Here is a 57,671-nt window from a genome sequence, read left to right on the forward strand (position 1 = left end):
CGCCGTCGATGGCTTCAGCGCCTCGCTGGCGCCGGAGCTGGCCGGCTTCAACATCCGGGTGACGGTGGTCGAGCCCGGCTTCTTCCGGACCGACTTCCTGGACGCCAGCTCGGTGCGCTACGGCACCCGGACGATCGCGGACTACGCCGCGCTGCCGCGGCCGCCGCTGTCCACCTACGAGGCCTACAACCACCGGCAGCCGGGAGATCCGGCCAAGCTGGGCCGGGCCTTCGTCGAGCTTGCCGCGATGCCGACGCCGCCGCTGCATTTCGTGGCGGGCTCCGATGCGCTGGGCATGGCGCGCGAGACCTTCAGCCAGCGTCTGGCGGAGGTCGAGGCGCATGCCGCGCTGTCGGCTTCGCTGGATCGCGACGACGCCTGATCGACGGCCGCCGCCGGGCGCTCAGGCCAGCGCCCGCGCGGGCGGCGTGTCCCGGCGCTTGGCGGCGTCGCGCGAGGGCGGGCTGCCGTAGAGCCGGCTGTACTCGCGGCTGAACTGGGACGGGCTTTCGTAGCCGACGGCATGACCGGCCCGCGCCACCTCCAGTCCCTCCGCGATCAGCAGCCGGCGCGCTTCCTGCAGCCGCAACTGCTTCTGGTATTGCAGCGGGCTCATCGAGGTCAGCGCGCGGAAGTGGTGGTGCAGCGAGGACGCGCTCATGTGCGCCTCTCTGGCGAGCGCCTCGATGCGCAGCGGCTGGGCGTAATTCGCCTTCAGCCAGCGGATGGCGCGGTGCACGCGCTGCGTCTGGCTGTCGGCGCGCGCGACCTGTGCCAGCCGCTCGCCCTGCTCGCTGCGCAGCACGCGGTAGACGAGCTCGCGCATCGCCATCGGCGCCAGCGCGGCATGGTCCTCGGGATGGTCCAGCAGCCGTACCAGCCGCCCGGCCGCGTCGAGCATGTCGGGGGTCACCGCGCTGACGAAGAGGCCGCGGCCCGTGTCCTCGGCGCCGCGGGCGGTCGCCGCTGCCGGCGCCGGGGACGGACGGGAGAGCGCCCCTGGCGGTGGCGACGCCGGGCCGCGCGGCGGGCCGCTGCGCGCGACCAGCTCGGCGACCTCCTCCGGATCGAAGTCCAGGCGCAGGCAGAGGTAGGGCCGCTCCGGCGTGGCATCGATGACGCGGCCGCTGACCGGCAGGTCGGTGGTGAAGACCATGAAGCGCGCCGCGTCGTAGACGTAGCGCTCGTCGCCCAGGTGGACTTCCTTGGCGCCCTGTGCGATCACGCACAGCGAGGCCGGCTGCACCGCATGCGCCATTTCGCCGCCCGGCGCGTCCAGCCGGATCGCCCAGACCCGCGGCAGCACCGTCGGCCACAGGCCCTCGCGCGGCGCATGGCGGCGCAGCATCGCGCCGAGCTCGGCGATCGCATCGGTCGCGGCCATCGCCGCGTCGGTGTCGGTGTGGGTCAAGGTCGTGTCCATGGCGCCGCTCATCCCGCGCGCAGCAGTTGCTCGATGTCGGTCCGCGGCGGCGTGCCGAAGAGGCGCCGATATTCGCGGCTGAACTGCGAGGCGCTCTCGTAGCCGACCTGGTGCGCCGCGGCCGCCGCATCCAGCCCGCTGCCCAGCATCAGCCGGCGCGCGTGCTGCAGCCGCAGCTGCTTCTGGTACTGCATCGGCGACATGCTGGTCAGCTGCTTGAAGCGCTGGTGCAGCGTCGAGGCGCTCATGTGCGCCACGGCGGCCAGCTCGTCGATGCTGATCGCCTCGCTGAAGCGGCGGTTCAGTTCGTCGAGCGCGCGGGACAGGCGGCGCGTGGCGCTGTCCTGCTGCGCCAGCGCGCGCAGGCGCGGTCCGAGCGGGCCGGTCAGCACCCGGTAGAAGATCTCCCGCTGCAACAGCGGGCCCAGCACGCGCTGGTCCTGTGGCGAGTCCAGCAGCTGCATCAGCCGCAGCGCCGCGCCCAGCAGCGACTCGGACACCGGCGCGACGTTCAGTCCCGACTGCGCCCCCGGCGGCGCATCGGTGCCGGCCGGGCCGACCTCCAGCATCAGCTCCGCCAGCGTCGCGGTGTCGCAGCCGATGCGCACGCACAGGTAGGGCTTGTCCGGCGTCGCCTCGATCACGCCGCCCTTGGGCAGCATCGGCATCGAGACCAGCAGGAAATGCAGCGGGTCGTAATACAGCGTCTCGGTGCCGAGCTCCACCTTCTTGCGGCCCTGCAGCACGATCGCCAGGCCCGGCTCGTAGAGCGCCGGCGCGGTCTTGGGGGTGCTGCAGCTGGCCTTGATCAGTTGCAGGCAGGGGATCGCCGTGGCGGACGTGCCGTCGCCATCGACATGCCGGAGCGTCAGATCCACCATCTGCGCGCGCAGTGCCTGCAGCGCGTCGGGGAAGCCGTCGGCGAGAGGAATCGGAGTGGGTGCGACCATGCGGCGGATTGTGCAAGGCCGTCGCGCGCGCCGCCAGCGCCCGCGCGCGTGGGGAAGCGGGTTCCGGAGGATTGGGCAAGGACGGGCGAGCTTTGCGCTGGTCCCGGGTGGGGGCGGATTCCTAAGCTGACAGGCATCGCGGCGGTCATGCCGGCCGCCGCGCAGACCTTGTCTTCGAAGGAGCCGCACCATGACCATCATGTCCAGGGAACCGATCAACAACCTGCCGCAGTTGCCGCGCCGCCGGCTCGGCGCCCACGGGCCGGAGGTCTCCGCGCTCGGACTCGGCTGCATGGGGATGTCCGATTTCTACGGCCCCACCGACGAGGCCACCTCGATGGCCGTCCTGCACCGGGCGCTGGACCTCGGGATGAATTTCCTCGACACCTCCGACATCTACGGCAACGGCGCCAACGAGCGCCTGCTGTCGGGCCTGCTGGCCAACCGCCGGCGCGAGGTCGTGCTGGCGACCAAGTTCGGCATCGTCCGCAATGCCGACGGGCTGTCGGCCGGCGTCAACGGCAAGCCCTCGCATGTCCACGCGTCCTGCGACGCCAGCCTGCGCCGACTGGGCGTCAACCACATCGACCTGTACTACCTGCACCGCGTCGACCGGTCGGTGCCGATCGAGGAGACCGTCGGCGCGATGGCCGAGCTGGTGCGCGCCGGCAAGGTGCGCCATCTCGGGCTGTCGGAGGCCTCGGCCGAGACCATCCGCCGCGCCCATCGCGTGCATCCGATCGCGGCGGTGCAGTCGGAGTACTCGCTGTGGACGCGCGACGTCGAGGCCGAGGTGCTGCCCACCTGCCGCGAGCTCGGCATCGCGCTGGTGCCGTACAGCCCGCTGGGGCGCGGCTTCCTGACCGGCGCGATCCGCAGCGCCGATCAACTGGCCGCGAATGACTGGCGCCGCGTCAATCCGCGTTTCCAGGGCGACTCGATGGCGCAGAACCTGGCGCTGGCCGATGCGATCGTCGCGCTGGCCCGCGACCACGGCCTGACGCCGGCGCAGCTGGCGCTGGCCTGGCTGCTGGACCGCGGTCCGGACATCATGCCGATCCCGGGCACGCGCTCGATCGCGCGGCTGGAGGAGAACGCGATGGCCGCGCGCATCCGCCTCAACGATGTGCTGCGCGAGGAGCTGCGCGACCTGATCGACGCGCATCCGGTCGCCGGCGCGCGTTATCCGGAGGTGTCGATGACGCTGGTCAATGCCTGAGCAGCGCCTGAGCGACGGCGCCCGCCGGCGGCCCGTCCTTCACTCCGCCAGGCCGAGGAAGACCGACATCTCCTGATAGGCCTCGTCCAGCGCGGCGCGGAAGGCGGCGTCGCGCGGACGCTTGCCGATGAAGCCGAGGTCCGGGACCAGCGTCCCGCCCTCGACCTTCAGGTTGGCCCAGCCGATCACCTGGTCGCCCCACAGCATCGGCAGCGCGTAATGGCCCATGGTCCGTTTCGCGGCCGGGGTGTAGGCCTCGAAGCGGTAGGCCCAGCCCCACAGCCGCTCGAAGCGGCGGCGGTCCCAGACCAGCGGATCGAAGGGTGCGAGGAAGCGCAGGCGCTCCGGCTCGACCCGGTGCGCGCGCGAGGCAGGGTTCTCGTCCGAGGGCCAGTACCAGACTTCGCCGTCCACCTTCGCATGGGCCCAGCGCGACTTCGCGTGCTTGAGCACCTCGCGGGCCTCGGTCTTGAGGTGCGGCGCGCCGTAGCCCAGCAGCGTCGTCAGGTAGCCCAGGCTCGGCGAGGGCAGCGGCGCGTAGAGCGACACGATCATGTCGAGCAGCGCGCCGGCGCGCTCGCGGCGGGCCGGCGGGCTGTCGTCCTGCGCCGCGTGCTCGATCGCCTCGTAGACCCGCGTGCCGGAGTCGCGCCGCGCCACGCGCAGCAGGCCGCGGTAATGCATGCCGTCCAGCAGATGCGTGCTGGCGTTGAGCTCGCCGCCCCAGTAACCCGCGACGCGGCCGTGGCTGAACGCCTGCTGCACCTGCTGCGGATGCGTGCGGCCGCGCGCACGGATGAACTCGAGCACTTCCGCCGCGCGGGCATTCATGGCCTCGTCCCAGGCGCGCCGGGCCACCCGCGGATGCAGCAGCGCCAGGGTCTCGCGCGCGAGGAAGCCGTAGTTGACGAGGCAGTCTTCCTCGACGGCCAGGCGCGCGTAACGCGCCTCGAGCTGGCCGGCGCGGTAGTCCTTCACCCGGTGCATCAGGATCAAGTCCTGCGCGCGCGCCGGCGCGCGGATCGGGTCGGCCTGCACGAAGCCCAGGCGCTGGATCGCGCGCAGCAGCGTGGTCGGCTTGAAGAAGGTGCGGGCGATGGCATGACGCCGCAACGCGTCGTGGTCGATCACAGGCATTCGGAAGCAGCGGTCATCGAAAGGCGTGACGGTAACCGCGACGGGGCATGGGTTCTGTCAGGAGAGCGGCGCGAAGCCGCTGGGCGCCTGCTCGACGGTGTCCATCTGCATCTCGAAGCTGAAGAAGCGGTTGCGGCCTCGCGACTTGGCCGTGTAGAGCGCGTCGTCGGAGCGGCGCAGCAGTCCTTCGACGCTGGTCTCGGCATCGGGGACGCAGGTGGTGATGCCGCCGGAGAGGGTGACGTAGGACTCGACCGAATCGGGGTGCCGCATGTCGCAGTTGCGGAGCGTGCGCATCACCGCCCGCGCGAAGGTCATCGCGCCGGAGCGCGGCGTGCCGGGCAGGATGAGGGCGAACTCCTCGCCGCCGTAGCGCGCGGCGCAGTCGCGCGGGCGCCGGCAGGTCTGCTGCAGCAACTGCGCGACCCGGCGCAGGCAGGCGTCGCCCTCGAGGTGGCCGTAGCTGTCGTTGTAGCGCTTGAAGTGGTCGATGTCGCACAGCACCAGCGTCAGCGGCTGCTGGTCGCGCCGGGCGCAGGCGATCTCCTGCGCGAGCCGGGCATCGAAGGCGCGCCGGTTCATCAGGCGCGTCAGCGCATCCTCGCCGGAGAGCTTCTCCAGCCGCTCGTTGCTGTTGCGCAGTTCATCGGACACCTCCTGCAGCCGCGCCTGCATCCGCCGCAGCCGCTGCATCGCGCGCAGCTTGGCCTGCAGCACGGTGTTGGACACCGGCTTGACGAGGTAGTCGTCCCCGCCCGATTCGATGCCCTGCCAGAGATCCTGGTCGCGGTCGCGGCTGGACAGGAAGATGATCGGTGTCCAGCCGCCGCGCTCGTGCGCCCGCATCTGGCTGGCGACCCAGTAGCCGTCGTGACCGGGCATCTCGACGTCCAGCAGCACCAGGTCCGGGCGCTCGCCGTCGAAGCGGGCCAGCGCGCTGTCGCCGCCGTCCGCCTCCAGGGTGTGATGGCCGATGGCCTGGAGCTGGCGGCACAGGAAGCCGCGCGTGCTGGCCTGGTCGTCCACGACCAGGATGCGAAGAGGCGGCAGCGAGGCGGAAGCGTCCATGGCCGGGCATCGTCGACAGGCGGCAGCGAAACGTGCCGAGGCCGATTATGCGGGGCCGCTCCGCCGCGAGGCGGTCCGGACATGCCTCAAGTGGGGGTGGCGGGAGGCGGCGAGGCGGGCCCCGCCGACGGGACGACCGCGCGTCGCTGCTCGGCCGTGTCCATCTGCATCTCGTAGCTGAAGAAGCGGTTCCGGCCGGTGGACTTGGCGTTGTAGAGCGCGTCGTCGGCGCGGATGATCAGCCCCTCGGCGCTGGTGCTCTCGTCCGGCAGGCAGGTGGTGATGCCGCCCGAGAGGGTGATGGTGCCGCCGGTGGGGGAATCCGGATGGGGGATGGCCGCCAGCTCCACCGTGCGCATCAGCGCCCGGGCATAGGTCATCGCCCCCGAGCGCGGCGTGTTGGGCAGGACCAGCGCGAATTCCTCCCCGCCGTAGCGCCCGGCGCAGTCGCTCGGGCGGCGGCAGGTTTCCTTGAGCAGCTGGCCGATGCGGCGCAGGCAGGCATCGCCGGCGACGTGGCCGGCCGCGTCGTTGTAGCGCTTGAAGTGGTCGACGTCGCACAGCATCAGCGTCAGCGGCTTGCCTTCGCGCCGGGCCAGGTCCAGCTCCTGCTGCAGGCGGGCGTCCAGGGCGCGGCGGTTCATCAGCCCGGTCAGCGCGTCGACGCTGGAGAGCTCCTCCAGCTGCGCATTGGCCGCGCGCAGGTCCTCGGACATCTGCACCAACCGGGCCCGCATCAGCGCCAGGCGCTGCATCGCGCGCAGCTTGGCGTGCAGGATCATCGCGGACACCGGCTTGACCAGGTAGTCGTCGCCGCCGGCCTCGATGCCCTTCCAGACGTCCTCGTCCTGCTTGAACTGGCTCAGGAAGATGATGGGCGTCCAGCCACCGGGTTCGGCGGCGCGCATCTCGCGGCAGGTCCAGTAGCCGTCGTGACCCGGCATCTCGACGTCCATCAGCACCAGGTCGGGCCGATAGCGACGGAACAGCTCCAGCGCCCAGGCGGCGCTGTCGGCCTCCAGCACGCGGTGGCCGGCGCGGTCGAGCTCGGCGGTCAGCGCGACGCGCGTCGCGCTCTGGTCGTCGACGATCAGGATGGTCAGCGGGGTCGGCGCGGCGGGCAGGGGATGCATCCGGCGATTCTGCCGCGCGAAGCGGCTGCCGGAAACGCTCAGGGCCGCGCGAGGCGGCCCTGACTTCGGGGGTCAAGCGCGCATCAATCGATGAATGCGCGGCAAATGACCGGGGAGCGGAGAGGGCTTACAGCCCCGCCGCGGCGCGCAGCGCCTTGGCCTTGTCGGTCCGCTCCCAGCTGAACTCCGGCTCCTCGCGGCCGAAGTGGCCGTAGGCCGCCGTCTTGCCGTAGATCGGGCGCAGCAGATCCAGCATCTGGATGATGCCCTTGGGACGCAGGTCGAAATGCTCGTTGACCAGCGCGGCGATCTTCTCGTCGGAGATCACGCCGGTGCCCTCGGTGTAGACGGTGACGTTCATCGGACGGGCCACGCCGATCGCATACGCGACCTGGATCTGGCACTGCTTGGCCAGGCCCGCGGCCACGATGTTCTTGGCCACGTAGCGGGCCGCGTAGGCGGCCGAGCGGTCCACCTTCGTCGGGTCCTTGCCCGAGAACGCGCCGCCGCCGTGCGGGCAGGCGCCGCCGTAGGTGTCGACGATGATCTTGCGGCCCGTCAGGCCGCAGTCGCCCTGCGGACCGCCGATGACGAAGCGGCCGGTCGGGTTGACCAGGTATTTCGTGTCCTGCAGCCACTCCTTGGGCAGCACCGGCTTGATGATTTCCTCGATGACCGCCTCGTAGAACTCGGGCTTCATCTTGTCGCCCAGCGACATCTCGGGCGCGTGCTGCGTGGACAGCACCACGGTGTCGATGCTGTGCGGCTTGCCGTCGACGTAGCGCATCGTGACCTGGCTCTTGGCGTCCGGACGCAGGAAGGGCAGGCGGCCGTCCTTGCGCAGCTGGGCCTGGCGCTCGACCAGGCGGTGCGCGTAGTAGATCGGCGCGGGCATCAGCTCGGGCGTCTCGTCGCAGGCATAGCCGAACATCAGGCCCTGGTCGCCGGCGCCGGTGTTCAGGTGGTCGTCGGACGCCTGGTCCACGCCCTGGGCGATGTCGTTGCTCTGCTTGTCGTAGGCCACGAGCACGGCGCAGCCCTTGTAGTCGATGCCGTATTCGGTGTTGTCGTAGCCGATGCGCTTGATCGTGTCGCGGGCGACCTGGATGTAGTCGACGTGGGCGTTGGTCGTGATCTCGCCGGCCAGCACCACCAGGCCGGTGTTGCACAGCGTCTCGGCGGCGACGCGCGAGCGCGGGTCCTGGGCGAGGATCGCGTCGAGGATGGCATCGGAGATCTGGTCCGCCACCTTGTCCGGGTGGCCTTCAGATACGGATTCCGAGGTGAAGAGGAAATCGCTCGCCAATTTAAACTCCTGTGATTCAGTCTTCGGGCGTTGCCGAGACCTGGGAGTCAGGCGGCGAACGCTTTAGCGGGATTTATGAGTCGCCCCGCAAGTTGTCCAGATTAACTCGGCGACATGGGCGCGCATTATAGGAAAGGCCCGAAAGGGCCCACGGATGGGTGGATGGGAAAACTGGGTACATATGCGCTGATCGCGCTGCTTTGGCTGCTGCACTGGCTGCCGCTGCGCTGGCTGGCCGCGCTCGGGTGGGGACTGGGCGCGCTGCTGCACCGGGTCGCCGGATCGCGCCGGCGCGTCGCGCTGCGCAACGTGGAACTCTGCTTCCCCGAGAAATCCCTCGCTGAGCGCCAGGCCCTGGTGCGCGAGCACTTCGGCTGGCTGGGCCGCAGCCTGCTGGAGCGCGGCCTGCTCTGGTACGCGTCCGACCGGCGCCTGCTGCGGCTGATGCGCATCGAGGGCAACATCAAGCTCTCCGAGCAGGTCGACCGGCCGGTGATGTGGCTGATGCCGCATTTCGTGGGCCTGGACTGGATCGGCCCGGCGCTGATGCTGAACCAGTCGCGCCCGGGCGCCAGCATCTACCAGCGCCAGAGCAACGCGCTGTTCGACGAGGCGCTGCGCAAGGCGCGCTCGCGCTTCGGGACGACCAAGCTGGTCGATCGCCAGGAGGGCGTGCGCAGCATCCTGCGGGCGATCCGCGACGGCTACTCCTTCCTGAACCTGCCGGACATGGACTTCGGTCCGAAGGACTCGGCCTTCGTGCCCTTCTTCGGCGTGCCGGCCAACACGCTGCTGGCGCCGGCCAAGATCGCCGAGACCATGAAGATGGTGGTGCAACCGGTCATCGTCACGATGCTGCCCAAGGGGGAGGGCATCGTCATCCACGCCCATGAGCCGCTGGTCGGCTACCCCAGCGGCGATGTCGAGGCCGACGCGCTGCGCTTTCACCGCTGGCTCGAGGACCGCATCCGCGAACACCCGGCCCAGTATTTCTGGGTCCACAAGCGATTCAAGACCCGCCCGCCGGGCGAGCCGTCGCTGTATTCCCGATAATCCGCCCCCATGAAACTGCGCTTCACCAAGATGCAGGGCGCCGGCAACGACTTCGTCGTGCTGGACGCCACGCGCCACCCGATGCCGCTGAGCGCCGATCAGCTGCGGCGCGTCGCCGACCGCCGCTTCGGCGTGGGCTGCGACCAGGTGCTGGTGATCGAGGCGCCGAAGACGCCCGACGTGGACTTCGGCTACCGCATCTTCAACTCGGACGGTTCCGAGGTGGAGCAGTGCGGCAATGGCGCGCGCTGCTTCGTGCGCTTCGTCGTCGACAAGGGCCTGACCGACAAGCGCACCATCCGCGTCCAGACGATCAACGCGCTGCTCGAGCTGCGCCTGCGCGACGATGGCCGCGTCACGGTGGACATGGGCGCGCCGGTCTTCGACCTGCCGCGCATCCCCTTCGACCCGCGCGACACGATGCCCAAGACCGAACATGGTTTCCAGCGCTGGCCGCTGGACCTGGGTGACGGCATGACGGCCGAGGTCGCGGTGCTGTCGATGGGCAATCCGCACGCGGTGCAGCGGGTCGAGGACGTCGATCACGCGCCGGTGGGCATCGTGGGGCCGCTGGTCGAGAACCATGAAGCCTTCCCGCGCCGGGTGAATGCCGGCTTCCTGCAGGTGATCAGCCGACGCGAGGTGAAGCTGCGCGTGTACGAGCGCGGCGCTGGCGAGACGCTGGCCTGCGGCACCGGCGCGTGCGCGGCGGTGGTGGCCGGCATCCGGCTGGGCTGGCTGGACGAGGCGGTGGAAGTGCACACCCGCGGCGGCGACCTGCGCATCGAATGGGCCGGCATGACGCCGGGCGGCCCGGGGCTCGACGCCCCGGTCTACATGACAGGGCCGGCACAGACGGTCTTTGAAGGAGAAATCGAACTGTGAGCGGCATCGAAGGCATCACCGAACAAGATATCGCCGACTACCTGGCGAATGACCCGGCGTTCTTCGAACGTCACGCCGAGCTGCTGGCCAACGTCCGGATCTCGCATCCGCACGGGCAGCGCGCGGTCTCGCTGCAGGAGCGCCAGGCGGAGCTGCTGCGCGACAAGATCCGCGGCCTGGAGCACAAGATCATCGAGATGATCCGCAACGGGCAGGAGAACGTCGCGATCGCCGACCGGCTGCACCGCTGGACGCTGGCGCTGATGCTTACCCGCGACGACAGCCAGCTGCCCGAGGTGCTGCTGCGCGAGCTGCGCCACCAGTTCCTGATCCCGCAGGCCGGGCTGCGGCTGTGGAACGTCGGCGCCGGTCATGCGCTCGCGCCCTTCGCGGCCGAGGTCAACCCGGACGTGAAGACCTTCGTCGGCAGCCTGAACCAGCCCTACTGCGGCATCAATTCGGGCTTCGAGGCGGCGCGCTGGCTCGAGGACGACGTCGCGTCGCTGGCGCTGGTGCCGCTGACGGCGGGCGCGCCGGCGCAGCCCTTCGGCCTGCTGGTGCTGGGCTCGCCGGATCCGACGCGCTACACGGCCGAGATGGGCACCGAGTTCCTGTCCCGCGTCGGCGAGATCGCGAGCGCCGCGCTGTCGCGCCTGCTGCACGCCGACCCCCATGCCGCCGGCCATGTCGACCGTCAGCCTGACTGACGAGCAGCGCCGCTACCTGGACCATCTGCGCGTGCAGCGCCGCCTGGCGGAGCGCACGCTGACGCTGTACACGGAAGCGCTGCAGCGGTTGACCGGCTTCGCCTCGGCGCAGGGGCTGGACCTGCTGCGCCTGAGCGCGCACCAGGCGCGGCGAGGCCTGGCCCAGCTGCATGCCGAGAAGCTCAAGCCGCGCACGCTGGCGCTGATCCTGTCCGCCTGGCGCGGCTGGTACCGCTGGCTGGGGCAGCAGGGGCTGGTCGATGCCAACCCGATCGCCGACCTGCACGCGCCCAAGCAGGGCCGGCCCCTGCCCAAGGCGCTGGGCGTGGACGACGCGGTGCGGCTGGCTGAGCACCATCAGGACGTCGCCGATCCCGTGATGGAAGCGCTCGAGCGCTGCCTCGTCGAGCTGCTCTACGGCAGCGGCCTGCGGGTGTCGGAGCTGGTGGGCCTGGACCTGCGGCATCACGCGGGCTCGGCCGGCTGGATCGTGCCCGACGCCGCCGAGGCGCAGGTGCTGGGCAAGGGCGCCAAGCGCCGCGCGGTGCCGCTGGGCGGGCCGTCGCTGGCGGCCCTGCAGCAATGGCTGGCGGTGCGCGGCCAATGGGCCGCGGCCGACGAGCCGGCGCTGCTGGTCGGCCCGCGCGGCCGCCGGCTGAGCGCCGACCAGGTCCGCAAGCGCCTGAAGCAGCGGGCCCTGGCCGCGGGCATGCCGACGCATGTCCATCCGCACATGCTGCGCCACTCGTTCGCGTCGCACCTGCTGCAGAGCAGCGGCGACCTGCGCGCGGTCCAGGAACTGCTGGGCCACGCCAACATCAGCACCACGCAGGTCTACACCCGGCTGGACTTCCAGCACCTGGCCAAGGTCTACGACGCGGCGCACCCGCGTGCCCGCAAGAAATAACCGATTGATCCCGATGCCCCGCACCGCCCTGATCGCCTCGAAGGCCCCGTTCCCGTCCCGTCCGCTGCTGCTGTGCTCGGCGCTGCTCGCGGCCCAAGCGCAGGCGCAGACGCAAGCGCCCGGGGCCGAGCCGCCGGTGGTCTCGGCGCCGTCCGTGACACCGGAGCTGAAGGAGCCGCCGCGGGTCGTGACCGCGACCGACAGCCGGCCCGCCGCGTTCGAGCTGAACTGGTCGCCGATCAAGATGCCCACCGGGCAGAAGACCGCGCTGCTCGGGGCGCACTACATGGTCGCCATCAACGAGGACTGGGGCATCGGCCCGGCCGCCTACGGCGCCGCCAAAGGCGAGTTCGGCGGGCTGTTCACCGTCGGCTTCAACCTGCAGCGGCGCTTTCGCGTCGGCCCCAATCTGCACCTGGCGGCCAGCGTCTATGCCGGCGCGGGCGGCGGCGTGAGCTCCGACAAGGTGCGTCCGGGCGGCGGCCTGATGCTGCGGCCCGAGCTGTCGCTGCGCGGCGAGTTCGGCAACTGGTACGCCGGCGTGGGCGTGTCGCACGTCACCTTCCCGAACGGCAACGGCAACATCAAGGACACCGGCGTCGCGTTCACCATCGGCCGGATGGACCGCTTCCTGAGCTTCAGCCCGAGCGACTCGGGCTCGCCGGGCCGCGCGGGCGACCGCACCGGCATGGGCTTCGACGAAATCGCGCTGAGCGCCGGCGTCGAGAAACCGCGCAGCGGCAGCCGCACGCGCGGCGGCGTGCCGCTCACCGGCCGCAAGGGCAAGGCCGGCGGCGACCTGCGTCAGTACTTCGGCGACGGTTCCTCGTGGTGGGGCCTGGAGGCTTCGGGCGCCGCGTCCGGCGGTCACGACGGCTACATGGAGATCCTCGCCAACGCGGGCCAGGACTGGGGCATCGGCAGCCAGCGCCTGCGGGTGGGCGGGCAGCTGTCCTTCGGGCTGGGCGGCGGCGGCGACATGGACACCGGCAACGGCTGGCTGGTGCGGGTCGGGCCGACGCTGCGCTGGATCACGCCCTGGGGGCCGACGCTGCGGCTGGATGCGGGCTACATGAAGGCGCCGTGGGGCCATTACGACTCCTTCCAGGTGCGCGGGTCGCTGGCGCTGCCGCTGGAGAAGGTCTCGCGCATCCTGAACACGCCGCCGCTGGAGTCGGGCACGGTGCGCGCGCAGACGCTGTACCTGAGCACGCCCTACTTCAAGGACTTCAAGTTCAAGGACGGCTCCCGCGACAACGTGACCGGCCTGGGCATCGGCATGACGCGCGACTTCGGCGGCCCGTGGTACGGCGTGGCACACGCCGGCAGCGCGGCGCTGGGCAAGGCGGGCGCGTTCTCCTACGGCATGTTCGGCCTGGGCGCGCAGTCGCCCAAGTGGAACGGCATGCGTGTCGGCGCGGAAGCGCTGGTCGGCGCGGCGGGCGGGGGCGGCGTGTCGGTCGGCGGTGGCGCGGTGACGCAGGGCGAGGTCTGGACGCAATGGGAAGGCACCGGCCGTGACCGCCTGCGGGTGAAGGTCGGCGTCGGCCAGTGGAAGGCGCTGGGCGGCGAGAAGCACAGCACCCCGATGGTCAGCCTGAACATCGGCTGGGCCTTCGGGACCTTGGGGCCGGCGGCGAAGCGCTGATTGGGGCCGGGGCGCAGCGGATTCCGGCCGCCGCGCCACGCGGTCCGCCAGCGGGCCGCGGCGCCGATTATTGAGTTTTATCGGGCGGACCGATAAATTATCGCCTTCCCGATAATTTGCCGATAAAACGATGATCTCCTTCCCCCGGACCGACTTGGCGCGGCAGATGGTGCCGGCGCTGATGGGCCGGACGCTGTTCGGCGACGCCCACAACGGCCTGTTCCTGTCCGGGCCCCGGCGGACCGGCAAATCCACCTTCCTGCAGGCCGACCTCAAGCCGGCCCTCGAGGCCGAAGGCGTGGTGGTCGTCTACACGGACCTGTGGGAAGACACCGGCCGCGATCCGGCCACCGTCATCGCGGACGCCATCGGCAAGGCGCTGGAGCCTCAACTCGGCCTGGTCGCGCGTGCCGCGAAGAAGGCGGGCCTGGACAAGCTCAGCCTGGCGGGCTGGCTGCAGGTGGACACGAGCCGTATCGGCCGGGTGGACGGACTCACCCTCGTCGACGCGCTGCGGGCGCTCAACGAGACCGCCGGCAAACCGGTGGCGCTGATCATCGACGAGGCGCAGCAGGCGCTGACCAGTGAGCGCGGCGAGGTGGCGATGACCTCGCTGAAGTCGGCGCGCGATCAGCTGAACCGGCGCGACGAGGTCAACTTGATGCTGGTGATGTCCGGCTCCGACCGCGACAAGCTCATGCGGCTGGTCAATTCGAACGCGGCGCCGTTCTTCGGATCGCAGGTGCAACGCATGCCGCCGCTGGGGGCCGATTTCATCGCGCATGTGGCCGGCCTGATCGAAGCGCAACGTCCCTCGCTGGCGCCGGTGGACCAAGCGGCGCTCCAGCAGGCCTTCGAGGCCATCGGCCATCGGCCGCAGCTGTTCATGTCGACGCTGGACGGCGTGCTGAGTCCCTTCTCCGGCATCCGCGGGCGCTTCGAGAAGGCCCTGCTGGAGGCCTCCTCGGAGCATTCGCGCCGGGACGAGGAGGAGATGGAATCCACCTTCCTGGGCCTCAAGCCCATCGAGCAGGTGGTGCTGTGGCGGATGCTGGAGATGGGCGGGCGCTTCCGCGCCTTCGATGCCGAGGCGCTGCGCTTTTATGGCGAACTGCTGGCCCAGCCAGTCAGCGTGGGGATGGCGCAGCGGGCGCTGGAGTCGCTGCGCGAGCGCTCGCCGGTGCTGGTCTGGAAGTCCGCGCGCGGCGAGTACGCGGTGCAGGACGCCGCGATGCATCGCTGGTTCGATGAGCGCCGCAGGAACGGCACCTGGCCGCCGGTGCCGCGGCAGGTGCAGGGGCTGGGAGACGACTAGCGCCGTCGTCAAGGACAATCCGCCCCCATGAAAGCAATTCGTCTGCGCGAGGGCAAGGACCGCTCGCTGCTGCGCCGCCACCCGTGGGTGTTCGAGGGCTCCATCGCCAAGGGCAAGGCCGACGCCGGCGAGACCGTGCGGGTCGAGGCCGCCGATGGCCGCTTCCTGTGCTGGGCGTCGTTCAGTCCGGAATCGCTGATCCGCGTGCGCGCCTGGAGCTTCGATGAGCAGGAGCGCATCGACGCCGCCTTCTTCGAGCGCCGCATCGCCGCCGCGATCGCGCTGCGGGCGCGCATGCCGATCGACTCCGATGCCGTGCGCCTGATCCACGGCGAGGCCGACGGCCTGCCCGGGCTGATCGTCGACCGCTACGGCGACACGCTCAGCGCGCAGTTCCTGTCCGCCGGCACCGAGCGCTGGAAGCAGACCATCGCCGACCAGCTGCTCGCGCAGACCGGACTGACGCGGCTGTACGAGCGCTCCGACGCCAACGTGCGCACGCTCGAGGGCCTGGCGCCGGTCACCGGCTGGCTGCGCGGCGAGGGCCCGACCGAGATCGTCATCTCGGAGAACACCTGGAAGCTCAGCCTGGACGTGGCCGAGGGCCACAAGACCGGCTACTACCTCGACCAACGCGACAACCGCCGCAAGTTCGCCGAGGCGGTGCGGCAGTACGGGTGCCAGTCGGTGCTGAACTGCTTCAGCTACACCGGCGGCTTCTCCGTCGCGGCGCTCGCCGGTGGCGCGAGCGAGGTCATCAGCGTGGACTCGTCCGGGCCCGCGCTCGAGCGCGCCACCGCGCACGTCGCGCTCAACGGCTTCGATCCGGCGCGGCACACGGCGCTGGATGCCGACGTGAACCACACGCTGCGCGACCTGCTCCGTCAGGGGCGGCGCTTCGACGCGATCGTGCTGGACCCGCCCAAGTTCGCGCCGACGGCGGCTCATGCGGAACGCGCTGCGCGCGCCTACAAGGACATCAACCGGCTCGGGCTGATGCTGCTGAATCCGGGCGGACTGCTCTTCACCTTCTCGTGCTCGGGCGGCGTGGGGCCGGAGCTGTTCCACAAGATCGTGGCCGGCGCCGGCATCGACGCGGGCGCGGACGGGCTCATCCTGGACCGCGTCGGCGCGACGCCGGATCATCCGCAGACCATCTACTTCCCGGAGGGCGAGTACCTCAAGGGGTTGCTCATCCTCAAGCGCTGACGGCGCAAGCGCTGGCCTTCTCCCGAGCCTCACCCGCAAGCGGGAGAGTGGGGGGGGGCCTCAAGGGCGCGCCGCCGGGAGGGCCAGGCGCGGCTCGAACTTCGCGCGCTTGACGCTGAAGAAGGCCTTCACGTTGCGGACGTTGGCCTGCTGGGTGAAGAGCCGCTGCACCAGCGCGTGATAGGCCGGCATGTCCGGCACCTGCAGCACCAGCACGAAGTCCGGCCCCGGCGCGACGCGCCAGCACTGCTGGACCTCGGGCGCCGCGACGGCGATGGCCTCGAAGGCGTCCAGGTGCTCGGCGCCCTGGCGGTCGAGCGTGATCTCGACCAGTGCCGACAGGCCCGCGCCCAGCTTGTCCGGCGAGAGGATGGCCACCTGTTTCTCGATCACGCCGGTCTCCACCAGCCGCCGCACGCGGCGCAGGCAGGTGGCGGGCGAGACATGCGCGCGTTCCGCCAAGGCTTGGTTGGAAAGCGACGCATCCTGCTGGAGGAGGTCCAACACCCTCAGATCGATGGTGTCCAGCTCGATGGAAGATTTCATGATTTGTTTTTCAATGAAAGAATATAGCGTGACACGTTGATCACGAGTGATTCTTTCATTGATGGCATCAATTTGAAAGCATCCACCTGATCGGCGTGCCTAGGATGGCGCCCATTCGCAATTCATCCGGGACAACCGGGGAGACACACCATGTGCGGCATCGTCGGCGCGGTCAGCCAGAAAGACATCGTTCCCATCCTGATCGAGGGCCTGAAGCGGCTCGAGTACCGCGGCTATGACTCCTGCGGCGTGGCGGTGCACCAGGACGGCATGCTGCGCCGGGCGCGCAGCACCTCGCGGGTGGCGGAGCTGCAGGCGCTTGCCGCGCAGGACGGCGTGGCGGCCGGCACCGGCATCGCGCACACGCGCTGGGCGACGCACGGTGCGCCGGCGGTGCACAACGCGCATCCCCACTTCTCGCACGGCCCGGGCGCCGAGGCGCATCGCCAGCCTGGCCGCGTGGCGCTGGTCCACAACGGGATCATCGAGAACCACGACGAACTGCGCGCTGAGCTGAAGGGCCGCGGTTATGTCTTCCACAGCCAGACCGACACCGAGGTCATCGCCCATCTGGTGGACTTCCATTACCACGGCGACCTGCTGGAAGCGGTGCAGACCGCGGTGGGGCAACTGCGCGGCGCGTATGCGATCGCGGTGTTCCACAAGGACGAGCCGCATCGGGTGATCGGCGCGCGCGAGGGCTCGCCGATGGTGCTGGGCGTGGGCCGGGACGAATACGCGGGCGCCAATTTCGTCGCTTCGGACGCGATGGCATTGGCCGGCGTGACCGACCAGATCGTCTACCTGGAAGAGGGTGACGTCGTCGACCTGCAATTGGGTCGGTACTGGATCAGCCGCAAGGATGAGGCGACGGGGCGTTTCGTCAATGTCGAGCGCGAGGTGAAGACGGTGCATGCGCACAGCGGCGCCGCGGAGCTCGGGCCGTACCGGCACTACATGCAGAAGGAAATCTTCGAGCAGCCGGTGGCGATCGCCAACACGCTGGACGCGGTGACGGGCATCAGCCCGGAGCTCTTCGGCGACGGCGCGTACCGGGTGTTCAAGGAGGTCGACTCGGTGCTGATCCTGGCGTGCGGGACCAGCTATTACGCGGGTTCGACGGCCAAGTACTGGCTGGAGAGCATCGCGAAGATCCCGACCAGCGTGGAGATCGCCAGCGAGTACCGCTACCGCGAGAGCGTTCCGAATCCGCGCACGCTGGTGGTGACGATCAGCCAGAGCGGCGAGACGGCGGACACGCTGGCGGCGCTCAAGCATGCGCGCTCGCTGGGCATGCTGCACACGCTGACGGTGTGCAACGTGTCGACGAGCGCGATGGTGCGCGAATGCGCGCTGGCCTACATCACGCGCGCCGGCGCCGAGATCGGCGTGGCGTCGACGAAGGCCTTCACGACGCAGCTGGTGGGCCTGTTCCTGCTGACGCTGGCGCTGGCGCAGACGCGGGGTCACCTGACGGACGAGCAGGAGGCGGAGCACCTGAAGGCGCTGCGCCACCTGCCGGTGGCGGTGCAGGCGGTGCTGGCGCTGGAGCCGCAGGTGATCGCGTGGAGCGAGGAATTCGCGCGCAAGGAGAACGCGCTGTTCCTGGGCCGCGGGCTGCATTACCCGATCGCGCTGGAAGGCGCTCTGAAGCTCAAGGAGATCAGCTACATCCACGCCGAGGCCTACCCGGCGGGCGAGTTGAAGCACGGCCCGCTGGCGCTGGTGACGGCGCAGATGCCGGTGGTGACGGTGGCGCCGAACGACACGCTGCTGGAGAAGCTCAAGAGCAACATGCAGGAAGTGCGAGCGCGCGGTGGCGAGCTGTTCGTCTTCGCTGACGGCGACACGCGGATCGAGAGCGAGCCGGGGCTGCATGTGATCCGGCTGCCGGAGCATTACGGCGCGCTGAGTCCGATCCTGCATACGGTGCCGCTGCAGCTGCTGGCGTATCACACGGCGTGCGCGCGCGGCACGGACGTGGATAAGCCGCGGAATTTGGCAAAGAGTGTGACGGTGGAGTGAGGGGGCTAGCGCGGGTCCTCAGCTGTGTTCCTCCCAATTGATGCCGTAAACGGTCTGGGACTCTAAAGTCGTAAACGGCAACGCCTGACCCTCAGCAGGCCCGTCTCTGTACGGGCCGGCCGCACTTTGGGCTTCCCAACGCGGTCATCACCAGGTACGGTGCTGCCACGATGAACGACCGCAGCCTGGCTTTGGAAGTTCGCGTCCCGCTGCTTAAATGGCTACCGGGGGAAGCTTTCAAGAGCTTGTGCAGTCGGCACCACCGGTTCAGCGGGTTTGCCACCGTCAAGCTTGCTGACCGCGATAGGCGTAGTCGTGGTGAGCGTAGGCGTTGTACCTTCGATGCGCGCCCGACGCAGGTCGGTCTAGGCGGTCGTCGTGAAGGCTGGAACTCTATGATCCTCTGCGCTCGACGCTCTACTTGGGCTTCGTGAAGAGCGTTGAAAGGGCTGAGGAGGTCTCGGTCGCCTTTGGCGGCGATGCTGTCGGAGGCTTCCCAGGCTTCCGTCGTCTCGGCAGGTTCGAGCGAGGGCCTGGGGAGAACTCTGAGTTGATGCCATGCCGCACCCCCGCGACGTCGGGGAATTTGAGCACCATGCTGTCGGTGGCGTCCTCCAGCAGGGCGGCGCAGAGCTCCAGCGCTTGAACCATGTAGCTGCGGTCAACAGCGTTCTCCAGGCCAGTGCCGCGGCCATTCGGTTCCATACGGTAGAACGATAGGGGCAGGATGTGCACGTGCTGAGACCAGAGGTCGTAGAGCGCGTCAAACGTTCCTTTTGGAATGCCAATCTTTTGCACGCGTTCGTCGCGTGAGTCCGTCATCAGGTAGTTGCCGGATAAGCAATTCCTCTTGAGCTTGGGGTCGAGCGCGGCAAAGTAACTGTTGGCCGCCAGCTTCTCTCTAAGCTCGGTCCTCTGTTGCTCGAAGCCTTCAATGTCCTCGATGGCGCCAACATCCCTATGCAACTCAATGCGCCTCGTGCAATCGTTTAGGTGCATCACGCAGACCCTCGTCTCCAGCTCGGCTTCGGACTCCGTGGGTTCGATCAGGTAGCTGAAGAGCAGGTAGCCGTCTAGGAGAGCGCGCGCATATCCCGCGATGTTTCCGAACGTCCAGTGCTGGAAGTCGGACTGAACCCATCGTGACATTGGTGCAGCGCGTACTAGAGACACACCTGTTGAGCATAGCTGGGCGTAAACATAGGACGCGTAACCCCAGTGGGTTGCGGTCATCCTGTTTGCCGACGCTTGACTGACTGCTATGGCCTCGCAGATTGCGGCATCGAACTTCTTCAGAGCTGAGACGTAAGCGTCGCGACTCTCATACCTCGGCGCGTTGTCGGTCATGAAATGGCACCAAGTTGGACCCCGGCCAATGTACCCGCTGCGACCCGCGCCGGCCGAGTGGGCCGCACGGGTCTCCGGAGGGAGCCCCTCAGCTCGGCAAAATCTCGGGGAGTACGTCGTGGGCGCCTTCTCGCCCACACGCGCCTACCGGGTGCACTCGGATAAGCGGGGGTGACAAAAACCTGCTGGCCGAGAACCGACGCGACGATCCTCAAAGCCTGGATCAAGTCGCCCGGGAACTGATCCAGGTCTTGAGTACGGCAACGAGCCGCGCCGCACGATTTGCAAGCTGTCAAGCCGAGCAGCCCGGCTTGCTGGTCCATGCGGCTCTTGCTCATCAGAAGGTCAAGATGGCGGACGCTGAACTCAATCGCGCGGCATCCTCCACCGCGTCCGAATACTCGACATTCATGTTCGAACGCAGCGGTCTTTCGGCGAGATTCGCCGAATTGTGCTGAAGGGGTGTGCGGACGTCTTTGTGAAGATCGGCCCGGATGGGGCGTGCACCTAGTGGAAAAGGATCGCGCAGCGCTCGAAGGTCTGCACGTATGGACGAACGGGACTACCCGCACCGTTGATACCGAATCCATCGCGATCAGCATTCCTGGGCCTTGCACTGCGAATGTGAAAGGCGCAGCGATTGTGAACGAACTGCAGGTTGCCGGTGGATGCCGTGGCTATGTTGGGCTCACGCTGCCACACAACTCGATGAACTGGTCATTGAGGGGGGCGGGCAAGGTTCACATTCTGGATGTTGAACAGGAGGAGCCTTGGCTGTCGGATTCGACATCGTCTGACGACGGGTCGCCGGCCAAGGGGATGATGGCTTGGCTTCGTAGGTGGAAATCGACGCCGTAGCATTCTCATTGCAGCCGGCGTCTCTTGTCTTCCTGCAGCGACAGCGCTGATCCAACCTATCAAGCACCCTTCTGACCTTCTCCGGTGAAAGCCCCGACGATGCGTGCATGGGCCTCTCGGCGCGCCTGCTCCATAAGAGCGGGCTGCCTCCAGCGCTTTGTATGCGCCCTGAGGAAATCAGAGAAGAACATGCGGGCCGTGCTTCCATGACCGTTGGCCTTCGCCGCCTCGCGCAGCAGGTCGTTGAGTCGCACGTCGCCTGCTGCAACGCTCCCCATCGTCCGCTCGAACTCCTCGACAGAAAGTATGAACACCTGCGACAGGGGGAGATGTTGCTTGGCCTCCGCGTGCGGGTAATCGAACTCCCCCGGAGGGTACAGACGCTGAAGCGCTTCGCCGCCGCCGATGAGAAGCTCCCTGCTCGTCACGACCAACAAGAAGTCCTCCGCAACACGGTACTTCGGGTCAAGGCCTGACTTGGGGTCACGCAGCACCGCGCCGACCTTCCATCCCTGCTTGATGCCATCCCTGATTCTTTTCGTCTTTTGGAAGATCACAGTCTCGCTGTCCTGAATCAGGACGTCATCAGCAAAGAGACTCATCTTTGCCTCAACCAGAATGTTGCAGTCGCCGCCGTCGATGATGGCCTCCACAGAGGGATAGTGGCTGCCCAGTTGCTTCTTGTAGGCGGCTTCATCGAGAACCGGCAGGTTAGAGCTGGAAGCAAGCTCCGTCACATACTGTTCGAAGACGCGACTGAACTCATCGACATAGTCCTTGCCGAGGGCAGACAGTCTGAGGTGGATCGCATCCTCCATCCCGCGGGCGAAGACCAATGGGTGCCAGCACATGAGCTGACCGTCCCGCTGCCTGAGGAATGGGAAACGGCGCAAGTAGGGAAACTCGAATAGCTCTTGGCGCCCTGCGAGCTTCTGCGCAGCATCCGTCCGCAGCTCCTTCCGCAAACCTGCAAGGTCTCGGACGAACAAGTCATACATCTGTTCCACGTCGGCGCCGTAGTGCGGCCGCAGGCGCTGCAGCCAATCAGGCGGCAGCGCAATTTTCCCGGACAACACCGCTGCATACATCGCATAGGTAAGGTCGATGAAGGACGAGGGCTCCAGCCCCATCACCTCTCGGAACTGCCGCCTGTTGTTGGTCGTTGCTTGCAGCCGGCTGTACAGAGCGGGCCAGCGCAGGAATGACCAGCTTTCAGCTCGCTGGAACTGCAGCTGTGCATTCATGCTCGCTCGGAGCATGAGCCAGATGTTGCCGGGTCTCCTCTCCTCACCAGGATCTTGAAGGTCCCACAACTCTTGTCGTAGGCGGTTGAAATCCTTGGCCGGAATCGGCGGCCCCACGCGCAGATGCACGCCGTTGTCCTGAAGAGCCCATTTGACGAGCAATAGCGTCAACCACGGCATCATTTGCAGCTCGTCCAGCTTCTGCGCCGGTGGGTTGTGCAGGATGGTGAGCGCGTGCTCCACGATTGATGCTGCGCTGTATCGACGCAGCCGATTGACAATCGATCGGTGCGCCTGTTCGACGCCTCGCTTAGGAGAGGGCGAGAGCGCCGAGGCCATGCGATAGATAAGTGGCGGGCTTGTTTTCATAAGTGCTCTCAGCCAGCGTTCCGGGGCACGCGGCGCGGCAATTCCCAAGGGTCTCCAAGGCAGTGTTCTGTTGACCAGGTCAGCGCCGGCTGCTCCTGGCCTTTCCAGCGTTGCACGCAGCGTCTGTCGACCGGATGGGCGCCCGGCCGCGGATGCCACTCATTGTGCGATCTGAGCTCGGTGCGAAAAGACTTGGCTGGAGTGGGCGGGCACGTGGCGCCTGATCGCAGGGTGGTCCTTGGGTCAAAGACCAGCTGACGTAGCCGGCTTCCGCGACTCGCAAGTTGGCTACGATGGAGCTCCTCCTGGCTAAAACTTGCGCGCATGTCAACGCAACCTCCAATCGTCGTTCAACTTCAGGCGCTAGCTATCGACGAGTCCACGGACGTTTCGCAGCTGCTGCGAAAGGCCATGGTGATTGCGACGAAGCTGGGACTGACCGACTTCAATGCATGGGTTCGCAAAGAGCTCCACGGCTATGAGAGCGTCGAGGACCTACCAAGATATGCGCTCTGAAATTTTCAAAGAGAAGGTGACCCGGGCGTTACGCATCCTTGAGCGAACAGGGATGGACAGAGGTACATATCTTCCGCCCATGTATGCCGCGTATTGGAAGTTGGGGATTCGGATTCCTCCGCCGCATTTCATGAGCTTCGGCGGTGTCGCGCTTGTCAATGGACTCCCCCTTGGCCTCTGCGTGCTGGGGCTGTGCATGATGGATCACGAGACATGGACGACGTCGCCGCTTGCCGTGCTTCTTGCAAGTGCGGCCACAACGCTGGGATGGGGAGCGGCGGTCGCCACCTATTACCGAGCGGGAAGGCTGCGTCATCGACTTCCGTCATGGAGCAGCGTCTAGCTACGCAGGTGTTCCACATCTACGTCACGTCCATCGCCAAGGGCGACGGCAGACCACGGGTCTACCTTGTCGAGCCACTCGGCGACTTGGAGAACGATCCGAACGTGACGGACGAGAAGTTTCCCGGCCGTCCGACGCGCTCGTATCGGAGCACGCATGCCCTGAGGGTGGTGGGCGAGCTAGAGGACTGGGAAAGGCACGGCACGGAATTCATCCAAGCCCTTTGTTCTCGCGTTGAAGCTGGCATGGGTGAGATCATCAACTGAGCAGCAGGCAGATTCGGCTCCAAGCTGCCGTCGCGACAACGCCTCCGACTTGCATCCGTCTGCCGAATCTCGCCCTCGGCAGCATCCGCTTAGGTCCGCCGACAAACGCCCTTACTCAAGGTGCCACTCGGCCTCCTCCAGCGACGGGTGTGTCGCTGCAAGTACGCTAACGCAGCTGTTGCCAGTCACGACAAGCCACTCTCGGCGTCGCTGCTCGTAGCCTTGCAGCGCAGCCTCTTCATCGCTCCAGCCGCCTTCCAGAACTTCCAGCACTGGATAGCCGCGGACGAATCCCTCGGACCTCCAGTACCTCGCCAAGTCAACCTCATTCAGGTAGCGGAAGGCCGTTGCGTCATTGAACGACACATCCAAGCCGCGAATCTGCCCTTCCGCGCTGACCTCGCACGCCACGCGTACCACCATCCCCTTCGACGAATAGCTCAAACTCTCAACGTCTGAGGTTGGATGGACTTCCAAAGAAGGGCCAAAGGGGTGAGTCACAAGACGCATGGACAAACATTTGAGCATGCGTTGGACGCCTCGACATCAAGAGGTTGTGCTGGGCGGGGAGGGCGCCAAGCTCCAGCCCGAAGTGATCGAGCGCCATACGGCACGGCAGAGCGGCGATATAGACTCGTCTCCATCCCACTGCGCGAGATCTTCTCCCATGACAGACGTCGCTCGGATCACGCGGCTGTCTGCGGCTCACGCAAGTCTGCTCGCAGCAGCAAGCTACTTGAAACCCCTTTTGAGACCGCCCGAATTGCCGTCGGAAGCCGTGCCACTAGGGAAGGTTCTTGACGTTCTTTCGGAGATCTCTTTACGTGAGTGGATGGTGGAACTCAGCGCGCGTGGTGCCGTTGAGTCACCGAAAGCTGGATTCTGGCGTGACCTCGAACGCGCGGCCGAGTCTTTAGCGCTGCACGAGCAGCAAGCGACGTTTCGTGCGGCCTTCTTGACAGCGGCCCGGCAGAAAATCACCAATGCTGATTCAGCGTCCAGGGCCAAATTCAAGGTGCCGCCTTCACCCTGAATCGGCCGTCCGCAGTGAGCGCGAGCGGACATTGCATCCGCCTCCCCGATCCCCGATCCCGGGTTCCGCGCACGCTTCTGAGCAGCTTGCAAGGGAGCTGATGTAGTTCGAGGACATACGCCGGACAATCTGCGCAAGACCGACGAACGTCGCCGAGAAGATGTCCTTTCGATCTCTGTATCACTCGCTGCTGGAATACGAAGGTCAGGCTGCCTTCGATGACCTCCTGCGCCCTTGGTTGGATAACAACCTCCCGGAAATCGAGCTGCTGCGATCTCTGGGTGCCCGCACCGGCACTCCGATTCCCAAGATGTCCAGCGAAGAACTCTGGCATCTCTATGCGGCCCATCGTGTGCTCGAACTGCTCGCGCTTCGATTCCAGACGGGGTCTGCCGATGGCAGCGAATGGCCGGGGCCAGCGGTCACCGAGGATGAGTTCCGCCGGTTTGCGCAATGCATCGGATTGGACATCGTTCACCCCGAACGATGGTCGCCCTTCCATCACGAGATCGTCGGACTGACGCCCATTGCCGATCCCGCTCGACCGGCTCGAATCCTGAAGTACCACTGGCCCTGCCTGATGCTCGGCCCGATGCTTTTCATGCGTGCCGGGGTTACGGTGTCCGCTGGCTCGGCGCACATGGCCCCGGGGATAGCGGACCAATCAACGCTGTATTGGGCGCACCGCAGAAAGACGCGCGCGCATCAAGACCTCGCCCATGGCTGGGGAAGCAATTCGTCTTGGCGAACGGACTTTCGGCGGGACTATCTCCTGGACGGAATGTTCCATTTCAACGTGGACGGCGACATCGATCTGTCCAAAGTTCCACCGGGTGATGTGGACGACGGGGGACTGAGCGCGCAGGAGCGCCGTGAGTTGGTCGTCAACCGATGTTTCGTGGTCTGCACGAAGGACCACGCCGACCTGTTCCCGTATGACGACCGCTGCTCAGTCAAAACCGACTAGACCTCAAGGCAGCGCCTCCGAAATACGCACCGGCATGTCCCGGCCCGCCAGCGCAAGTCCTGCCCCCCGGGTATCTGACTTGCCAGACCGTTGTCGGTTTCCACTCCGACAAGGTCCCCAGGGCCGCCACCCTGCCGATGCACCGCTTGTTGACCAGACTGGCCGCGATGGCCGTGGGCGCGGCGATCGCCCATTCCGTGGCGGCCGCCACCGCTGCCGGACCGGCCGCCTGTTCCTGGGACAGGCCGGGGCACGACAGCTTCATGGGCGACGTGCCCGCGGCGGTCGATCGCTATACGGACATCGCGCCCGCAGTGCGCGAGCGGCTCAAGGCCCGGATGCGCGCGCACGAGTACGACGACGTGGTCGAGATCTCGCGCGATCGCATCGTGGGCCGCGCCGATTACGAGCCCGACATTCGCGGCATGCATTTCGGCGAGGGCCGCGTGTGCGGCACCGTCAGCCGCGCCGGTTGGAGCGAAGGGCAGCGCGAGCGCGCGCTCGTCTACTGCGAGGGCTCGGCTTGCGTGATGGTTCCGACGGTGTGTCGCAATGTCAGCCGCATCGAGCGCGCGCCGGGCAGCGGTGCCGGTGGCGCCAGGCCGCCGGGTGATGAAGAACTGGTCTTCGATCCACCCGGCGCCGGTGTGCCCGCGCCGGTGCCTGGGGACTCGCCGACGCCGCTGTCGACCTTGCCGCCGTCTCCGCTGACCGGTGTGCCGGCGACGCCGCCGGGCTCGTTCGTGAGCCCGCCGCGGGTATCCATCGGTCCGCCGCCAACGGGCTCACCGCCGACAGCGATTCCCCCGCCGCCGCTCTTCGTGCTGCCGCCGGTCGTGACGGAGCTGCCACCCACCGTCGCGCCGCCGTTGGCGGCCCCGCCCGTGGTGCCGGTGCCGGAGCCATCGACATCGGCCATGGTCATCGCGGGCCTTGGTCTGCTCATCGCATCGCTCAGGCGCTCATGCAGGGCGCGGTCGCGTTGCCGAGTTCGGCGCGGCATCGACGACCGCGTCGGGCTACGTAAGATGCCGACCGCGCACGACGTCCTGTCGCGCCCCATTCGGTGTTGAGCGCTGCGTTCAACGCCGATTCCCCGCACGGAGCACACATGCAGGCACTCGACCAGGGGCCCTTCTTCCATGGCACCAAAGCCGACCTCCGGTCCGGCGATCTGCTCAAGCCAGGCTTCACGTCCAACTACAAGCCGAGCCTGGTGATGAACCACATCTACTTCACGGCGATCGCCAAAGGCGCCGGACTCGCCGCCGAGATCGCCAAGGGGAACGGCCGACCACGGGTCTACCTCGTCGAGCCCCTCGGCGACTTCGAGAACGATCCGAACGTGACGGACAAGAAGTTTCCCGGCAATCCGACGCGCTCGTATCGGAGCACGCACGCCCTGAAGGTCGTGGGCGAGCTGGAGGACTGGGAGAAGTACGACACCGAATTCATCGAGACGCTTCGCGCTCGCGTTGAAGCCGGCATGGGCGAGATCATCAACTGAATGGCCGCGCGCTCGCCGGCGTGGCCGCGAGCGCGATGAGCCCGTGACCGAAGCGCGTCTAGGCGCGAGAGGGCGGACTGGTGGGTTCCGCAGTGTCGGCGGGCAGTCGCGCGAGCTGTGCCTGAGCCAGGCGGTGATAGATCGGCACGCTGATCCAGCGCGACACCAGGCTCGCCAGCAAGGCGGCGGCCATCAGGCTCAGCACCATGGAGTGGCCGTCGACCATCTCCATCACGATGATGAAGGCGGTGACCGGCGCCTGGGTCACGGCGGCGAGAAACGCCGTCATGCCGATGGCGATCAATGCGGCCGCGCCTTCGGTGGTGGCGGTGAGTTGCGCGATGTCGCTGCCTATGCCGGCGCCAATGGCCAGTGACGGCGCGAAGATGCCCCCAGGCACCCCCGACCAGACCGCCAACCAGGTGGCGACGATCCGCAAGGTCACGTAGAGCACCGGCAGGTCGAGATGCCCTTCGACCAGCCCGCGGGTGTACTCATAGCCGCTGCCGTCGGTGGCGCCCTGGCTCACCAGACCCAGCAGCGCGATTGCCAGCCCGCAGGCGAAGGCGAAGCGCACCGGGAACCGGGTGCGCCATCGGCTGAATCGATCGTCGCCGCCAAGCAGGCTGCGCTGCAACAAGCGCGAGAACACGCCACCCGCCAGGCCACAGCCGATCGCGGTCAGCAAGCCTGGAAGCAGATGCGACCAGGTCAGGTGGTCCACACGGAGGCGGCCAAAGTAACTCGCGTTGCCGAAGACCGAGACCGCCATCAGGCCCGACAGCACGATGGCCGCGATGATGAGGCCGCTGCTGCGCTGTTCGAGCTTGCGTGTCAGTTCTTCGATCGCGAACATCACGCCAGCCAGCGGGGCATTGAACGCGGCCGCTATCCCCGCAGCCCCGCCGGCCACCAGAAGGCCGTCATGGTTCAGCGCGGAGCGTCGCGGCAGCCACCGCTGCGCGTGTTGCATCACGCCCGCGGCAATCTGCACCGAAGGGCCTTCCCGGCCAATCGCCAGGCCGCCGAGCAAGCCGCCAGAGACGAGCAGGAGCTTGGCGATGCTCAGGCGCAGCGACACGAAGAGTCCCCGCTGACTCGCCGGCACGCGGGTCGACAGGGCGGCCATCACCTGAGGGATGCCCGAGCCGGCGGCGCCAGGCGCAAAACGGCGGGTCACCCAGACGAGCGCCGCCGTGCAACAAGGCGTCCAGATCAATGGTGCCCAAGGCGACCAGCTGCGCATCGCGGCGAACGCCGAGATGGCCTGGTCGCTGACCCACGTGAACAGCACCACCGCCAGGCCCGCGGCGATGGCGAAGGCGAGCACCACGGCGCGGGACAACCACTGGCGCCAGTCGGAGAGATCCTCCCGTACGGCCGAGATGAAATCCGGCTCGTGATGCTCGTGGGACAGCAGCCGCGCATCATGCTGGCCTTCCAGTGGCTTCGGCTCGGGTCCGGGCGAGGAAGAAGGGCGTGTCGGTTCGTCGGCCATCGGGCGAGTATCTCGCGCGTCCCTCCCGTTGACGCCTGCGATTCGGCTTCGCGGGCGCCACTCCAACGGCGGATCGGGGCGACGCTGCGGTTCAATCGCGCCGCAGTTCCCGCTCCAGCCAGCACGCCGCCCCCAGCACGCCCAGGTCGCCGTGGTCGATCAGGTGGACCGGCACGCGCTCGAGGAACGGCGCCAGCACGCCCTTGTTGAGGAAGCGCTTCTTGAAATCGCTCTGCTGCAGGAAGGGCTCGATCCGCGGAAGGATGCCGCCCGCGAGCAGGATCCCGCCATGCGCGCCATAGAGCGCCGCCAGGTCCGCCGCGAAGCTGCCCAGCAGGGCGCAGAAGGTGCTCAGCGCTTCGATCGCGGCCTCCGAGCGCTGCTCCAGCGCCGCGCCCGTCACCGCGGCCGGCGTGTCCAGCTCGGGTGACTCCCCGCGCAGCGTCGAGATGGCCCGGTACAGCTTGAGCAGCCCCGGCCCGGACAGCGCGTTCTCCACCGGCACGTGGTCGCGGTCGCCCGCGAGCAGGCGCAGGATGTCGATCTCGCGCGCGGTGCCCGGCGCGAGCGACACATGCGCCGCCTCCGTCGGCAGCACCTGCGGCCCGGCGCTGCCCGGCAGCACCGCGGCACAGCCCAGGCCCGTGCCCGGCCCCATGACGACGATCGTGCCGGAGGCCAGCCCCCCCGCGCTGCCGTCGCCCGTCATCAGCGGCCGCATGTCCCACGGCTTGACGTAGGGCACCGCGTGCGCCAGCGCCTCGAAATCGTTGATCACGGTGAGCCGCTCGATGCCCAGCCGCTGCCGCAGCGCGGAGATCGACACCGGCCACGGCAGGTTGCGGTTCACGACCTGGTCCTCCTGCACGTAGCCGGCGCAGGCCAGCACGCAGGCCTGGATCGACACCTCGGCTCCCCAGGGCGTATCGGCCAGCCGGGCGACGAAGTCCGCCAGCAGCTCCCCCAGCCCCGGCCATTGCGCGCAGGCGAAGACCTCGCCGTGCAGCAGTTCCACCGGGCTGTCGCCGGACGCGGCCTGCACGGTGCGGCCCAGCCCGACGCGCGCGTGGGTGCCCCCCACGTCGGCCGCGAGAAAGAAGACGTCAGGGCCGGACGCGCCGGGTTCGAACGAGGGCAGGGAAGAGCGCATTCGAAAGAGTTTCAAGTGCAAATGACACTGTTGTCAATCAATGTCTGCATTGGACAGATTGAGCCGTCCAGGCTCGGTGTTTTCCCTCGTCGATCAACGCTTGAATCTCAGCGGGAATCGACTTTCCCCTGTGTTGGAGGCATGTTTAGCGGAAGTGCGCAACTGAGACAGTGCCGGGACTCGATTGACAACAGTGTCATCAAGAAAGATAAACAAGTCTGCTCACCTCGGAGGCCTGCATGTCCATCGCCGGAACCGTTTCCCCGCCCGCCCATCGAGCGCCGCTCGGTCCGGTGGCGATCATTGGCCTGCTGTTCTTCATCATGGGCTTCTTCACCTGGATCAACGGACCGTTGATCGCCTTCGTGAAGCTGGCCTTCGATCTGGACGACGTGAACGCCTTCCTCGTGCCGATGGCGTTCTACCTGTCCTACTTCTTCCTGGCGCTGCCGTCGGCGGCGGTGTTCAGGCGCACCGGCATGAAGCGCGGCATGGCCATCGGCCTGCTGGTCATCGCCGCGGGCGCGGTGGTCTTCGGCCAGTTCGTGTCGATGCGCCTGTATCCCGGCGCGCTGACCGGGCTGTTCGTGATCGGCGCGGGCCTGTCGCTGCTGCAGACGGCGGCCAATCCCTACATCAGCATCGTCGGCCCGATCGAAAGCGCCGCCCAGCGCATCGCCTGGATGGGGATCTGCAACAAGGTGGCCGGCATCCTCGCGCCCCTGCTGCTGGGCGCGGTGGTGCTGTCCGACGTCGGCGGCCTGGCGGAGAGCCTCAAGACGGCCGACGCCACCACGCGCGACATCCTGCTGAATACCTTCGCGCAGAAGATCCACACGCCCTACATGATCATGGCCGGCGTGCTGGCCGTCCTCGCCGTGGGCATCCTGCGCTCGCCGCTGCCGGACATCCGCGCGGCCGAGGCCAACCGCGGCGAGGCCGCCACCACCGGCGCCAGGCGCGGCGTGCTGGCCTTCCCGCACCTGTGGCTGGGCGTGCTCTGCCTGTTCGTCTACGTCGGCGTGGAAGTAATGGCCGGCGACGCGATCGGCACCTACGGCGCGGGCTTCAACCTGCCGGCCGACCAGACCAAGTTCTTCACCTCGTTCACGCTGGTGGCGATGCTGCTGGGCTACGTGGCCGGCCTGGTGCTGATTCCGAAGTACATCTCGCAGCAGCGCTACCTGGCGGTGTCCGCGTCGCTGGGCGTCGTGCTGTCGCTGTGCGCCTGGACCACGCAGGGCTATGTGTCGGTGGCCTTCGTCGCCGCGCTGGGATTCGCCAACGCCATGATGTGGCCCGCCATCTTCCCGCTCGCGATCCGCGCGCTGGGCGAGGCCACCGAGCGCGGCGCCGCGCTGCTGATCATGGGCATCGCCGGCGGCGCGATCATTCCGCAGGCCTTCGCGGTGCTCAAGCAGCACTACGACTTCCAGTTCGTGTTCCTGGCCCTGATGGCGCCCTGCTATCTGTACATCCTCTACTACGGCCTGGCCGGTTATCGCGTCGGCCTGCGCGAGGGGGAGGCCGAATGAAGCCGTCTCCCAAGACCAAGACCGCCGCGACCCCGCCGGCCAAGGCCGTCAAGGCAACCCGGACCGCCAAGGCTCCCCGGCCCGGCAAGGCCGCCGAGATCACCGAAGCCGCCGATGCCGCGCCCGAGCGCATCGATGCCACCGAGGAGCCGCGGGCCGTCGCGCCCGCGCGCGCCTCGATCCGCGACGTGGCCGAGGCCGCGGGCGTGTCGCTCAAGACCGTGTCCCGCGTGATCAACGAGGATGCGGCCGTGCGTCCCGAGATGCGCGAGCGCGTGCGTCAGGCCATCGCCGCGCTGAACTACCAGTCCGATCCGCTGGCGCGCAGCCTGCGCGGCACGCACTCCTTCGCCCTGGGCCTGGTCTACAGCAACCCGAACGCGCATTACCTGGTCAGCCTGCAGAACGGCGTGCTGTCGGCCTGCCGCGAGCAGGGCTACGGCCTGCAGATCCATCCCTGCAGCACGCCGGCCCACGGCTCCATCGAGGAACTGCTGGCCCTGGTGCGGCGCTCGCGCCTGGCCGGCCTGGTGCTGGCGCCGCCGATGTCGGAGCAGCGCGATCTGGTCCAGGCGCTGGCGGCGCACGGCGTGGCGGTGATCCGCATCGTCTCGGCCGGCGACGACCCGCGCGACATGCAGGACTGCGTGCGCGTGGACGACCGCCGCGCCGCCCATGCCGTCACCGAGCACCTCATCCAGCTGGGCCACAGCCGCATCAGCTTCCTCTGGGGCGAGGGCTACTACGAGTCCAGCGTCCAGCGTTATGCCGGCTACATGGACGCGATGCGCGACTACGGCGTGGAGGTCGATCCGCAACTGGTGCTGGAAGGCGAGTTCAACTTCAACTCCGGCTTCCGTCGCGCGCGCAAGCTGCTGGCGATGAGCGCGCCGCCGACGGCGGTGTTCGGCAGCAACGACGAGATCGCGGCCGGCGTGCTGGCCGCGGCGCGCTCGGTCGGCTTCGACGTGCCGAGCGACCTGGCCATCGCCGGCTTCGAGGACAGCCCCTTCTCGCAGCTCACCTGGCCGCCGCTGACCACCGCGCGGCAGGACACGGTCGAGATCGGCCGCCGCGCCGCGCTGCGCCTGATCGAGCGCGTGCGCCACGCCCAGTCGGGCCGGCCGCTGGACCTGGGCGCCGAGCAGTTCACGCCCGAGCTCGTGGTGCGGGGCTCCGCCGCGCCGCCGCGCCGCCGCTGAGACCGTCATGCGACGCCACCCCCTCCTGCTCACGATGACGAGTTCACTGTCCCGGCTGGCCGTGCTGGCGAGCCTCGTGCTGCCGCTGGCCATGCTGCCGGCGCTGGCCGAAGCCGCCACGCGCATCGACGTCAACGACGGCTGGCAGTTCCGCACCGATCCGAAGGACGAGGGCGTGGCCGCCGGCTGGACCGCTGCCGTTCCGGCGAACACGCGCAGCGTGAGCGTGCCCCACACCTGGAATGCCGACACCGAGCCGGACGTCGACTTCGAGGGTACCGGCTGGTACTTCCGCCGGCTCGACCTGACGCTGCCGCTGGCGGCGGAGGTGCATGTCGAGCTGAACTTCGGCGCCGCGTTCTATCGCAGCCGCGTCTGGCTCAACGGCGTGGAGGTCGGTCAGCACGAAGGCGGCCACACGGCCCATGCCTTCGACATCACCGGTCTGCTGCGGCGCGGCCAGCCGAATCTGCTGGTGGTCGCCGTGGACAACCGGCCGACTGCGAGCAGCATTCCCGGCCACGCGATGCGCCTGGCGGGCAGCGGCAGCGTCTGGTACGACTGGTGGCATTTCGGCGGCCTGGTGCGCGACGTGTGGCTGAGCGTCGGCGATGGCGCGCTCGTGCGCCGCCAGACGCTGCGCGCCACGCTGAGCGGCGCCCTGGCCGGCCGCGGCATCGGCGAGGCGCCCGCCCAGGTCGATGCTCGCGTCGAACTGGAGAACGCGAGCCCGCGCGCGCGCCGCCTGCAGGTGGTCACCACCGCCTTCGCGCCGGACGGCGCGACCGCGGCCTCCGCGCGCCAGCCGCTGCAACTGCCGGCCGGAGGCAAGGGCAGCGCGGACCTGCGCCTGGCCATCGCGCGGCCTCGGCTGTGGAACATCGGCGACGGCCAGCTCTACCGCGTGGTCACCGAGTTGCAGGACGAGCAAGGCCAGGTGCTGGACACGCGTAGCGACACGCTGGGCCTGCGCCGCATCGAGCTGCGCGACCGCAAGCTCTGGGTCAACGATCGTCCGGTGCGGCTGACCGGCCTGACGCGCCACGAGGACACGCCCTGGGAAGGCCTGGCCGAGACCCGCGGCAGCATCCTGCATGACTGGGACGACCTGCGCGCGCTGCACACGACGCTGACGCGGCCGGTCCACTATCCGCAGCCGCCCGCGGTGCTCGACTACGCCGATCGCCACGGCATCCTGCTGGTGCCGGAGATCCCGGTGTGGCAGTTCAGCGAGGCCCAGCTGAAGGACCCGCGCGTGCAGGCCCTGGCCGAGCGCATGCTGGGCGAGATGATCGCCGCGGACGGCAACCACGCCAGCATCTTCGCGTGGAGCGTCTGCAACGAGAGCGACACGCGCCTGCCCGGCGGCCTGGACTACGTGCGGCGCATGAAGGCGGCGGTCCGCCGGCTCGATCCCGCGCGCTTCTTCACCTTCGCGGACTCCGACGTGAGCATCGCGCCCTGGCGCGACAACGCTGCGCTGCACGAGGCCGACTTCCTCATGGCCAACGCCTACTTCGGCAGCTGGAGCGGCGCCGCCGAGCAGGTCGAGCCCTGGCTGGACTTCATCCAGAAGACCTATCCGGAGAAGGCGCTGGTCATCTCCGAGTACGGCTTCGTCGGCCCCTTCGCGCCGAACGCCGCCGAGGCCGACCGCCAGCGCATCGCCAACCTGCGCCAGCAGCTCGACGCCTTCGCCCGGCGCGACTTCGTCGCAGGCGCGATCTTCTGGATCTACCAGGACTACAAGTCGCATCGCAACCTGGCCGTCGGCGAGACCGCCGGCTACGTGGACCACGGCGTGGTCGACGAGCATCGCCAGCGCAAGCCCTCGTATGCCGCCTACCAGGAGCGCAACGCGCCGCTGACGGCGCGCCTGGGCTGGGCCTGGGAAGGCGAGGGGCTGTCGGGCTTCCAGGCCGTGCTGCAGGCCAATGGCGCGGCGCAGCTGCCTTCCTATCCGCTGCTGGGCTACCGCGCCGAGTGGCGCATGACGGACCGCGACGGCCGGCTGATCGGGCAGGGCGCGCAAGGCCTGCCGGACCTCGCCGCCCCGTTCACGCTGCAAGGCCGGTGGCCGGCGGAGAAGGGCCTGCCGGCCGCGACGCTGCGACTGCGCGTGCTCGCGCCCGATGGCGCGCTCGCGCTCGAGAGCCGGCTGGAGCAGGCCGCGCTTCGCCTGGGCGCCGCGCCGTTCCCCGCCGAGGCCAAGCCAGCCCCCGCCAGCCCCGCTCCCATCCCCGATGCCGCCGCACCGGTGGATCGCTGAACTCCCACAGGAAGTCCTCGCCGTATGTCCACCTTCCGCCACCGCTGCCTGAGCGCCATGACCGTCGCGAGCGTCCTGACCACGGTGGCCGCCTTCGGGCCGGCCTGCGTGCATGCGCAGACGGCCACGGTGGCGCCGGCCGCCGACCCGACCGCGCCCACCGCCGCCACGCTGTCGCCAGCTGAGATCGACGCCATCTGGCGCCAGTCGGTCAGCAAGTTCGATGGCGAGCGCGCCCGCGTGCTGCGCCAGGTGCAGGCCGGTGTCGCGGCCGGCCCCTTCCGCGCGGACTGGACCTCGCTGCAGGGCTACAAGACGCCGCAGTGGTACGCGGACGCGAAGTTCGGCATCTTCGTGCACTGGGGCGTGTTCTCGCTGCCGGCCTTCGGCAACGAGTGGTACTCGCGGGAGATGTACCAGGCGGGCAGCAAGCCCCATGAGCATCACCTGGCGACCTACGGCTCGCCGGCCGCCTTCGGCTACAAGGACCTGATCGCCCGCTTCAAGGCCGAGCGCTTCGATCCCAAGGCCTGGGCGCGGCTGTTCGCGCAAGCCGGCGCCCGCTACGTGGTGCCGGTGGCGGAGCACCACGACGGCTTCGCGATGTACCGCTCGCGCCTGAGCGACTGGACGGCCGCCACCATGGGCCCCAAGCGCGACGTGCTGGGCGAGCTGGCCCAGGCCATCCGCGCCGAAGGCATGCGCTTCGGCACCTCCTCGCACCGCGCCGAGCACGACTGGTTCTTCGACGGCGGCCGCCGCATCGCCTCCGACGTCAACGATCCGCGCTATGCCGCGCTCTATGGCCCGGCGCAGCTGCGCGAACTGCACGGCAAGGACGACGGCGACCTGCCGCATGACTGGACCTACGTGTCCCAGGCCTGGCTGGACGACTGGCTCGCCCGTACCGCCGAACTGGTCGACACCTACAAGCCGGACCTGATGTATTTCGACTGGTGGATCGGCCACGCGAGCATGCGGGCGCACACCATGCCCAGCTTCGCCGCGTACTACTACAACCAGGGCGCGCGCCGCGGCGAGGCCACCGTCATCGACTTCAAGCTCGACGCCTTCCCGCAGGGCGCCGGCACCTACGACGTCGAGCGCGGCCAGATGGTCGGCATCCAGCCGCAGACCTGGCAGACCGACACGTCCATCAGCAACGCCTCCTGGGGCTACATCGACGGCGACACCTACAAGCCGGCCGGCCAGCTGCTGCATCAGCTGATCGACGTGGTGTCCAAGAACGGCAACCTGCTGCTCAACATCGGCCCGCGCGGCGACGGCAGCATCCCCGAGCCGGCGCGCGACATCCTGCTGGAGATGGGCGACTGGCTCAAGCTCAATGGCGAGGCCATCTACGGCAGCCGGCCCTGGACCCGCTTCGGCGAAGGCCCCACGGAAGTGGTCGGCGGCACTTTCCAGGACCGCAACGCCAAGCCCTACACGCCCGAGGATTTCCGCTTCACCACGCAAGGCCCGGTGCTCTACGCCATCGGCCTGGGCTGGCCGGCCGCGCGCGACGACGGACGGCAGGAGCTGCTGATCCGCTCGCTGGCGCCCAGCGCGCTGGCGGCGCCGGTCAAGCGCGTCACGCTGCTTGCGGACCGCAGCGACATCCCCTTCACGCAAGACGCCGCGGGCCTGCATCTGCGCGTGCCCAAGGACCCCGTGGGCCGCCATGCCTACGTCTTCAAGATCGAGTCGCGCTGAGCAGCGCCTGCCCGCGACACCTCCAGACACTCAACCACCAATCCCTCCATGTCTGATTCCCCCTTCCTCCGGTGCCTGCGGCTGTGTGCCGCGCCCTTGCTGCTGCTCCTGGCGGGCCTCGCGCAGCAGGCCCTGGCCGCGCCGCGCGCGCTCTTCTACATGATGGAGACGCAGAAGTCGGTCAACGCCTTCGTCGCCCACGCCGACAAGGTCGACCTGCTGGTGCCGACCTGGTACGGCGTCGACGCTGCCGGCCTGGTCAACGGCGCGCCCAATCCCTTCGTGCTGTCGCTCGCGAAGAGCAAGGGCGTGCCGGTGATGCCCATCGTGTCGATGACGACCACCCGCGAGGGCTTCCACAAGCTGCTGCATGACGAGCAGGCGCAGGCGCGCATGAACGCGTCGCTGCTGCGCGCCGCCAAGGAGCACGGCTTCATCGGATTCCAGTACGACTTCGAGAACATCGCCTGGACCGATCGCGACGCCTTCACGCGCATGGCCAAGGGCACGGCCGACGCGCTGCACAAGGCCGGCCTGCAGCTGAGCGTCGCCGTGGTGCCGAACGCACCAGGCGCGTCGGGCCGTGGCCCCTTCTCCAAGTGGATGTGGGAGTTCTGGCGCGGCGCCTACGACCTGGAGGCGCTGGGCAAGGTCACCGACCTGGTGTCGCTGATGACCTATGACCAGCACACCCGCTGGACCGCGCCCGGTCCGGTGGACGGCTATCCCTGGATGAAGGAGCACCTGGACTACGCGCTCAAGGTGGTGCCGCGGCACAAGCTCTCGCTGGGCATCGCGCTGTACGGCTACCGCTGGTCGACCGGCAACCCGGTGCGCGAGGACGGCAAGGAGGCGCCCAACATCGTCGGCGACTACATCGATGCCGACGAGTCCATCCCGCTGGCCGCCACCTACGGCGCCACCATCCGCTGGGACGAGGTCGATCGCACCTCCTACTACTGGTTCGAGCGCGACCAGATGCGCGAATGGGTGTTCATGCCCGACGCGCGCGGCTTCCGCGAGCGCTATGCGCTGGTCAAGGCCGCGGGCATCGACGGCTTCAGCGCCTGGGTGATCGGCGCGGAAGACCCGGCCGTCTGGGACGAACTGCCGCTGTCGCGGCGCTGAGGACCCGGTCGATGCGAACCCGCCGTCCCGCCAACGCGACCGTGCCGCGCACGCCGCCGCTGTCGTCCACGCCGCGCCTGCTGCGTGCGCTGCGGCTGGTGCTCGCGCTGGCCGCCGCCGGTGCCGCGCATGCCGGCACCGACGCGCCCGCCGCGCCCGCGCCACTGCCGGCGCAGGTGCTGCCGCTGGTGCCGATGCCAGCGCAGCTCACGCGCGGCGAGGGCGCGTTGCGCCTGGCACCGGGCGCGGTCATCGCGGTGCCGGCCGGCGACCGCGGGGCGCGCCGCGCGGCGAGCTTCCTCGCGGCCATGGCTTGGCGCGACCACCACCTGCGCCTGCAGGTGCGGGAGGGTTCCAGCGGCGCGATCGTGCTGCGCCGCGATTCCCGCGCCGGCGCCGATCCCAAGGGCGCCTACGAGCTGGCGGTGACGCCCGCCGGCGCCACACTGCAGGCCCGCGACGACGCCGGTCTCCTGTATGCGGGCGTGAGCTTGTGGCAACTGTTCGATGCCAACGCCAACGCCAACGCCAACGGCGATGACGCGCGCGACGGCGTCGACGTGCCGGTGCTGCGCATCGTCGACCAGCCGCGCTTCGGCTGGCGCGGCCTGATGCTGGACGTCGTGCGCCACTTCGCGCCGCTGGACGAGCTCAAGGCGCTGGTCGATCAGATGGCGCTGCACAAGCTCAACGTGCTGCACCTGCACCTGAGCGACGACCAGGGCTGGCGCCTGGAGATCAAGCGCTATCCCGACCTGACCCGCATCGGCGGCTGGCGCACGCCGCCCGGCGGCGAGCCGGCCCGCTACGGCGGCTTCTACACGCAGGCGCAGATGCGCGAGCTGGTGGCCTACGCGGCCGAGCGCCAGATCACCGTCGTGCCGGAGCTGGACATGCCCGGCCACGCGCAGGCCGCTGTCGCCGCGTATCCGCGCCTGGGCGTGGACATCGGCGACGGTCCGGGCCGCAATCCGCGCCCCGCCGTGGCGGTCGACTACGGCGTGAACCCCTATCTCTACAACGCCGATGAATCCACCCTGCGCTTCATCGAACAGGTGATGGACGAGGTGATGGCGGTGTTCCCGTCGCCCTTCATCCACGTGGGCGGCGACGAGGCGATCAAGGACCAGTGGAAGGCCTCGCCGAGCGTGCAGGCCCGCATCCGCGCGCTGGGCCTGGCCAACGAGGAAGCGCTGCAGAGCTGGTTCATCGGCCGCATCGGGCGCTACCTGGAGAGCCGCGGCCGCCGGCTGATCGGCTGGGACGAGATCCTGGAAGGCGGTCTGCCCGCGGGCGCGTCCGTCATGTCCTGGCGCGGCACCGAGGGCGCCGTCGCCGCCGCCAACCTGGGCCACGACGTGGTGCTGGCGCCGGCGGGCTCGCTCTACCTCGACAACCTGCAGAGCGCGCGCGACGACGAGCCGGAAGGGCGCCTGGCCCAGCTGCCCATCGAGAAGGTCCATGCCTTCGAGGCCATGCCCGCCGGCCTGGACGCCGACCGCGCCAAGCACGTGCTGGGCCTGGAGGCCGCGCTGTGGACCGAGTACATGCCGTCGCGCCGGCACCGCGAGCACGCGATCTTCCCCCGTCTGGCCGCCGTGGCGGAGGTGGCCTGGTCGCCGGCCGCGCTGCGCGATTGGCGCGGCTTCGTGCCGCGCCTGGCGCTGCAGCGGGCGCGCTATCTGCGCCAGGGCGTGAACGCCGCCGACAGCGCCTTCGCGGTGCAGTTCGACATCGACGGCGGCGCGGCCGCGATGCTCGCCGCCGGCCAGGCGCCGGTGCGGCTGGGCAATCAACTCGGCTACGGGCAGATCCGCTACACGCTCGACGGCTCCGACCCAGGTCCCGCGTCGCTGACGGTGGAAGCCGACGGAAAGCCGCTGATCGTCACGCTGCCCGCGCGCGTGCGCGCGGTGGCCTTCGATGCCGCGGGCCGGCCGCTGGCCGCCGTGCGCGAGCAGCGCTTCGACACCGCGACGTTGCTGACCCGCTCCAGCAACCAGCTGCAGGCCTGCCCGTCCGGCGAGATGGGCCTGCGCGTGCCGCTGCGGACCGAGGCGGCCGATTGGGCCCCCGTCTTCAACGTCAATCTGCTCGATGCCTGCTGGATCTATCCGCGCGCGCGCCTGGACGGCGTGCAGGGCATCGCGGTCGATGCCGGCCGGCTGGCCCGCAACTACGGCCTGGCGCAGGACGCGGTCAAGGTCGTCCAGCACCCGGCGCGCACGCCGGCGGGCGAGCTCGAGGTGCGGCAGGGCGATTGCACCGGGCCGCTGCTCGCGTCGCTGCCGCTGCCTGCCGGCAGCGCGCCGCAGGCCTTCACGCTGAAGGCGCCGCTGCCACCGCTGACCGGCGTGCAGGACCTGTGCCTGCGCTTCACCGCGCCCATCCACGGCCCGCTGTACGCGATCGACGCGGCGCGCCTGCTGGCCGCCGAGCCCGCCCGGCCCTGATCGAGGACGCCCCAAGATGCCCCCCATCTCCTTCCTGACCGGCTGCCGCCGCGCGCTGCGCGGACTGGGCCTGGCCGCGCTGCTGGGCAGCGCGGCGCCCTGGGCGCTGGCGCAGCTGCACACGCAGCCGCTGAACAGCGGCTGGCAGTTCCGCCTCGCGGATCCCGAGGCCGCCAAGGCGCACCCCGAGGCCGCGGACTGGCGCGGCGCCACCGTGCCCGGCACGGTGCAGACGGACCTGCTGGACGCGCGCCTGATCCCCGAGCCCTTCCACGGCGAGAACGAAGCCCGGCTGCAATGGATCGGCCTGTCGGACTGGGAGTACCGGCTGGCCTTCGACGTCGATGCCGCGACGCTGTCGCGCGAGCAGGTGGAGCTGGTCTTCGACGGCCTGGACACCTTCGCGCAGGTCAGCCTCAACGGGCAGGCTCTGGCCGCCACGGACAACATGTTCCGCCGCTGGCGCCTGCCGGCCAAGGCGCTGCTCAAGCCGGGCCGCAACACGCTGCTGGTGCGGCTGCAATCGCCGATCAGGAAGATGCAGCCCTGGCTGCTGAAGCAGCCCTACGCGCTGCCGGGCGCCTATGACTCGCAGTTCGGCGACGAGCCCAAGGGCGTGGCCACCGCCACCTACGTCCGCAAGGCGCAGTACCAGTACGGCTGGGACTGGGGCCCGCGTTTCGTGACGCTGGGCATCTGGCAGCCGGTGCGCCTGGAGAGCTGGGATCACCTGCGCATCGAGGACTTCCACGTGCGCCAGCCGCGTGTGGATGAAGGCGTGGCGCAGCTCGCGGCCGAGCTGGAGGTGCAGGCCGGCCGCGGCGGGAGCGCCCGGCTGCAGGTCGAGGTGACGCCGCCCGAGGGCGCGCCCTTCACGCTGACCCGCGACGTGGTGCTGGACCCGGGCCGCAATGCGCTGAGCGTGCCGGTGCGCATCGAGCGGCCCCGGCGCTGGTTCCCGGCCGGCTATGGCGAGCAGCCGATGTACCGCTTCCGCGCCAGCCTGACGCAGGATGGCGTCGAGCTGGCCCATGCCGAGCGTCGCACTGGCCTGCGCAGCGTCGAACTGCGGCGCGAGAAGGACGCCTGGGGCCGGAGCTTCGCCTTCGTCATCAACGGCATTCCCGTGTTCGCCAAGGGCGCGAACATGATCCCGCTGGACAGCTTCCCCAATCGCGTCACGCGCGAGCGCCAGCGGGCGCTGCTGCTCAGCGCCAGGCGCTCCAACATGAACATGCTGCGCCTGTGGGGCGGCGGCTATTACGAGAGCGATGCGTTCTACGAAGAGGCCGATGCGCTGGGCCTGCTGATCTGGCAGGACTTCATGTTCGGCGGCGCCATCCTGCCGGCCGACACCGCCTTCCAGGAGAACGTCCGCCAGGAAGCCATCGAGCAGGTGCGCCGGCTGCGCGACCACCCGAGCATCGTGCTCTGGTGCGGCGGCAACGAGGTGCAGGCCGACTGGGAGACCTGGGACGCCACGCTGGCCTTCAAGAACAAGCTGTCCCCCGACGAGCGCGAGCGCCTGTGGAGCGCCAACCTCAAGCTCTTCGGCGAGGTGCTGCGCGGCGTCGTCCAGCGCGAGGCGCCCGACGTGCCCTACTGGGCCACCTCGCCGGGCGTCGACCTGGAGGGGCCGTCCGGCCAGATGGACGATGGCGACATGCATTTCTGGCGCGTGTGGGGCGGCTCCGCGCCGGTCGAGACCTTCCTCGACACCACGCCGCGCTTCATGTCGGAGTACGGCCTGCAGTCCTACCCCGAGATGCGCACCATCGCCCGCTTCGCCGGCCCGCAGGACCTGCGGCTGGACTCGCCGGTGATGCGCGCGCATCAGAAATTCGGCGTGGCCGCGGGACCCGACGTGGGCAACGACCGGCTGCTCTTCTACATCCGCAAGGGCTATGGCGAGCCCAAGGACTTCGCGTCCTTCGTCTACCTCAGCCAGGTCATGCAGGCCGAGGGCATCGAGCTGGCGGCCAGCCATCTGCGCAGCCGGCGCCCGCGGTCCATGGGCTCGCTCTACTGGCAGCTCAACGACGTGTGGCCGGGGGCGTCCTGGTCCAGCGTCGATGTCTCCGGCCGCTGGAAGGCGCTGCAGTTCCACGCGCGCCGCTTCTACGCGGACACGACGGTGACGGCGCTGCGCCGCGCCGACGGCACCGAGATCGCGGTGGTGTCCGACAGGACCCAGCCCCAGGACGCCGAGCTGCGCCTGCGCGTGTCGGACCTGGACGGCCGCGTGCTGCGCTCCGAGCGCGCGACCGTGACCGCGCGGCCGCTGGCCGTGACGCCGGTCTGGCACCGCGCCGATGCCGAGCTGCTGCAAGGCGCGGATCCGGCGCGCACCGTGGCCGAGGTCGAGCTGCTGATGCAGGGCCGGGCGGTGGCCCGCCAGACCGTGTACTTCGTGCCCGCCCGCGAGCTGAAGCTGGCCGATCCGGGCTTCCAGACGCGCCTGGTGCGGGATCCCGCCGGCGGTCCCGACGCGTGGCGGCTCGCGATCAAGACCCAGTCCTTCGCCCGCGCGGTGTGGATCGATTTCGGACCGCTGGAGGTCGAGCTCGCGGACAACGCGCTCGACATCCGCGCCGGCGAGGAAGTGCTGATTCCGTTGCGCGCCACGGCCTCGCCGGGCGACTTGCAGGCCCACCTGAATCTTCGTTCCCTGGCGGATTCGACAGTCCGCTGAATGGACCGCGGCGGCGCACGGCTGTGCCGCCGCGGGACCGACGCCAGGAAACAGATCGTCCGCCCAAAAAGCGGATCGACCTCGATGTGCAGTAGCTAATTTGAAACCCAGGGACAAGAGCAATTCCAAGACGCGGTATCGACCGCCCCTCCATTCACGGCCCTCACCAAGAAGACTGCGACCATGAAACCGAATCGACTCCTCCTGAAATCCACCCTGGTCACCGCCATCGCCGCGATCTACGGACCGGCCGCGTTCGCGCAGGCGGCCCCGCCGCCGAGCCCCGCCGCCTCCGCCCCGGACGCCGCGCCGGACGCCTCGCGCGATGCCAAGGCCAAGGCGCTCGACACGGTCAACGTGACCGGCTACCGCGCCAGCCTGCAGCGCGCGATGAACATCAAGCGCAACGCGGACTCCATCGTCGACGCGATCAGCGCCGAGGACATCGGCAAGTTCCCCGACACCAATGCGGCGGAATCGCTCGCCCACCTGCCCGGCGTGGCGGTGGACCGGCTGTACGGCGAAGGCGAGAAGGTCAGCATCAACGGCACGGATCCGGCGCTCAACCGCGTGCTGGTCAATGGCCAGACCATCGCCTCGGGCGACTGGGGCGGCAACCCCAGCGACACCAGCGGCCGCACCTTCAACTACACGCTGCTGTCGCCCGAGATCATCGGGACGATGGAGGTCTACAAGTCGCCCGAGGCCCGCATCGACGAGGGCAGCATCGGCGGCACCGTGATCATCCACACCCGCAAGCCGCTGGACCTGCCGGCCAACACGCTGCGCGGCTCGCTGGGCTACAGCTACAACGACCGCTCCAAGGACGGCAATCCGCGCGGCTCGGTGCTGTACAGCTGGAAGAACGAGAGCAACGACTTCGGCGCGCTGATCGCCGCCTCGCATGACAAGCAGACGCTGTCGCAGGCCGGCATCGAGTTCTTCGGCTACACCACCGGCAACGGCATCAGCCCGACGGCGCAGATCTCCGGCAGCGGCGATCCGCAGACCGCGCGCATGCCGGTGGCCATCGACAGCGACTTCTTCCAGCAGACCCGCCAGCGCGACAGCCTGCAGGGCGCGCTGCAATGGAAGCCCGATACCCGCAACGAGTTCAACCTGACCGGCATCTATGTCCACGGCCAGTACAACAACTACAGCGAGGCGCGTTATGCCTGCCCCGGCTGCGGCGACGTCGACAAGATCACCAAGGCCACGGTCAACAACGGCCTGATCACCGCGGCGACCGTGACGGCCGGCGCCGGCAACGGCAACCAGCCCTATGCCGAACTGGACGCGAATTACCGCGAGTCCACCGTCGTCACCAAGAGCCTGAACCTGCAGCACGAGTACAAGGCCGACGACTGGAAGCTCTCCAGCCAGGTCGGCTACACCTCGGCCTCCGGCGGCAAGTCGCCGGAATACCTGATGAAGTATTTGCTGAAGTCGGGCGGCTACTCCTTCAACTACGGTCCCAAGCAGGCCGGCATCGTCTATGACGACGGCAGCCGTTCCAACTGGGGCCTGCCGGGCGCGCCGGCGGGGTCCGCGCCGGGCGCGCAGATCGACGGCAAGTACCAGGCCGGCGGCATCTACTACGCCGAAAGCAGCGACCGCGAACGCTATGGCCAGGTCGACCTGTCCCACAAGCTGGACCTGGGGCCCATCAACGAAGTGATGGTCGGCGCCAAGTTCATCAAGCACGACAACGGTGTCAACGCGCGCGGCAATCGCATCAACACCACCAGCGACATCACGCTGGACCAGTTCGGCAACTCGAATGCGCCGTCCGGGCTGTACGACGGGCTGGACGTCAGCGGCGACATCCGCAACTGGCCCACCGCCGATCTGGGGCAGGTCAAGAACTATCTGCTCAATCAGCCGCAAGGGCCGTTCAACATCGATTACGGCTCGACCTTCAGCGTGCGTGAGACCACGTCGAATCTCTACACCCAGTTCAACTACGACGTCGGCGGCCTGCGCGGCAACTTCGGCCTGCGCTACGTGCACACCAAGGACGACTCGAACTACTACCTCTCCAACGACGGCGGCACGACCTACGCGCCGACCACGACGGACACCAGCTACAACAAGCTGCTGCCCAGCTTCAACGCCGCCTACGACCTGGATTCGAGCAAGGTGCTGCGCTTCTCGGTCGCGAAGGTGCTGGCGCGGCCGCGCTACTCGGACCTCGCGGGCGCGACCAACCTGGACCTGGTCAAGGGCACCGGCAGCGGCGGCAATCCCGGCCTGAAGCCCTACGAGTCGACCAACTTCGACCTGGCCGGCGAATGGTATTTCGCGCCGCAGAGCATGGTGGGCGCCGAGTTCTTCTACCGCGACGTCAGCAACTACGTCGTGAACGTGACGAACGACCGCGTCATCAACAACCGGACCTTCTCGATCAGCTCGCCGGTGAACGCCAGCTCGGCCAAGGTCAAGGGCCTGTCGCTGATGTACCAGCAGAACCTGGGCTACGGCTTCGGCCTGCAGGGCAACTACACCTATGCCAAGGCGGACACCGGCGAAGGCCTGAACCTGCCCTACCTGTCGAAGAACACGGTCAACATCATTCCGTACTTCGAATACGCGGGCTTCACCGCGCGCCTGGTCTACAGCTGGCGCTCGCAGTACTTCACGCAGATCGGCCGCCTGAACTCGCAGGACTTCACCGACCAGTACAAGCAGCTGGACCTGTCGGCCTCCTACGAGATCACGAAGAAGATCGGCATCAGCCTGAGCGCGACCAACCTGCTGGACCAGACCTACTACCAGTTCAGCGGCAACAAGGACGCGCCCACCGGCTTCTACAAGAACGGCCGGACCATCATGCTGGGCATGAACTTCAAGCTCTGAGCGTGACGTGACCGGGGCCGACCGGCTCGCGCGAGCCGGACGGCCCCTTCTTGTGACCTGTGATGGATCTCAGATGTACCGATCGTTGATCAAGAGGCTGCCGGCGCTTGGCGTGGCGCTGGGCATGGCCGCGATGGCGGCGCCCTGGACGGCCGCATGCGCCGCGGACTCGTTCTCGGCGACGACCCCGTCGCCGCAGCAGGTGGCCTGGCAGAACCGCGGCTTCGGCGTGCTGGTGCACTTCGGCACCAACACCTTCCTGGACCGCGAATGGGGCGACGGCAAGGCGCCGGCCGCCGTGTTCAATCCCGACCGCGTCGATCCTGGCCAGTGGGCCCGCGCGGCCAAGTCGGCGGGTGCCAATTACCTGGTGCTGGTGGCCAAGCACCATGACGGCTTCGCGCTGTGGCCGACGCAGCAGAGCGATTACTCGGTCAAGTCCAGCCCGTGGCTGAACGGCCAGGGCGACCTGGTCCGCATGACCGCGGAGGCGGTGAAGCGCGAAGGCATGGGCATGGGCGTCTATCTGTCGCCCTGGGACCGGCACGAGCCCCGCTATGCCGATTCCAAGGCCTATGACGTCTTCTACACCGGCCAGCTGGTCGAGCTGGCCTCGGGCTACGGCCCGCTGGTCGAGTGGTGGCTGGACGGCGCGGGCAGCGACGGGCATGTCTACGACTTCGAGCATTACGTGGCGAAGCTGCGCACCTATCAGCCCAATGCCATGGTGTTCGCCGACACCGCGCTGTTCGAGTACGGCGACATCCGCTGGGTCGGCAACGAGGTCGGCGTCATCGAGGGCGAGAACTGGAACGTCATCGACCGCCATGGCCAGCTGCGCTGGCGGCCGGTGGAGGTCGACACGCCGCTGCACAAGGACTTCTGGTTCTGGAACTCGAAGCCTGAATTCGCCGCGTCGCTGAAGACGGTGGACGAGCTGATGCGTAACTACGAGGACAGCGTGGGCCGCGGCGGACAGCTGGTGCTGGGCATCGCGCCCGACCGGCACGGCCTGCTGCCCGACGCGGACGTGACGCGCCTGGCCGAGTTCGGACAGGCCCTGGAGCGGCGCTACGGGAATGCCGCCAATGTGGCGGCGACGCACGTCAAGACCGATGCGCGCGCGCAGGCCGCGCTGGACAACGACGACGACACCTTCTGGACCGTCACCGAGGCCAACCGCGGTGTGCTGGAGGTGGACCTCGGCAAGACCGTGACGATCGACCGCGCGCTGACCATGGAGCGCCTGGAGGATGGCCAGCATGTGCGCGGCTACCGGATCGAGGCCTGGGACGGCGGCCGCTGGATCACGCTGGCGCAGGCGCAGGCGGTCGGCCACATGAAGATCGACCGCTTCGCGCCGGTGAGCGCGCGCCGCGTGCGGCTGCGCATCACCAACAGCGTTGGCGTCGCGGCCATCCGCGAGTTCAAGCTGTTCGCCGCTCCATGACCGGCGCGCCCCTGTTCATCGAGGTCATCGCCTTGACGGCCCGGGACGCCTGCGAGGCCGAGGCCGCCGGCGCGGACCGCATCGAGCTGGTGTCCGACATCGCGCAGGGCGGTCTCACGCCCAGCGCGCAGGTGGCGCGCGAAGTGGTGCGGCAGTGCCGTCTGCCGGTGATGGTCATGGTGCGGCCCCACGCCCGGTCCTTCTGCTACGACGAGGCCGACATGCGTCAGGTGCGCGAGGGCGTGGCGATGGTGCGCGACGCCGGCGCGCATGGCCTCGTCTTCGGCGCGCTGACGGCCGATGGCGACATCGATCGCGCCGCCCTGGACCAGGTGCTGCGATGGGCTGATGGTCTGCCGATGACCTTCCATCGTGCCTTCGACGAGGCGCGCGATCCGGTCCGCGCCTTCAGCGAGCTGAGCGCCTATCGCGGCGCGGTGACGCAATTACTGAGCTCGGGGGCCGCGCCGACCGCGGAGGAGGGCGCCGAGCTGCTCGCCCAACTCGTGACGCGCTGGCGTCTGGGCGAGGGCGTCGAGCCGCTGGTGGGCGCGGGCGTACACGCGGGCAACCTGGCCGCGCTGCATCGCCGCATCGGCGCGCGGCAGTACCACGTGGGCAGCGGCGCGCGCACCGGCGGCAGTTTCGCGTCCGGCATCGACGCCGCGCGCATCGCCGCGCTGCGGCAGGCGCTATGACGCGGCGGGTGCCCGGTCTGTCCCGAAGGCAGCTGCTGGGCGCGGCGCTGGCGGGCGCGGCCGGGCCGCGCGCCTGGAGCGCGGAGCTCGAGCTCCACAAACGCTTCATCGACGACCAACCGGCCACGCCGCAGGTGCATGCGTCCACGCTCGTGGAACTGCCGGACGGCAGCCTGATGGCCGCCTGGTTCGGCGGCACCGCGGAGCGCGCGCCCGATGTGCGCATCTGGTGCTCGCGCCTGCGGGCCGGCGCCTGGAGTCCGCCTCGCGCGGTCGCGGACGGCGTTCAGCCGGACGGTAGCCCGCTGCCCACCTGGAACCCCGTCCTGTTCCAGGCCGATGCCGCCCGCGGCGGCAAGCTGCTGCTCTTCTACAAGGTCGGCCCCGATCCACGGCAGTGGTGGGGCGAGCTGATCACCTCGGACGATGGCGGCGACCACTGGTCGTCGCCGCGCCGGCTGCCTGACGGCGTGCTGGGCCCGATCCGCAGCAAGCCGCTGATGCTCGCGGACGGCACGCTGCTGTGCCCGTCCAGCACCGAGGACGAAACGGGCCGCTGGCGCCTGCACATGGAGCGCAGCCGGGACCTGGGCCGGAGCTGGCTGCCCAACGTGCCGGTGGCCGATCCGAAGGGCTACGGGCTGATCCAGCCCAGCCTGGTCGTTCGGCCCGATGGCAGCGTGCTGGCCTTCGCGCGCACCCGGGCGAACCGCATCGCCGTCACGCGCTCGCGCGATGGCGGGCGCAGCTGGTCGGCCGCTGCGCTGACCTCGTTGCCCAATCCCAATGCCGGCATCGAGGCCCTGGGCCTGGCCGATGGCCGCATCCTGATGGTCTTCAACCCGCGCGAGCAGGGAAACGACTGGTGGGTCGGCCGCGACCGGCTGGACCTGGCGCTGTCCGGCGACGGCGGACACACGTGGCGCACCGTCGCGACGCTGGAGGACGAGCCCGGCCAGGAGTTCTCCTATCCCGCTGCCATCCAGACACGCGATGGCCTCGTGCATCTCACCTACACCTACAAACGGAGCCACATCCGGCATGTGCAACTGGACCCGCGCCGCCTGGGCTGACGCCGTCAGGCGCGCGCTTTCCCTTTCACCGGCGGCGCCGAAGCGCTGCGGGGGGCACGGCATGCACGTGATGCCGTGGCTGTGTTTCGCGGCCTTGCTGCCGGCATCGATGGCAACGGCCGCCGAGCCGGCGCCGTCAGCGCGGACATCGCCGACGGTGCCGCCCTATCTCGACGCCCGCCTGGGCGACGCCGAGCGCGCCGCCGATCTGGTGAGCCGGCTCAGCCTGGCCGAGAAGATCGCCCAGCTGCAGGACGGCGCGCCCGCCATCGAGCGTCTGGGCGTGCCGGCCTATGGCTGGTGGAGCGAAGGCCTGCATGGCCTGGCGCGCAACGGCCGGGCCACCGTCTTCCCGCAGGCCATCGGCCTCGCCGCGAGCTGGGACGCGCCGCTGCTGCACGCGGTGGGCGGCGTGATCGCCGCGCAGGCGCGGGCCAAGACCGCGCCGCCGCCGCCGGGCGTGTCGCGCGACTCCGCCCGCTATGGCGGCCTGACGATCTGGTCGCCCAACATCAACCTGTTCCGCGATCCGCGCTGGGGCCGCGGGCAGGAGACCTATGGCGAGGATCCGGTCCTCACCGCGCGCCTGGGCGTGGCTTTCGTGCAAGGGCTGCAAGGCCCCGACGAGCGCCGCCCGCTGGTGATCGCCACGCCCAAGCATTTCGCCGTGCACAGCGGGCCGGAGAAGGATCGCCACGCCTTCAACGTCAACCCGTCCGCCCACGACCTGGAGGACAGCTATCTGCCGGCCTTCCGGGCCACGGTGACGCAGGCGCACGCCGGCTCGGTCATGTGCGCCTACAACGCGCTGGACGGCACGCCCGCCTGCGCGAACACGGCGCTGCTGCAGGACCGGCTGCGCCGGGACTGGGGCTTCCAGGGCTTCGTCGTGACCGACTGCGACGCGGTCGAGGACATGACGCTCTTCCACAAGACCACGCCCGATGACGCGGAGGCCTCGGCGCGCGCGCTGCAGGCGGGCACCGACCTGAACTGCGGCCGCAGCTTCGCCGCGCTGGGCCGCGCGGTGGCGAGCGGCCGCGTCAGCGAGGCCGACCTGGATCGCGCGCTGCAGCGGCTCTTCGAGGCCCGCCTGCGGCTGGGCCTGTTCTCGCCCGCGAGCGCCGCGCCGTCCATCGACTGGGCCGCGGGTCGCGCGCTGGCGTTGCGCGCCGCGCGCGAGTCGATGGTCCTGTTGAAGAACAACGGCGTGCTGCCGCTGTCGCCGCGCGGCCGCGTGGCCGTCGTTGGTCCGACCGCCGAGCTGCTCGAGGACCTGCACGCCAACTACCACGGCGTGGCGGCCGATCCGGTCACGCCGCTGGCCGGTCTGCGCCAGGCGCTCGGGCCCTCGCGCGTGGTCGCCGCTCAGGGCTCCGCGCTGGCCGAAGGCGTGCCGGTGGCCGTGCCGCAGGCGGCGCTGCGCACGCCGCAGGGCCGGCCCGGCCTGCGCCGCGAGGTCTTCGCCAACGCGACCCTCGCCGGCCTCCCCGTCGCAGCCAGCGACGATGCCACATTGAATCTCGACTTCAACCGGGCGCCGCCCGCGGCGGGCCTGCCGCCGCGCGGGTACTCGGTGCGCTGGTCGGGGCAGTTCCTGCCGCCGGCACCCGGCGAGTACCGGCTGGGCCTGCGCGTGGAGCGCTGCTTCGATTGCGACGGCCATGACCGCGTCCGCCTCTATCTCGACGGCAAGCTGCTGCAGGACGGCGACGGCGACCAGGCCCCCGCCACCATCAAGGTCACGGACCATCGCCCGCGGACCTTGCGCGTGGAATGGCTGCATACAGGCGAGGACCAGGGCCTGTCGCTGCGATGGCAGGCGCCCGCCGATGCGCAACTGGCGCAGGCGGTGGCGGCCGCGCGCCAGGCCGATGCCATCGTGGCCTTCGTCGGCCTGTCGCCCGATCTGGAAGGCGAGCAGCTGCAGCTGGAGGTGCCTGGATTCGATGGCGGGGACCGCAGCTCGCTGGACCTGCCGGCGGCGCAGGAGCGTCTGCTCCAGGCGGTGCAGGCGACCGGCAAGCCGCTGGTGGTGGTGCTGCAGTCGGGCAGCGCGGTGGCGCTGCGCTGGGCCGCCGAGCACGCGGATGCGGTGCTGGTCGCCTGGTATCCGGGCGAGGCCGGCGGGCAGGCGATCGCGGAGACGCTGCTGGGGATCAACAACCCGGCAGGGCGGCTGCCGGTGACCTTCTACCGCTCGGCGCAGGACCTGCCGCCCTTCGCCGACTACGGCATGCAGGGCCGCACCTATCGCTACTTCAAGGGCTCGCCGCTGTGGGCCTTCGGGCATGGGCTGAGTTACACCCGGTTCGCCTACCAGGCGCCGCGCGTGTCGAGCGCGGTGCTGAACGCGGGACAGGCGCTCACGGTCGAGGTCGAGGTGGCCAACGCCGGCGATCGCGATGGCGACGAGGTGACGCAGGTCTACCTCGAGCCCGAGACGCCGCTGGCCGTGGCGCCGGCGCACGCGCTGGTGGCCTTCCAGCGCGTGCCGCTGAAGGCTGGCGAGCGCCGAACGCTGCGATTCGAGCTCGATGCCCGCGCGCTCAGCCAGGTCGACGCGTCGGGCGTGCGCGCGGTGCTGCCGGGCCGCTACCGCCTCGCGGTGGGCGGCGGCCAGCCCGGCCATGCCGAGGTGCTGCGCGCCAGCTTCGAGATCCAGGGCCGCCAGGAGCTGCCGCGATGAAGGGGGGCGGCATGATCGATTCGCCGGCGCGGCGCGCGCTGCTCGGGCTGGGACTGGCGGGTGGACTGAGCGGGCTGGGCATGGCCCGCGCGCTGGCGGCCGATCGTCCTCCTGGTCCGGATGCGCGCTTCGCCAGCTCGCGGCCTCCGCCCGCTCAGCGCCGCTTCATCAGCCCTGCTGTCGACGCCGCCATCGCGGATCTGCAGCGCCGCATCGGCGATCCGGAGCTGGCCTGGATGTTCGGCAACTGCCTGCCCAACACGCTGGACACCACGGTGACCGAGGGCACCGTCGACGGTAAGCCCGACACCTTCGTCATCACTGGCGACATCGATGCGATGTGGCTGCGAGACTCGTCGGCCCAGGTCTGGCCCTACCTGCCCTTCGCGCGTGAGGACGGCGCGCTGCGGCGGCTGATCCGAGGCGTCATCCATCGCCACGCGCGCTGCCTGCTGATCGATCCCTACGCCAATGCCTTCCTCGAGGACCCCCAGGCCCGCACGCAGCTCAAGTGGGCCATCGGCGACCTGACCGAGATGCGGCCCGGCGTGTCCGAGCGCAAGTGGGAGCTGGACTCGCTGTGCTGGCCCATCCGCCTGGCCCATGGCTATTGGCGCGCCACCGGCGACACCGCGCCCTTCGACGTGCAATGGGCCGAGGCGATGCGCGCAGTGCTGCGCACGATGCGCGAGCAGCAGCGCAAGACCGGCCCCGGTCCCTACCGCTTTCAGCGCAAGGCCGAGGCGGCCACCGAGACCCTGGTCCTCGATGGCTATGGCCATCCGGGCCGGCCGGTGGGGCTGATCCATTCGATGTTCCGGCCGTCGGACGACGCCTGCGTCTTCCCGTTCCTGGTGCCGGCCAACCTGTTCGCCGTCGTGTCGCTGCGCCAGCTCGCGGCGATGGCGGACGCAGTGCTGCACGACGCCGCGCTGGCGAGCGAGGCCAAGGCCCTGGCCGACGAGGTCGCGGCCGCGCTGCGCCGTCACGCGCGGCTGCGCACGCCGGCGGGCGAGGTCTGGGCTTATGAGGTCGACGGCTTCGGCAACCAGTTCTTCATGGACGACGCCAACGCGCCCAGCCTGCTGAGCCTGCCCTACCTGGGCGTCTGCGCGGTCGACGACGCGCTCTACCGCCGCACGCGCGCGCGCGCCTGGAGCCCGGACAACCCGTACTTCTTCCGCGGCCGCGTGGCCGAGGGCACCGGCGGGCCGCACGAGGGCCTGCGCATGATCTGGCCGATGTCCCTCACCATGAAGGCGCTGACCGCGCCCGCCACGGCCGCGGGCGACGCGGAGGTCCGCCAGTGCCTGCGCTGGCTCCAGGCCAGCCATGCGGGCACCGGCTTCATGCACGAGGCCTTCGACCAGGACGACGCCGCGCATTTCACCCGCCCCTGGTTTGCCTGGGCCAACGGCCTGTTCGGCGAACTGATCCTGAACCTGGCGCGGCATCGGCCCGCGCTGCTGCAATCGAGCTGATCCATGACCTCACGCCGCGACCTGCTCAAGATGGCGCTCGCCACCGGCCTGCCGCTGACCGGCTGCGCCGGCCCCGCGCGCCAGGCCCTGTCCCCGGGCGTTCCTGCGGACGAGCGCCTCACCCGCCACGTCGACGTGTTCATCGGCACCGGCGATCACGGCCACACCACGCCGGCCGCCACGCGGCCCTTCGGCATGGTGCAGCTGGGGCCCGACACCTACAACGCGGACTGGGACGCCTGCTCGGGCTACCACGACAAGGACCGCTCGATCATGGGCTTCTCCCACACGCACCTCAGCGGCACCGGCATCGGTGACCTGCTGGACGTGCTGGTGATGCCCTGCGTCGGCGAGGTGCGGCGGCAGCCCGGACCGCCCGGCAATCCGGAGCTGGGCTGGCGCGCGCCGTTCACGCATCAGGACCAGTCCGCCGAGCCCGGCTTCTACCGCGTCGCGCTGCGCGATCGCGATGTCACTGTCGAGCTCACCGCCACCGAGCGCGTCGGTCTGCATCGCTACCGCTTCGGCCAGCACACGCGCAGCCATCTGATGGTGGACCTGCGTCATGGCATGCAGGACAAGCCGGGCGTTCCCACGCGCGTGCCCTGGGCCGAGCTGGAGGTGGTCGGCGACGACATGCTGCTCGGCGGCCGCGCGGTCGACCAGTGGGCGCAGGGCCGGCAGGTCTACTTCGCGATGCAGTTCTCGCGTCCCTTCGAGCGCTTCGAGGTGTTCAACGGCAACGGCGCGGACGGCGCGGCGACGCGTGTCTCGCGCGGCACGCAGCTGCTGGCGGCGCTGCACTGGCGCTCGGAGACGGGCGAGCCGCTGCTGGTCAAGTGCGGCATCTCCTACGTCAGCGCGGAGGGCGCGCTGCGCAATCTGCGCGAGGAGCTGCCCGGCTGGGACTTCGAGCAGGTGCGCGCGTCGGCCAGCGCGGCCTGGGAGCGTGAGCTCGCCGCGCTGCGGCTGCGGACCTTCGACGAGCGGCATCAGCGCATGCTCTACACCGCGCTGTATCACTCCCTGCTCGCGCCGACCCTGTTCAGCGACGTGGACGGCCAGTACCGCGGCATGGACCTGCGCGTGCATCAGCTGTCGCCCGGCGAGCGCAACTACACGCAGTACTCGCTGTGGGACACCTACCGTAGCCTGCATCCGCTGCTGACGATGCTCACGCCGGAGCGCGTGCCGGACCTGGTCAACAGCCTCATCCGCATGGCGGAGCAGAGCGATCAAGGCGTGCCGGTGTGGCCGCTGCACGGCCGCGAGACCGGCTGCATGATCGGCTACCACTCGGCGGTGGTGCTGGCCGAGGCCCAGGCCAAGGGCTTCGCCGGCATCGACTTCCAGCGCGCCTGGCCGCTGTGGCGCCAGCGCGCGATGGACGACGCGTACCGCGGTCTGCCCGATTACCGCCGGTTGGGTTTCATCCCGTCCGACCGCGAGGAGGAGGCGGCCAGCAAGACCCTCGAGTACGCCTACGACGACTGGGCGCTGGCCCGCCTCGCGCGGGGCGTCGGCGCCGAGGCGGACGCGGCGTTGCTGCGCCAGCGCTCGCTGAACTATCGCCATGTCTTCGATCCGGCGCTTCGTTTCGTGCGGCCTCGCCTGGCCGACGGCCGCTGGGCCGAGCCCTTCGATCCGCGGGCGCTGGGCCATTCGGATCGCTGGCGCGACTTCACCGAGTCCAATGCCTGGCAGGCCACCTTCCTCAACCAGCACGACGTGGCCGGCTACATGGAGCTCTTCGGCGGCGAGGCGGCCTTCGTCGCCCAGCTCGATGCGCTGTTCACCACGAGCTCCGAGCAACTGCCGGGCGCTCCGCCCGACATCTCGGGGCTGATCGGCCAGTACGCCCATGGCAACGAGCCCAGCCACCACATCGCCTATCTCTACGCCTACGCTGGCCAGCCCTGGAAGACGCAGGCGCGCGTGCGGCAGATCATGGACACGCTCTACAGCGACCGGCCCGACGGCCTGTCCGGCAATGAGGACTGCGGGCAGATGTCGGCCTGGCTGGTGCTCAGCGCGCTGGGGCTGTACCCGGTGGATCCGGTCAGCGCGCGTTATGTCTTCGGCAGTCCACTGGTGGAGCGGGCCGAGCTCGCATTGCCGGGCGGCAGGACGCTGGAGATCGAGGCGCGCGGCAACGGCCCGGACCGGATCTACGTGCAGTCGGTGACCTGGCGGGGACAGCCGCACACGCGCAGCTGGATCGACCACGCCGCCCTGATGCAGGGCGGCCAGCTGGTGTTCACGATGGGCGCCGCGCCGAATCCCGGCTTCGGCGCGGCGCCGGCCTCGCGGCCGCCCGCGGCCGTCTGAGCTTCACTGCTTCACATACATCGAGGCGTAGCGCGCCCCGAAGTAGAGGATGAACGCATAGCAGGCGGCGGGCAGCAGGAAGGACAGCTGCACGCCCAGGCGGTCGGCCAGCGCGCCCTGCGCGAAGGGCACGATGGCGCCGCCGACGATGGCCATGCACAGGATGCCGGAGCCCTGGCCGGTGTGCCGGCCCAGGCCGTGGATGGCCATGCTGAAGACGGTGGGGAACATGATGGAGTTGCACAGGCCCACGGCCAGGATGGCCCACATCGCCACGCTGCCGTGGCCGAAGGTGGCGGTCAGCACCAGCGCGATCGCCACCAGGGCGTTGAAGGCCAGTGTCCGGCCCGGGCTCACCGAGCGCATCACGACGAAGCCGATGAAGCGTCCGACCATGGCGCCGGCCCAGTACAGGCTGACGTAGCGCGCCGCGTCGGCATGCGCCAGGCCGGCGATGTTGCCTTCGCCCAGGAAGTTGATGAGGAAGCTGCCGATGCTCACCTCCGCGCCGACGTACAGGAAGATGCCGATCGCGCCCAGCACCAGATGGCGGTGCGCCCAGGCCGAGCCGTGGCCTTCGCCGTCCAGGGCGAGGTCCTCGCCGTCTTCGATGCGCGGCAGCCTGGCCTTCAGGAAGAACAGCGCGAGCAGCGCGAGCGCGGCGGCCAGCGCGAGATAGGGGCCGCGCACGGTGGATGCCGCACCGGCGGCGGCGCCGGAGATGGACAGGATCAGCACACCGCCGGCGGCGGGACCGATGGTGGTGCCCAGCGAGTTGAAGGCCTGGGTGAGGTTGAGGCGGCTCGAGGCCGTGCGGGCCGGACCGAGCACGGTCACGTACGGATTGGCGGCGACCTGCAGGACCGTGATGCCCGAGGCCAGCACGAAGAAGGCCAGCAGGAACAGGCCGTAGCCGCCGAAGGAGGCCGGGTAGAACAGCGCGCAGCCCACGGCCGCGATCAGCAGGCCCGCCACCGCGCCCCGCTGGTAACCCAGGCGCCGGATCAGCGCGCCCGCGGGCAGGGACACGATGAAGTAGGCGCCGAAGAAGCAGAACTGCACCATCATCGCCTGCACGTAGCTGAGCGTGTAGATGGCCTTGAGGTGGGGGATGAGGATGTCGTTCAGCGAGGTGATCAGCCCCCACATGAAGAACAGCACCGTGACGATGACCAGCGCGCCGCTGTGGCCGCTGTCATTGGTGGCGGGGCCGGCGGCCGCGCCCGATGCGGCCGCGGCGGGGCGGGGGGATACGTGTTCCATGTTGTCTCCGTCTCGTGATGGGATCGCCGTGACGCCTTCGCTGCGTCACGGCGTCAATGCGTCAGGGGGGCAAGGCCCTGCGGTGTCACGCCGCGATGCCGGCCCGCAGTGGCTCGGGGGACGCGGGGGCAGGGGCGCTAGTCGTCGCAGCTGCTTTCACGCACGACCAGGTCGACCGGCAGGACGAGTTCCTCGATGGGGTCCTCGGGCTTGAGCCGCAGCAGCAGGTCGACGCCGGCGGCGCCGAGCGCCTCCTTGTCCACCCGCAGCGTGCTGAGCGGCGGCACGCTGGTGGCGGCGCCGCTGATGTCGTCGAAGCCGACGATGGCGATGTCCTGCGGCACCTTGATGCCCTGGCCGCGGCAATGCGCCATCGCCACGAGGGCCGTGCTGTCGTTGTAGCAAAGCACGGCGTCGGGCGGCTTGGGCAGGCTGAGCAGGCGCTGCATCGCCTCGACGACGCCGCTGTCGCCGTCGCCCAGTTGAGGAACGATGACCTCGAGGTCGGGATCGGCCAGCGTCCTGGACTCGAAGAGCGCACGACGGAAGCCGCGGTTGCGCTGCTCGATGCTGAAGTGCGCCAGCGACCCGGACAGCATCGCGATGCGCCGCCGGCCACTGCGCAGCAGATGCCGGGTGGCGAGGTAGCCGCCCATCGCGTTGTCCGGATTGACCGAGGTGAAGCCCCGCTGCTGCATGTCGATCAGCACCATGGGCTTGCCGGTCTGCTTCAGCGCGGCGAGCACCTCGGGCTCGAAGAAGCCGGCGCACAGCAGCGCGTCAGGCTGATGCAGCCGGATCTGCTCCATCACCGGCGCGGCGGGACCGACCACGTTGAAGGACAGGGCGATGCCCTCGCGCCGGCAGGCTTCCTCGGCGCCATGCAGGACCGGCGAGAAGAAGGGGCTGGAGGCCAGCGTGTTGTGCTGGCTGTGCAGCAGGAAGGCGATGCGCCGGATGCGCACCTTGCGCAGCTGGGAGAAGTCGTAGCCCATCCGCTGGGCGGCGTCCTGGACCTTGAGGCGGGTGGCATCGGTCATGCCCGCCTGGTTCTTGAGCGCGCGCGAAATGGTGCCGGACGACAGACCGGTCGCCTGCGCGATGTCTCGGATCGTGACTTGGCTCATGGACGCGTGAACATTTACTAAACACCTCGTGAAAAACGATCTCTAAGACGAGCTTGCCCGCCAGTCGTTCTGTCATCGGGGTTTC

General features: G+C 69.2%; 45 protein-coding genes (1 of these 45 only partly in view). 31 read left to right on the plus strand and 14 right to left on the minus strand.

Translation table 11 applies throughout. The features are described 5' to 3' along the window. A protein-coding gene (locus tag ACTJKJ_RS16495) for an SDR family NAD(P)-dependent oxidoreductase (RefSeq protein WP_183492992.1) crosses the window boundary here: on the plus strand, positions 1–382 show its final stretch. The gene continues 458 nt to the left of window position 1, outside the view; the window shows 382 of its 840 coding nt (coding positions 459–840); the start codon falls outside the window, past its left edge; it ends in the stop codon at positions 380–382. Positions 383–403: 21 nt separating this feature from the next. On the opposite strand, the gene ACTJKJ_RS16500 is transcribed toward ACTJKJ_RS16495, so the two are convergent. Further along, positions 404–1,423, minus strand: coding sequence for an AraC family transcriptional regulator N-terminal domain-containing protein (locus ACTJKJ_RS16500; protein ID WP_440821083.1), 1,020 nt, complete (start codon positions 1,421–1,423; stop codon positions 404–406). A gap of 8 nt (positions 1,424–1,431) precedes the next feature. Continuing rightward, the gene (locus ACTJKJ_RS16505) at positions 1,432–2,373 is read right to left on the minus strand and encodes an AraC family transcriptional regulator (protein ID WP_186830293.1); all 942 of its coding nucleotides are present in this window, start codon (positions 2,371–2,373) and stop codon (positions 1,432–1,434) included. A 190-nt stretch (positions 2,374–2,563) separates the two neighbouring features. Here ACTJKJ_RS16505 and ACTJKJ_RS16510 point away from each other — a divergent pair, with 190 nt between their 5' ends. Continuing rightward, positions 2,564–3,592 (plus strand): aldo/keto reductase, encoded by a 1,029-nt coding sequence (locus ACTJKJ_RS16510; RefSeq protein WP_440821084.1) that lies wholly within the window; start codon positions 2,564–2,566, stop codon positions 3,590–3,592. A 39-nt stretch (positions 3,593–3,631) separates the two neighbouring features. Here ACTJKJ_RS16510 and ACTJKJ_RS16515 read toward each other — a convergent pair whose 3' ends face one another. The 4 genes from ACTJKJ_RS16515 to metK form a co-directional block, all read right to left on the minus strand. Then, positions 3,632–4,729 carry a DNA glycosylase AlkZ-like family protein gene (locus tag ACTJKJ_RS16515; protein ID WP_440821085.1) on the minus strand — a complete coding sequence of 366 codons (1,098 nt, stop codon included), beginning with the start codon at positions 4,727–4,729 and terminating at the stop codon, positions 3,632–3,634. A gap of 57 nt (positions 4,730–4,786) precedes the next feature. Next, positions 4,787–5,797 (minus strand): GGDEF domain-containing response regulator, encoded by a 1,011-nt coding sequence (locus ACTJKJ_RS16520; RefSeq protein WP_297382913.1) that lies wholly within the window; start codon positions 5,795–5,797, stop codon positions 4,787–4,789. Between the two features lie 86 nt (positions 5,798–5,883). Beyond that, positions 5,884–6,930: a GGDEF domain-containing response regulator gene (locus ACTJKJ_RS16525; protein ID WP_183482853.1), complete on the minus strand. Its 1,047-nt coding sequence runs from the start codon at positions 6,928–6,930 to the stop codon at positions 5,884–5,886. Positions 6,931–7,057: 127 nt separating this feature from the next. After that, positions 7,058–8,236: a methionine adenosyltransferase gene (metK, locus tag ACTJKJ_RS16530; RefSeq protein WP_091727749.1), complete on the minus strand. Its 1,179-nt coding sequence runs from the start codon at positions 8,234–8,236 to the stop codon at positions 7,058–7,060. Between the two features lie 162 nt (positions 8,237–8,398). On the opposite strand from metK, the gene ACTJKJ_RS16535 reads away from it, so the two are divergent. The 7 genes from ACTJKJ_RS16535 (at position 8,399) to ACTJKJ_RS16565 (ending at position 15,960) form a co-directional block, all read left to right on the plus strand. Then, the gene (locus ACTJKJ_RS16535; protein WP_440821086.1) at positions 8,399–9,289 is read left to right on the plus strand and encodes an LpxL/LpxP family acyltransferase; all 891 of its coding nucleotides are present in this window, start codon (positions 8,399–8,401) and stop codon (positions 9,287–9,289) included. Positions 9,290–9,298: 9 nt separating this feature from the next. Further along, the gene (dapF, locus tag ACTJKJ_RS16540) at positions 9,299–10,174 is read left to right on the plus strand and encodes a diaminopimelate epimerase (protein ID WP_440821087.1); all 876 of its coding nucleotides are present in this window, start codon (positions 9,299–9,301) and stop codon (positions 10,172–10,174) included. Beyond that, positions 10,171–10,881: a DUF484 family protein gene (locus ACTJKJ_RS16545; protein WP_147239755.1), complete on the plus strand. Its 711-nt coding sequence runs from the start codon at positions 10,171–10,173 to the stop codon at positions 10,879–10,881. Before dapF ends, ACTJKJ_RS16545 begins: the two co-directional genes overlap by 4 nt. Next, entirely contained in the window at positions 10,859–11,788 is a 930-nt protein-coding gene (locus tag ACTJKJ_RS16550) for a tyrosine recombinase XerC (protein ID WP_255488869.1), read from the plus strand. The genes ACTJKJ_RS16545 and ACTJKJ_RS16550 overlap by 23 nt, the downstream gene beginning before the upstream one ends. 13 nt (positions 11,789–11,801) lie before the next feature. Further along, positions 11,802–13,436 carry a hypothetical protein gene (locus ACTJKJ_RS16555; protein ID WP_183492984.1) on the plus strand — a complete coding sequence of 545 codons (1,635 nt, stop codon included), beginning with the start codon at positions 11,802–11,804 and terminating at the stop codon, positions 13,434–13,436. Positions 13,437–13,566: 130 nt separating this feature from the next. Beyond that, positions 13,567–14,751 (plus strand): AAA family ATPase, encoded by a 1,185-nt coding sequence (locus tag ACTJKJ_RS16560; protein ID WP_183492983.1) that lies wholly within the window; start codon positions 13,567–13,569, stop codon positions 14,749–14,751. A gap of 27 nt (positions 14,752–14,778) precedes the next feature. Beyond that, the gene (locus tag ACTJKJ_RS16565) at positions 14,779–15,960 is read left to right on the plus strand and encodes a class I SAM-dependent rRNA methyltransferase (protein ID WP_147240081.1); all 1,182 of its coding nucleotides are present in this window, start codon (positions 14,779–14,781) and stop codon (positions 15,958–15,960) included. A 60-nt stretch (positions 15,961–16,020) separates the two neighbouring features. On the opposite strand, the gene ACTJKJ_RS16570 is transcribed toward ACTJKJ_RS16565, so the two are convergent. Continuing rightward, on the minus strand, positions 16,021–16,506 hold the full coding sequence (locus ACTJKJ_RS16570; protein WP_183492982.1) for an Lrp/AsnC family transcriptional regulator: 486 nt from the start codon (positions 16,504–16,506) through the stop codon (positions 16,021–16,023). Between the two features lie 150 nt (positions 16,507–16,656). Here ACTJKJ_RS16570 and glmS point away from each other — a divergent pair, with 150 nt between their 5' ends. Next, positions 16,657–18,531: a glutamine--fructose-6-phosphate transaminase (isomerizing) gene (gene glmS, locus ACTJKJ_RS16575; protein WP_147240079.1), complete on the plus strand. Its 1,875-nt coding sequence runs from the start codon at positions 16,657–16,659 to the stop codon at positions 18,529–18,531. Between the two features lie 417 nt (positions 18,532–18,948). Here the strand turns inward: glmS and ACTJKJ_RS16580 are convergent, their stop codons facing one another. After that, positions 18,949–19,878 (minus strand): hypothetical protein, encoded by a 930-nt coding sequence (locus ACTJKJ_RS16580; protein ID WP_440821088.1) that lies wholly within the window; start codon positions 19,876–19,878, stop codon positions 18,949–18,951. 917 nt (positions 19,879–20,795) lie between these two features. Continuing rightward, complete coding sequence (gene gapS1, locus ACTJKJ_RS16585; protein WP_440821089.1) at positions 20,796–22,349, minus strand: GapS1 family protein; 1,554 nt, start codon at positions 22,347–22,349, stop codon at positions 20,796–20,798. Between the two features lie 324 nt (positions 22,350–22,673). Between gapS1 and ACTJKJ_RS16590 the strand changes: the two genes are divergently transcribed. From ACTJKJ_RS16590 to ACTJKJ_RS16600, 3 genes are read left to right on the plus strand one after another with little or no spacing between them, the layout of a single operon-like run. Further along, positions 22,674–22,865: an AbiTii domain-containing protein gene (locus tag ACTJKJ_RS16590; protein ID WP_440821090.1), complete on the plus strand. Its 192-nt coding sequence runs from the start codon at positions 22,674–22,676 to the stop codon at positions 22,863–22,865. Positions 22,866–22,917: 52 nt separating this feature from the next. Further along, entirely contained in the window at positions 22,918–23,208 is a 291-nt protein-coding gene (locus ACTJKJ_RS16595) for a DUF6404 family protein (protein ID WP_440821150.1), read from the plus strand. Beyond that, entirely contained in the window at positions 23,133–23,474 is a 342-nt protein-coding gene (locus tag ACTJKJ_RS16600; protein WP_440821151.1) for an NAD(+)--rifampin ADP-ribosyltransferase, read from the plus strand. Before ACTJKJ_RS16595 ends, ACTJKJ_RS16600 begins: the two co-directional genes overlap by 76 nt. 111 nt (positions 23,475–23,585) lie before the next feature. Here ACTJKJ_RS16600 and ACTJKJ_RS16605 read toward each other — a convergent pair whose 3' ends face one another. Further along, on the minus strand, positions 23,586–23,918 hold the full coding sequence (locus ACTJKJ_RS16605; protein WP_440821091.1) for a hypothetical protein: 333 nt from the start codon (positions 23,916–23,918) through the stop codon (positions 23,586–23,588). 64 nt (positions 23,919–23,982) lie between these two features. Here ACTJKJ_RS16605 and ACTJKJ_RS16610 point away from each other — a divergent pair, with 64 nt between their 5' ends. The 4 genes from ACTJKJ_RS16610 to arr all read left to right on the plus strand — a co-directional run bounded on the left by ACTJKJ_RS16610 (position 23,983) and on the right by arr (position 26,981). Beyond that, complete coding sequence (locus ACTJKJ_RS16610) at positions 23,983–24,507, plus strand: hypothetical protein (RefSeq protein WP_440821092.1); 525 nt, start codon at positions 23,983–23,985, stop codon at positions 24,505–24,507. 160 nt (positions 24,508–24,667) lie between these two features. After that, positions 24,668–25,474 (plus strand): hypothetical protein, encoded by an 807-nt coding sequence (locus ACTJKJ_RS16615; protein ID WP_440821093.1) that lies wholly within the window; start codon positions 24,668–24,670, stop codon positions 25,472–25,474. Between the two features lie 146 nt (positions 25,475–25,620). Beyond that, complete coding sequence (locus ACTJKJ_RS16620) at positions 25,621–26,547, plus strand: MHFG family PEP-CTERM protein (protein WP_440821094.1); 927 nt, start codon at positions 25,621–25,623, stop codon at positions 26,545–26,547. 38 nt (positions 26,548–26,585) lie between these two features. Continuing rightward, positions 26,586–26,981 (plus strand): NAD(+)--rifampin ADP-ribosyltransferase, encoded by a 396-nt coding sequence (arr, locus tag ACTJKJ_RS16625; RefSeq protein ID WP_147240084.1) that lies wholly within the window; start codon positions 26,586–26,588, stop codon positions 26,979–26,981. Positions 26,982–27,039: 58 nt separating this feature from the next. Here the strand turns inward: arr and ACTJKJ_RS16630 are convergent, their stop codons facing one another. Next, positions 27,040–28,479, minus strand: a complete 1,440-nt coding sequence (locus tag ACTJKJ_RS16630) for a chloride channel protein (RefSeq protein WP_440821095.1) — start codon at positions 28,477–28,479, stop codon at positions 27,040–27,042. 91 nt (positions 28,480–28,570) lie between these two features. Further along, positions 28,571–29,629, minus strand: a complete 1,059-nt coding sequence (locus ACTJKJ_RS16635; RefSeq protein ID WP_440821096.1) for a glucokinase — start codon at positions 29,627–29,629, stop codon at positions 28,571–28,573. Between the two features lie 239 nt (positions 29,630–29,868). Between ACTJKJ_RS16635 and ACTJKJ_RS16640 the strand changes: the two genes are divergently transcribed. The 14 genes from ACTJKJ_RS16640 to ACTJKJ_RS16705 all read left to right on the plus strand — a co-directional run bounded on the left by ACTJKJ_RS16640 (position 29,869) and on the right by ACTJKJ_RS16705 (position 55,196). Further along, the gene (locus ACTJKJ_RS16640) at positions 29,869–31,164 is read left to right on the plus strand and encodes a sugar MFS transporter (RefSeq protein ID WP_440821097.1); all 1,296 of its coding nucleotides are present in this window, start codon (positions 29,869–29,871) and stop codon (positions 31,162–31,164) included. Further along, positions 31,161–32,366, plus strand: a complete 1,206-nt coding sequence (locus ACTJKJ_RS16645) for a LacI family DNA-binding transcriptional regulator (RefSeq protein ID WP_440821098.1) — start codon at positions 31,161–31,163, stop codon at positions 32,364–32,366. Before ACTJKJ_RS16640 ends, ACTJKJ_RS16645 begins: the two co-directional genes overlap by 4 nt. 7 nt (positions 32,367–32,373) lie before the next feature. Continuing rightward, positions 32,374–34,635 carry a glycoside hydrolase family 2 protein gene (locus tag ACTJKJ_RS16650; protein WP_440821099.1) on the plus strand — a complete coding sequence of 754 codons (2,262 nt, stop codon included), beginning with the start codon at positions 32,374–32,376 and terminating at the stop codon, positions 34,633–34,635. A gap of 24 nt (positions 34,636–34,659) precedes the next feature. Continuing rightward, on the plus strand, positions 34,660–36,348 hold the full coding sequence (locus ACTJKJ_RS16655) for an alpha-L-fucosidase (protein ID WP_440821100.1): 1,689 nt from the start codon (positions 34,660–34,662) through the stop codon (positions 36,346–36,348). Positions 36,349–36,396: 48 nt separating this feature from the next. Next, on the plus strand, positions 36,397–37,476 hold the full coding sequence (locus ACTJKJ_RS16660) for a glycosyl hydrolase family 18 protein (protein ID WP_440821101.1): 1,080 nt from the start codon (positions 36,397–36,399) through the stop codon (positions 37,474–37,476). Between the two features lie 11 nt (positions 37,477–37,487). Then, on the plus strand, positions 37,488–39,929 hold the full coding sequence (locus ACTJKJ_RS16665) for a family 20 glycosylhydrolase (protein ID WP_440821102.1): 2,442 nt from the start codon (positions 37,488–37,490) through the stop codon (positions 39,927–39,929). Positions 39,930–39,945: 16 nt separating this feature from the next. Beyond that, the gene (locus ACTJKJ_RS16670) at positions 39,946–42,621 is read left to right on the plus strand and encodes a beta-mannosidase (protein WP_440821103.1); all 2,676 of its coding nucleotides are present in this window, start codon (positions 39,946–39,948) and stop codon (positions 42,619–42,621) included. Positions 42,622–42,804: 183 nt separating this feature from the next. Next, positions 42,805–45,477, plus strand: coding sequence for a TonB-dependent receptor (locus ACTJKJ_RS16675; RefSeq protein WP_440821104.1), 2,673 nt, complete (start codon positions 42,805–42,807; stop codon positions 45,475–45,477). A gap of 73 nt (positions 45,478–45,550) precedes the next feature. Further along, positions 45,551–46,927: an alpha-L-fucosidase gene (locus ACTJKJ_RS16680; RefSeq protein ID WP_440821105.1), complete on the plus strand. Its 1,377-nt coding sequence runs from the start codon at positions 45,551–45,553 to the stop codon at positions 46,925–46,927. Then, positions 46,924–47,625, plus strand: coding sequence for a copper homeostasis protein CutC (locus tag ACTJKJ_RS16685; protein ID WP_440821106.1), 702 nt, complete (start codon positions 46,924–46,926; stop codon positions 47,623–47,625). The genes ACTJKJ_RS16680 and ACTJKJ_RS16685 overlap by 4 nt, the downstream gene beginning before the upstream one ends. 8 nt (positions 47,626–47,633) lie before the next feature. Beyond that, the gene (locus ACTJKJ_RS16690; protein WP_440821107.1) at positions 47,634–48,698 is read left to right on the plus strand and encodes a sialidase family protein; all 1,065 of its coding nucleotides are present in this window, start codon (positions 47,634–47,636) and stop codon (positions 48,696–48,698) included. A 61-nt stretch (positions 48,699–48,759) separates the two neighbouring features. Then, entirely contained in the window at positions 48,760–51,387 is a 2,628-nt protein-coding gene (locus tag ACTJKJ_RS16695; protein WP_440821108.1) for a glycoside hydrolase family 3 C-terminal domain-containing protein, read from the plus strand. Positions 51,388–51,398: 11 nt separating this feature from the next. Continuing rightward, positions 51,399–52,868: a glycoside hydrolase family 125 protein gene (locus ACTJKJ_RS16700; RefSeq protein WP_440821109.1), complete on the plus strand. Its 1,470-nt coding sequence runs from the start codon at positions 51,399–51,401 to the stop codon at positions 52,866–52,868. Between the two features lie 3 nt (positions 52,869–52,871). Continuing rightward, positions 52,872–55,196: a GH92 family glycosyl hydrolase gene (locus ACTJKJ_RS16705; RefSeq protein WP_440821110.1), complete on the plus strand. Its 2,325-nt coding sequence runs from the start codon at positions 52,872–52,874 to the stop codon at positions 55,194–55,196. A gap of 3 nt (positions 55,197–55,199) precedes the next feature. On the opposite strand, the gene ACTJKJ_RS16710 is transcribed toward ACTJKJ_RS16705, so the two are convergent. Both ACTJKJ_RS16710 and ACTJKJ_RS16715 read right to left on the minus strand, forming a co-directional pair. Then, positions 55,200–56,459 carry a sugar MFS transporter gene (locus ACTJKJ_RS16710; RefSeq protein ID WP_440821111.1) on the minus strand — a complete coding sequence of 420 codons (1,260 nt, stop codon included), beginning with the start codon at positions 56,457–56,459 and terminating at the stop codon, positions 55,200–55,202. Positions 56,460–56,596: 137 nt separating this feature from the next. Then, entirely contained in the window at positions 56,597–57,586 is a 990-nt protein-coding gene (locus ACTJKJ_RS16715; RefSeq protein ID WP_183482688.1) for a LacI family DNA-binding transcriptional regulator, read from the minus strand. Positions 57,587–57,671: the final 85 nt, after the last annotated feature.

The organism is Roseateles sp. 22389 (assembly GCF_052044995.1).
GTDB lineage: Bacteria > Pseudomonadota > Gammaproteobacteria > Burkholderiales > Burkholderiaceae_C > Roseateles.

Coding starts and splice junctions, on each gene's coding strand:
- ACTJKJ_RS16600 (WP_440821151.1), top strand. CDS start 23,133: ATGGGGAGCGGCGGTCGCCACCTATTACCGAGCGGGAAGGCTGCGTCA.
- ACTJKJ_RS16535 (WP_440821086.1), top strand. CDS start 8,399: ATGGGAAAACTGGGTACATATGCGCTGATCGCGCTGCTTTGGCTGCTG.
- ACTJKJ_RS16660 (WP_440821101.1), top strand. CDS start 36,397: ATGTCTGATTCCCCCTTCCTCCGGTGCCTGCGGCTGTGTGCCGCGCCC.
- ACTJKJ_RS16550 (WP_255488869.1), top strand. CDS start 10,859: ATGTCGACCGTCAGCCTGACTGACGAGCAGCGCCGCTACCTGGACCAT.
- ACTJKJ_RS16710 (WP_440821111.1), bottom strand. CDS start 56,459: ATGGAACACGTATCCCCCCGCCCCGCCGCGGCCGCATCGGGCGCGGCC.
- ACTJKJ_RS16630 (WP_440821095.1), bottom strand. CDS start 28,479: ATGGCCGACGAACCGACACGCCCTTCTTCCTCGCCCGGACCCGAGCCG.
- ACTJKJ_RS16505 (WP_186830293.1), bottom strand. CDS start 2,373: ATGGTCGCACCCACTCCGATTCCTCTCGCCGACGGCTTCCCCGACGCG.
- ACTJKJ_RS16655 (WP_440821100.1), top strand. CDS start 34,660: ATGTCCACCTTCCGCCACCGCTGCCTGAGCGCCATGACCGTCGCGAGC.
- ACTJKJ_RS16635 (WP_440821096.1), bottom strand. CDS start 29,629: ATGCGCTCTTCCCTGCCCTCGTTCGAACCCGGCGCGTCCGGCCCTGAC.
- dapF (WP_440821087.1), top strand. CDS start 9,299: ATGAAACTGCGCTTCACCAAGATGCAGGGCGCCGGCAACGACTTCGTC.
- ACTJKJ_RS16650 (WP_440821099.1), top strand. CDS start 32,374: ATGCGACGCCACCCCCTCCTGCTCACGATGACGAGTTCACTGTCCCGG.
- ACTJKJ_RS16510 (WP_440821084.1), top strand. CDS start 2,564: ATGACCATCATGTCCAGGGAACCGATCAACAACCTGCCGCAGTTGCCG.
- ACTJKJ_RS16705 (WP_440821110.1), top strand. CDS start 52,872: ATGACCTCACGCCGCGACCTGCTCAAGATGGCGCTCGCCACCGGCCTG.
- ACTJKJ_RS16715 (WP_183482688.1), bottom strand. CDS start 57,586: ATGAGCCAAGTCACGATCCGAGACATCGCGCAGGCGACCGGTCTGTCG.
- ACTJKJ_RS16685 (WP_440821106.1), top strand. CDS start 46,924: ATGACCGGCGCGCCCCTGTTCATCGAGGTCATCGCCTTGACGGCCCGG.
- ACTJKJ_RS16565 (WP_147240081.1), top strand. CDS start 14,779: ATGAAAGCAATTCGTCTGCGCGAGGGCAAGGACCGCTCGCTGCTGCGC.
- ACTJKJ_RS16610 (WP_440821092.1), top strand. CDS start 23,983: ATGGACAAACATTTGAGCATGCGTTGGACGCCTCGACATCAAGAGGTT.
- ACTJKJ_RS16680 (WP_440821105.1), top strand. CDS start 45,551: ATGTACCGATCGTTGATCAAGAGGCTGCCGGCGCTTGGCGTGGCGCTG.
- ACTJKJ_RS16615 (WP_440821093.1), top strand. CDS start 24,668: ATGTCCTTTCGATCTCTGTATCACTCGCTGCTGGAATACGAAGGTCAG.
- ACTJKJ_RS16595 (WP_440821150.1), top strand. CDS start 22,918: ATGGACAGAGGTACATATCTTCCGCCCATGTATGCCGCGTATTGGAAG.
- ACTJKJ_RS16590 (WP_440821090.1), top strand. CDS start 22,674: ATGTCAACGCAACCTCCAATCGTCGTTCAACTTCAGGCGCTAGCTATC.
- arr (WP_147240084.1), top strand. CDS start 26,586: ATGCAGGCACTCGACCAGGGGCCCTTCTTCCATGGCACCAAAGCCGAC.
- ACTJKJ_RS16695 (WP_440821108.1), top strand. CDS start 48,760: ATGCACGTGATGCCGTGGCTGTGTTTCGCGGCCTTGCTGCCGGCATCG.
- ACTJKJ_RS16645 (WP_440821098.1), top strand. CDS start 31,161: ATGAAGCCGTCTCCCAAGACCAAGACCGCCGCGACCCCGCCGGCCAAG.
- glmS (WP_147240079.1), top strand. CDS start 16,657: ATGTGCGGCATCGTCGGCGCGGTCAGCCAGAAAGACATCGTTCCCATC.
- ACTJKJ_RS16665 (WP_440821102.1), top strand. CDS start 37,488: ATGCGAACCCGCCGTCCCGCCAACGCGACCGTGCCGCGCACGCCGCCG.
- ACTJKJ_RS16555 (WP_183492984.1), top strand. CDS start 11,802: ATGCCCCGCACCGCCCTGATCGCCTCGAAGGCCCCGTTCCCGTCCCGT.
- ACTJKJ_RS16560 (WP_183492983.1), top strand. CDS start 13,567: ATGATCTCCTTCCCCCGGACCGACTTGGCGCGGCAGATGGTGCCGGCG.
- ACTJKJ_RS16675 (WP_440821104.1), top strand. CDS start 42,805: ATGAAACCGAATCGACTCCTCCTGAAATCCACCCTGGTCACCGCCATC.
- ACTJKJ_RS16670 (WP_440821103.1), top strand. CDS start 39,946: ATGCCCCCCATCTCCTTCCTGACCGGCTGCCGCCGCGCGCTGCGCGGA.
- ACTJKJ_RS16640 (WP_440821097.1), top strand. CDS start 29,869: ATGTCCATCGCCGGAACCGTTTCCCCGCCCGCCCATCGAGCGCCGCTC.
- ACTJKJ_RS16700 (WP_440821109.1), top strand. CDS start 51,399: ATGATCGATTCGCCGGCGCGGCGCGCGCTGCTCGGGCTGGGACTGGCG.
- gapS1 (WP_440821089.1), bottom strand. CDS start 22,349: ATGAAAACAAGCCCGCCACTTATCTATCGCATGGCCTCGGCGCTCTCG.
- ACTJKJ_RS16500 (WP_440821083.1), bottom strand. CDS start 1,423: ATGGACACGACCTTGACCCACACCGACACCGACGCGGCGATGGCCGCG.
- ACTJKJ_RS16570 (WP_183492982.1), bottom strand. CDS start 16,506: ATGAAATCTTCCATCGAGCTGGACACCATCGATCTGAGGGTGTTGGAC.
- ACTJKJ_RS16515 (WP_440821085.1), bottom strand. CDS start 4,729: ATGCCTGTGATCGACCACGACGCGTTGCGGCGTCATGCCATCGCCCGC.
- ACTJKJ_RS16580 (WP_440821088.1), bottom strand. CDS start 19,878: ATGACCGACAACGCGCCGAGGTATGAGAGTCGCGACGCTTACGTCTCA.
- ACTJKJ_RS16525 (WP_183482853.1), bottom strand. CDS start 6,930: ATGCATCCCCTGCCCGCCGCGCCGACCCCGCTGACCATCCTGATCGTC.
- ACTJKJ_RS16520 (WP_297382913.1), bottom strand. CDS start 5,797: ATGGACGCTTCCGCCTCGCTGCCGCCTCTTCGCATCCTGGTCGTGGAC.